The following is a 57671-nucleotide window of genomic DNA, read 5'->3' on the forward strand; positions in this document are numbered from 1 at the left end:
CCACCAGGGCCACGGACTTGCCCGCCTCCACCTTGAAGCTGATGTTGTGCAGCGCCGGGGTCTCCTTGGTCGGGTAGGTGAAGGTGACGTTGCGAAACTCGATCTCCCCACGGGCCCGCTCCAGGGTGCGAGTGCCGGTGTCCTGCTCCGGGGTGGAGTCCAGCAGACCGAACAGGCTCTGGCAGGCGGTGATGCCGCGCTGGAACTGGTTGTTCACATCGGTCAGGCTTTTCAGCGGCTTGAGCAGCATCATCATGGAGGTGACCATGACGGTGAAGGTGCCCGCGGTCAGGGTCGCCTTGACCGAGTCTATGGTCGCCACATAGAGGAAGACAGCCAGGGCGACCGAGGCCACCATCTGGACTATGGGGCTGCCGATGGCATCGGCAGCCACCATCTTCATGGTCTGCTGACGCATCCGGTTGCTGACCTGATAGAAGCGCTTGTCCTCCACCTGCTGGCCGCCGAACATCAGCACCTCTTTATGGCCCTTGAGCATCTGCTCGGTGGAGGTGGTGATGTCACCCACCGCCTGCTGGATGTGGCGGCTGATCTTGCGGAAACGACGGCTGATGAGGCCGATCAGTATGCCCACCACGGGGCCGACCACCAGGAAGATCACCGACAGCTGCCAGGAGTGCCAGAACATCAGGCCGAGCAGGCCGATGACGGTGGCCCCTTCCCGCACCAGGGAGACCAGGGTGGAGCTCGCGGCGGACGACACCTGACCGGCGTCATAAGTCACCTTGGAGAGCAGGTTGCCGGTGTTCTGGCGGTCGAAGAAGCTCATGGGCATGGCCATCAGGTGGCTGAACACCTGCTGCTGCAGCCGCATCACCACATGGTTGCCGACCCAAGCCATGCAGTAGTTGGAGAGGAAGGCGGCGCAACCGCGCAGGGCGACAATGCCGAGCACGAAGAAGGGCATCCACTTGAGCACGCTGCTGTCGTTGCCGTTGAGGCCCTGATCGATGAGCGGCTTGATGGAGTAGACGAAGGTGGTATCCACGGCCGCATAACCCAGCATGCCGATGATGCCGCCCACCAGCCCCAGTTTGCGATCCCGGACATAACCGAGCAGGCGCTTGAAGACGGGCCAGCTCTCTTGTGAGGTTTCTTGTTGCATGAATAGCCGTTAATAAGGGAAATGACGGGGTATTCTAGCCAAAGCGCAGGATTACACCAAGCGTTGCCATAGCACCGGCCCCACCCCAAAGAGAAATAACGGCCGAGGGAGAGTCCTAGTGCCATAGCCTGGGCCGCCACCAGTGGCCATTGCGCCTGTACCAGGGGCCCTGCTCGCGCTCGGCCCGGATCTCGAGCCCGGTCTCCCCCGCCTCGATCAGGATGGCGCCATCCTGCCCCGTCACCCATTGGCGAGCCCCCTCGTATCTCGCCACCACCTCGGGGCGGGGAAACTGCCACTGGTTCCTGTCGCCGGCGCTGTGGATGACGACATCCGGGTTCACCGCTGCCACGAAGCCCGGGGTCGAGGAGGTGCGGCTGCCATGGTGAGGGCTCACCAGCACGGCGCTGGAGAGGGTGCTGAAGCGAGCGCCGGAAAAGGTGCTGGCGAGTTCTTCGCCTTCTCCTTTCGCTTCCAGCGCCAGCAGGCGGCGCTCCGCCCCCTGCTCTATGTCGCCGCTGAGCAGGATGCGATGCCGGCCGTCGCTTATCTGCACCACGCAACTGTCGTTGTTGCGCCCCGCCCCCGGCCGCTCGGGCCAGAGCACCCGTACCTCCAGCCCCTGCCAGTGCCAGCGCTGACCGCGGCGGCACAGGGCCGTGCTGGGTGCGAAGCCGAACGAGGAGAGCTCGCGGCGCACCGGCATCGCCTGCAGCATGGCGCGTCGATTGCCCGCATGATCCCTGTCCTTGTGGCTGATGATCAGGGCATCGAGCACCCGCACATCGAGCCGGCTCAGCACGGGCAATATGGCGGCCTCCGCCATGTTGTAACCGCCGGGGTAGCTATCCCCGGTGTCGTAGAGGATACCACGATCGCCGCGGGTGACGAGCACCGACAAGCCCTGCCCCACATCCAGCACCCGCACCTGCCAGGGCGTGGGGGCAGGCCAGGCTCCCAGCAGCAGGGCGGCCACTACCGGGAGCAGCAAGCCGCGCCCTCCCGGCAACTGCCAGGCCCCCCACAGCAGCACCAGCAGGGCGCTGACGGGCATCAGCCAGCCGGGAGCCGGCCACCAGAGCTGCAGGTGGTCCGCCAGCAGGCCGAGTCCCCACAACACCCACGTCAGCCCCAGATCGGACAGCCAGAACAGTCCATGAGCCAGGGCGGTGGAGAGCGGCGCCAGCAACACGCCGACGAGCGCCAGTGGAATGATGCCGAGGCAGAACAGCGGCAACGCCAGCAGATTGAGCAAGAGCGCCAGCGGGGCCATGCCCTCGAACAGCAGCAGTTGCAGGGGCAGCAACCCGAGCAGCAGCAGGCACTGCAGGCGCACCAGTCCGGGGCGCGCGTGCAGCAGGCTCGCCAGCAGCAGCAGGGCCACCGCCAGGAAGGAGAGCCAGAAGCCGGCCGAGTAGAGGGCGAAGGGATCCCAGAGCACGAGCACCACGAAGGCCCACAGCCAGATGCGGTGGCTGGGCCAGTCCCGCCTCAGCCAGCGCAGCAGGCTCCACACCAACACCATGATGAGGGCCCGCTCGGTCGCCACCGCAAATCCCGCCAGCCAGCTGTAGACGGCGGCAAACAAGAGGGAGATCAGAATGGCCCCCCGCAATCCCAGCAGCCGCCCCAGCCACCAGCCGAGCACCGCCACCAGAGCGATATGCTGGCCGGAGATGGCGATGATGTGGGTCAGGCCGCTGCCGCGAAACAGATCCCACTGGGCATCCGTGATACCCCCCTGCTCCCCGAAGCTGAGGGCCGCCAGCAAGGGGGCCTGCTCCAGCCCCTGCCAGGCGGTGCTGGCGGCGGCCAGCCAGCGCTCCCGCATCCCGGGGGCCGTCCCCTGGACCTCGATGAGACGGCGCAGGTTGCCGGTCGCCGTGATCCCCTTGCCAAGCAGCAGGCGCCGCCCATCCATGCCCGCCTCGTTGGCCAGCCCGTGGGCGGGCTTGAGGGAACTCACCAGGGTGATGCGGCTGCCGGCGGGCAAGTGCGGCACTGCCTGGTAGGCATTGATCCTGACGAGGGGGGCTACCCCGAGGGGCTGATCGTCCAGCGTCTCGACCCGCAGCAGCAGGCGGGCAAATTTATCTCGTGGTTTATCACCGGAGGACTCCGTACTTTGCACCCGTGCGGTTATGATGTGGCTGGTCTGTGTCTCCAGCTTCTCCAGCCAGGCCAGCCGATACTGCAAGTTCAGCTGCATCCAGAGCACCCCGAGCACCAGAAACAAGAGCCGCCAGTGGCGGCCATGGGCGAGCAGGATCGCCAGGGCCAGCAGCGCGCCGCCCCATGCAGTAGAGGGTAACCAGGGCCAGAGCAGTGAGGAGCTTGCCCCCAGGGCAAACGACAACAGACGCAGATCCATGGAGCAAGTATTTAGCAAGGTTTCAAACATGCCCAAACGACTCATAAAACGCTGGCTGCCCGATCAGGACAAGCTCAAGGAACACAAGCACTTGCGGCTGTTCGGCAAGCTGCTGCTCGATGCCAACCTCTGGCACCTCAACCGCCGCTCCGCCGCCGGCGCCTTCGCGGTCGGCCTCTTCATGGCCTGGATCCCCCTCCCCTGCCAGATGCTGCTGGCGGCCGGTGGCGCCATCCTCTTTCGGGTCAATCTGCCCCTCTCGGTCGCCCTGGTCTGGCTCTCCAACCCCTTCACCATGCCGCCGCTGTTCTATGGCGCCTACCTGGTGGGCTGCCAGCTGCTGGGGCACCCCGCCCAGCACATCGAGATCCAGTTCACCTGGGCATGGCTGGTCTCGGTATTTGAGACCCTGGCCCCGCCGCTGCTGCTGGGCTCCCTGGTGCTCGCGCTCTTGAGTTCACTGATGGGTTACACCTTCATCCGCACCTTCTGGCGCATCAACACGGTGCGCCAGTGGCAGAAGCGCAAGGAGGCGCGGGCATGCTGAGCCGCTGGCTGGCCCGTTTCAAGATAGACCCGGACACCCTGCGCCAGCAGAAGTGGTTCGCCCTCTTTGGTGAGCGCCTGCTGACCCCCGCCCTCTGGCAGGGCGGCACCCGGGCGCTCAGCGGCGCCGTGGCGGCCGGCCTCTTCGCCAGCTGGATCCCCATCCCCATGCACTCCCTCGTCGCCGTCGCGCTGGCGCTGGCATTCAGCCTCAACCTGCCGCTCGCCCTGCTGGCGGTCTGGTTCAACAACCCGCTGACGCTGCCCTTCATGTACCTCTATGCCTACCGCACCGGCTGCCTGGTGCTGCACCAGACGCCGGAGCCCTTCCACCTCACCTGGTCATTGCACTGGCTGGAGCACGAGGCGGCCACCCTGGTGCCCCCCTTCCTGCTCGGCAGCCTGTTGCTGGCACTGCTGACCGCCGCCACCGGGGCCCTGCTCACCCTCATGCTGCTGCAGCTGGGCAGGCTGACTCGCTCCCGCTGAGCCCCCTCCTCGACCTTCGGCTTCGCCACAGGGCGCAATTCGCGCCGCCTTGCCATCGTTTGGCTCTGCCACCACACTCCTTGTAGCCCTCAGCTTGCCGCTACCTGCAAAGACAAGGAGTTCACCATGGCCCAACCCCTGACGCTGGCCTATGCCAATGGCCAACCCATCTCCCTGCTGCCCGCCATGGCCAACCGCCACGGCCTCATCACAGGTGCCACCGGGACCGGCAAGACAGTCACCCTGCAGGTGCTGGCAGAGGGGTTCTCCCACCTCGGGGTGCCGGTCTTTCTGGCGGATGTGAAGGGGGATCTCAGCGGCCTTGGCGCCGCCGGCACCCCGTCGACCAAGCTGGATGCCCGGCTGGCCCAGCTCGGTATCCCGGCCCCCGCCTTCGCCCCCAGCCCGACCCTGTTCTGGGACCTGTTTGTGGAGCAGGGGCACCCGGTGCGGGCCACCGTCTCCGACATGGGGCCCCTGCTACTGGCCCGTCTGCTCGGCCTCAACGACACCCAGAGCGGGGTGCTGGAGCTGGTGTTCAAGGTGGCGGACGACGAGGGGCTGTTGCTGCTCGATCTGAAAGACTTGCGCGCCATGGTGCAGTTTGCCGGAGACAACGCCAAGACCCTCACCACCCGCTATGGCAATGTGTCCACCGCCTCCATCGGCGCCATACTGCGCAACCTGCTCACCCTGGAGAGCGCGGGAGGGGACCACTTCTTCGGCGAGCCCATGCTGGACATTCAGGATCTGCTGCAGACCGACGGGGCCGGCCACGGCCACATCAATGTGCTGGCGGCCGGCAAGCTCACCCAATCCAGCCGCCTCTATGCCTGCTTCCTGCTCTGGCTGCTCTCCGAGCTGTTCGAGCAGTTGCCGGAGGTGGGGGATCCCGATAAACCCGTGCTGGTCTTCTTCTTCGACGAGGCACATCTCTTGTTCAACGACGCCCCCAAGGCGCTGCTGGAGAAGATAGAGCTGGTGGTGCGCCTCATCCGCTCCAAGGGGGTCGGCGTCTACTTCGTGACCCAGAGCCCGGCCGACATTCCCGACAGCGTGCTGGGGCAGCTCGGCAACCGGGTGCAGCACGCCCTGCGCGCCTTTACCCCGAGCGATCAGAAGGCGGTGCGCATCGCCGCCAACACCCTGAGAGCCAACCCGGCCTTCGACGCGGCCGGCGTCATCACCGAGCTCGGGGTGGGCGAGGCCCTGGTCTCCCTGCTCGATGAGAAGGGGCGCCCCTGCGTGGTGGAGCGCGCCTTCATCGCCCCGCCCGCCAGTCGCATAGGTCCCCTGAACGACGCCGAGCGGCAGGCCCTGATGCAGGGGTCTGTGCTTCACGGCAGATACGAGACCCGCGAGGATCGCGAATCCGCCTTCGAACGGCTCAATGGCGGGGCACCGGCCGCCTCAGATGATGCCCCCCCATCCCCGTCGGAGCAGGGTGGCGGATTGCTCGACGCCCTCAACGGCATCCTATTCGGGCGCACAGGCCCGCGCGGTGGCCAGCATGACGGCGTGGTGCAGACCGCCGCCAAGAGCGTGGCCCGCACCCTGGGCAACGAGGTGGGTCGTCAGCTGGTACGGGGGGTGCTCGGCTCTCTGCTAGGGGGCAGCAAACGGCGCCGCTGATACCGGAAAACTGGCATGAAAAAGCCCGACAGGGAACACCTGGCGGGCTTTTTACTGAGCGGATGCCGATGGTTGTGCTTACAGCACCTTGGTGATGGCATCGCACAGGGGATCTATATTGACGCGGATGATTCCCGCATAGAACCTCTTCGCCTCAGTTACAGCACCTTGGCGATGGCGTCGCACAGGGGATCTATGTTGGCTCGGGTGATCCCGGCCACGCTGATCCGGCCGGAGCCGACGATGTAGATGGCAAACTCGCTCTTGAGGCGCTCCACCTGATCCTTGGAGAGACCGGAGAAGGAGAACATGCCGTTCTGCTCGCGGATGAAGCTGAAGTCCTGACTCACGCCGAGGGCGCCGAGTTTCTCCACCAGCAGCTCGCGCATCTCGCGAATGCGCACCCGCATGGCAGCCACCTCTTCCACCCACTCTGCATAGAGGGCCGGATCGCTGACGATGGTGGTCACCACGGCGGCGCCGTGTGACGGCGGGTTGGAGTAGTTGGCACGGATGACGGTCTTGACCTGGGTGAAGGCCACGTCGGCAATCCCCTTGGTCGCACTGACCAGGGTGAAGGCGCCGACCCGCTCGTTGTAGAGGCCGAAGTTCTTGGAGAAGGAGCTCGCCACCAGCAGCTCGTCGTGGCACTCGGCGAAGATGCGCAGACCCTCGGCATCCTCTTCGATACCACGGGCAAAACCCTGATAGGCGAAGTCAAACAGCGGCAGCCAGCCGGCGGCGGCGCTCTGTTTGGCCAGGGCACGCCACTGATCCGCGGTGGGGTCAATGCCGGTCGGGTTGTGGCAGCAGCCGTGCAGCAGCACCAGATCGCCGGCCTGGGCTTCGCAGAGCGAGGCCTGCATGGCGGCAAAGTCGAGACCCTTGGTCGCCGCATCGTAGTACTTGTACCACTTGACGGTGAGGCCGGCGGCCTGGAACACGCTGACGTGGTTGGCCCAGGTGGGATCGGAGATCCAGATGGTCTTGGCCAGCCCGTTGCGCACCACGAACTCGGCGGCGATGCGCAGAGCCCCTGTACCACCCGGCGCCTGGGCTGTCTTGGCGCGGCCGCTGGCGACCAGGGCGGAGTCCTGCCCGAACAGCAGTTGCTGCACTATGCGGCCATATTCGATATTGCCTTCAATACCGAGGTAGTTCTTGGTCTTCTCGTCGGTGAGCAGCTTCTGCTCGGCTTTCTTGACGCAATGAAGGATAGGAGTGGCACCGGTCTCATCCTTGTAGATCCCGACCCCCAGATTGATCTTGTGGCTGCGAGAGTCGGCACGGAAGGCTTCGGTCAGGCCCAGGATCGGATCCGCTGGGGCGGCAACAACCTTTTCAAACATGGTATTCCCTGTATTCCGTTGAGTTCGTTGGCTGGCAAAGTAGGTTGGCAAACAAAAGCGCCCCTTTGGCGAGCGCTCCGTCAACTCTTTATACCACTGCCTTCCATAGGGGAAAACCGCTTTCTCAAGGGGGATGACGGCCTCGTCAGCCGATGGCATGCCAGCCCGATGCCAGGGCACATACTTCGGCCGACAGGCCACGGTTGGACTCCACCAGATCGCTGCACAAGGCCCGCAATGGACGGGGGATCCGGCTCGGCTCCCAGGGGCGAGCGTCCTGCAGAGGGGCGGCATAGGCCTCCTTGATGGGGGCTAGCTCCCGGGGCAGCCACCAGCTGGCCGGACGCCCCAGCCGCTGGGCCAATACCAAGACCCTGTCGACACCGGCCGGGTCCAGTGCTGTGAGGTGGCTCCAGAGGGTCTGGGGAGGCAAGGCGGCAATCAGGGGTTGCAGGGCACCGGGATCCTGGGCGGGCAGCCAGACCAGCAAGGCATCATCCGGGAGACTCAGCTCGGCGAAGACGCCAACGGAATCTGTGCTGATCACCCGCTGGATCTCCCCCTCCCCCCACAGGATCTTGCCAAGACCCGCCAGGGTGCGGGCGGGTAGTGCCACCTCTCCCAGGGTGCGCAACCAGGGGGCCGCATCGAGCAGGGTGCCACCGCTGAAGAACAGGCTGAACGGGCGAGCGGCCCGCAGCCGCAACGGCAGATCGCTGCACAGCCGTATCCCCTTGTCTTCGAAGTTGATCTGCTCAACCGGACTGAAGCTCGCCTCCCCCTTGCGATAGAGCGCCGCCAGCACCCGCTCGTTGACCCGCTCCCCCAGTTGCCAACCCTGGGCATGGAGCCACTCCTCGGGCTCGGGGGGGGCACAGGCCAGTTCGGCCAGCATCAGCTCACGGGTGAGATAGCGCCGTCCGGCCGGGGTCAGCTCATAGCGGTGATTGCCAAGGGGGAGCAGCAACTGATTGTCCCTGAGCATGCCGATGAGGGGCTGCCATTGGCGACTGCGGATAACCTGGGGCGCCTCGTCCAGCAACTGCTGAGCCAGCGCTCGCCACTCGGGGTGACTGAAATCGATCACACGCATCCTTCCCTGTCGGCAGACCATCTTTCAACGAATTGAATAATCTAGCGATTTACGACCAAGGAGCCAAGGGCGGAAAAGAGACAACGTGACCTGGCGCAGGGCCAAACGGCGGGGAACTGAAAGAGGCGAAAGACAGATAAAACAAAACGGCCAAGCAAGCTTGGCCGTTTATCAACTAAATCCGTACTAAGACTGGATTAGAAGTTGTATTGCAGGGCAACAGTGAACTCGTCGTCCATGTCATCGATACCCTGGATCTTGTACTCGGTGTACGCCTTCAGCTTGGAAGTGAAGTTGTACTGTACGCCCAGCAGGGTTTCGTCAACCATGTCTTCGTAGGAAGAACCGGCAGAGTTGTCCTTGCCTTCCTTGAAGTTGTAGCCAGCCAGGAAGGTCCAGGCATCAACGTTGTAGGAAGCAGCCAGCTCGTAGCCACGACCTTCACCCTTGTAGCCGGTGGTGTCGTTCTTCAGGTCGCCTTCGGTGTAGACACCGGCGAAGTAGAAGCCGTTGATGGCGTAGTGTGCGCCCAGGGCCCACTCGGACTTGTCACCAGTGTTGGTGCTGGTGGTGCTTTCCAGGTCGGAGTAAGCATAACCGCCGTTCAGGCCCAGACCGAAGTCGAAGTCATAACCGATGGCAGCTGCGTAGCCGTAGTTACGCTTCAGGTCCGGGAATACGGTAGTGACGGTTTGGCCACCCATGTCAGAAACCTTGACGGCTTCGTCGTCGTTGGTCTGGTAGGACACTTTGCCCTTGAAACCACCGTAGGTGTTGGAGTAGATGATCTGGCCTTCTTGACGACCGTCGTAGAAGTTACCGTAATCACCCCACTCGTTGAAGATATCGGTCGGCTCCAGCACGTCGTAGAACGCGGTGTCGGTCTGGCCGAAGATGATCTTGCCGTACTGGGTACCGTCGAAGCCAACCCAGATGTGACGGGAGTTGAACTTGTTGTCAGAGTTTTCGGCGGAAACCTGCCACTCGGTCTTGGCAATACCGGACCAGGTGTTGTTCAGCGCAACTTTACCGGACCAGCCCAGACGGGAGGAACCGATCAGCTCGGCATCACCAGCGTTGCTGGCAGTGATGGGGCTGGCGTCTTGGCTGTCAGCGTAGTAGTTAGCCTGAACACGGCCGTAGATATCAAAAGAGGTACCGTCTTTGTCATAAACGACTGCGGCGTTAGCGGCAGATGCGAACAGAGCCGGGATAGCAATAGCCAGAATTGTCTTTTTCATAGTTGTTTCCAATGCCTACTGTAATTAAACACTAAGTCCTTGTTATTCCCTGTGTTAGCGATGTTCTTTGCATCACTATGCCGCCGAGACTATCACCGGGTTTTACGATCCGCAACGAAAAAACTTGGAACTTTTTGAGAAAACCATAGTCATAGGGAAAAAATTGTGAGCTGAATCCCATATTGTTTGCCCTCTCAGGGAAAACGTTTACAGCGATACTTGCTGCCTGAACAGCCCTTTTTTGGTGGTTTATTGCACGCAAAATCCGCCCCATGACATAAGTGCGGATCCCGGCCCGCAACCCCTGCCTCGCCTTGCCTCGACCCCGGCCGCCTGTTGCGGGTATCCTGTGGCCATTCATCCCAGACACGGTCACGCCCCATTCATGCTATCGACTCGCCTCAAAGCCACCATTCGCAATACCTATCGACAGATTGCCGATGGTTTACCCGGTTTTGTGCCGCGCAAGGAGCAGAATTTTCTGGTGGCCGAAATCGCCAAGACCCTCACCGGAGAGTATGAGAAGAGTCGCCGCATCCTGGTGGCCGAGGCGGGCACCGGCATCGGCAAGTCCCTCTCCTATGCCCAGGGCGCCATCCCGGTGGCGCGGCTCACCCAGAAGAAGCTGGTGATCTCCACCGCCACCGTCGCCCTGCAGGAGCAGCTGATCCACAAGGACCTGCCGTTCTACCATCGCCACAGCGAGCTGCCGTTTCGCTTCATGCTGGTCAAGGGGCGCCAGCGTTACTGCTGCGAGCATCTGCTTGAACAAGCGGCAAGCGGCGCCGACATGGCCAATTTCGAACTCGATTTCGGCAGCTTGAGCAAGCACAAGCCGTCAGATTCTGACAAGGAGCGCTATCAGGCGCTGTGGCAGGCCTACACCGAGGGGAAGTGGGACGGAGACAGGGACAACTGGCCCAAGCCCATCCCGGATCTGTGCTGGGATCGCATCGCCGCCGATCGCCACAGCTGCAACAAGGCGCTGAGCCACCATCAGCACTGTCCCTTCCACCGCGCCAGAAACGACATGGACGCCGCCGATGTGCTGGTGGTCAACCATGCCCTGCTGCTCTCCGACCTCACCATGGGCGGCGGCATCATACTGCCGCCACCGGACGAGTGTATCTATGTGCTGGATGAGGCTCACCACCTGCCGACCATAGCCCGGGATCACGGCGCCGCCTCTGCCAGCATCAAGGGGTCCCGCCGCTGGCTGGAAAAGCTGGTGCAGAGCGCCGGCAAGCTGGCCAGGGCGCTGAACAAGGAGAGCTTGCTCGACCCCCAGCTCAAGCTGCAGGATGCCCTGGCCTCCCTGCAGCCGGATCTCAAGGCGCTGGAGCAGTGGCTCGCCAGCAACGATCACCTGTTTGGCTCCGAGCAGCACCACAGATTTGCCGAAGGGGTCCTGCCCGATCCCCTGCCCATGCTGGCGGAGAACCTGAAGGAGGCGAGCAAGAAGGCGCTGCGGGCGCTGGACAGGATGCAGGGCGCCATCGGCGAGGCACTCAAGGACGGCGAAATCCGTCGCAAGGAGGCCGACCCCCTGCTGGCGGAGAGCGGTTTTCACCTGCAGCGGCTGGAGAGTTTCTGCGCCCTGTGGGAGATGCTGAGCCGTCATGTGCCCACTGGCAAGACACCGCTGGCCCGCTGGATGGCCAGGAGCGAGGACGGGGACATCTGGCTGCACGCCTCTCCCATAGAGGTGGGTTATCTGCTGGAAGAGTGGCTCTGGTCCCGCTGTCTGGGCGCCGTGCTGGTCTCGGCCACCCTCACCGCCCTCTCCTCCTTCAGCTATTTCCGCCACCAGGTGGGGCTCAAGGAGCACGACGGCACCCGCTACCTGCGCCTGCGATCTCCTTTCGAATACCACAAGGCCGAGCTCTATCTGCCCAAGATGGCCCATGAACCGAGCGCACCCGGCTTTACCCAGGAGCTGGTCGATACTCTGCCCCGTCTGCTGGCGGGCAAGGAGGCGAGCCTGGTGCTCTTCTCCTCCTACCGCCAGATGAACGAGGTGGCGGTGGGCCTGCGGGCCAAGGGGCTCTCCCTGCTGGTACAGGGGGAAGCGTCCCGCAACGCCCTGCTGACCTTGCACAAACAGAAGTGCGACGGCGGCCAGGCCAGCATCCTGTTCGGTACCGGCAGCTTTTCGGAAGGGCTGGATCTCCCCGGTCACTACCTCACCAACCTGGTGATCACCAAGCTCCCCTTCGCGGTGCCGAACTCCCCGGTGGAGGAGGCGACCGCCGAGTGGGTCGAAAAACGCGGCGGCAACCCCTTCCTGCAACTGACGGTGCCGGAGGCGTCCCGCAAACTCATCCAGGCCTGTGGTCGCCTGATCCGCAAGGAGGCCGATCGGGGCCGGGTAACCATTCTCGATCGACGCCTTCTTACCAAGCGCTACGGCAAGGGGTTGCTCGACGCCCTCCCCCCCTTCACCCGGCGTATCGAGTGAGGCATGCCGGGTTTATTTGACAGATGAGTCAGCAAGCTTCCCGCCGGGTGGCGCCATAAACGGCTATTGCTGCTGTGGGGCAAACCTGTAAAAATGAGCCCCTATTTTTCAGTGGGCAATCGCCTGACTGTTCAAGGAGATGAAATGAAACTGACTGTTCTGGTGCCGGCTCTGGCTGGTCTGTTGTGGGCAGGTAGCGCCCTGGCTGATAGCCAACTGGAAATACACAATCCCTACGTGGTGCAGCTGATCGATGGCGAGTCCATCAATCCCAAACTGCTGGAAAAGACCAGCAGCTTCCCCATCAGTGCCGGCAAGCACCAGCTAGTGGTGGCCTTCGAAGGCAACTACTCTAACCGCAACGAGATCAAGCTGGTGACCGCCGAGCCCCTGGTGATCAACTTCACCGCCGGTGACAACCAGACCCTGATGCTGGATTTCAAGAAGCCCCGTAACGAAGACGAAGCCAAGGCGTTCGTGAAAGAGCAGAAAGTCGTGCTCAAGGACAAGGTCAGCGGTCAGGCCCTGGCCAGCGAGCAGTTCGTCATGCCGAAAGTGGGTGGCTTCCAGCTGACCCGCGACTACCAGCAGGAGCTGCTCAAGATGGGCAAGGCCTTCAACCAGCCAGCGACCGTTGCCGTCTCCACCGCTGCCGTGATGGCCGCCGCCAGCGCACCGGTGGAAGTGGCGCCGAGCAAGGCCCAGAGCAATCCGGAAGCCCTGACCCAGCTGCAAAACTGGTACAACAAGGCCGATGCGGAAACCCGCAAAGCCTTCCAGATCTGGGTGATCCAGCAGCAATAAGGGCGCAGCGCGTCGCTTTATGCATAGAGGGGAGCCTGGCTCCCCTTTTTCATATCAGTTCGGGCCTATTGCCATGTCCCTGCGCATCTTCTACCACCCCTATTACTCCTCCCTGACACTGCCCGAGCGGCACCGCTTTCCCCTGGCCAAGTACCAGGCGCTCTACCAGCACCTGGCAGCACTGGGCTATCCGCTGGCAGAGGCCGCGCCCGCCACGCCTGAGCAGATCAAAAGAGTGCACGACGCCGGCTATGTGGAAGCGGCCCTTGCCGGCACCCTGGATGACGGCGCCATCCGCCGGCTCGGCTTTCCCTGGTCACCCATGCTGATGGAGCGCACCCTGCGCTCGGTCGGGGCCACCCTGGCCGCCAGCCGCCACGCCCTCGAGCAGGGTTGCGGCCTGCAGATCTCCGGCGGCTATCATCACGCCCACAGGGACTTTGGCAGCGGCTTCTGCCTGTTCAACGATCTGGTGATCGCAGCCCGGGCCTGCCTCGACGAGGAGCGCTGCGAGCAGGTGCTCATCGTGGATCTCGATGTCCACCAAGGGGATGGCAGCGCCGCCCTGTGCACGGGGAGCCGGGAGATCATCACCCTCTCCCTGCATGGGGAGCACAACTTCCCCCACCACAAGCCCGCCTCCCATCTGGACTTTGCCCTGCCAAGCGGCATGAAGGACGACGCCTACCTCGAGACCCTGAGCCAGGCGCTCTCTCTGGCACTGCGCCTCTACCGTCCCGATCTCATCCTCTATCAGGCCGGGGTCGACGTGCACCAGGCCGACGAGCTCGGCTACCTCTCCCTGAGCGACGCCGGGGTGCGTCAGCGGGACGCCATGGTGTTTGACTGTGCACTAAGTCACGGCCTGCCCATCGCCGCCGTACCGGGAGGCGGTTACCGGCGCGACTGGCGGCAGCTGATCCCGCTGCACCTCTCCCTGTTTGAAGAGGCGAAAAAACGCCATGGCTAGCGCCCCTTTCTCCCTCCCCAGCCCCTGATAACAACAAGGCGGCCCCGGGGCCGCCTCTTCTTGTATCGGGCACAGCTGCCTTTTGCTGCCCCTGTCACCAGAGACAGCACAGGGCATCATGCCTGGCTCGCGGCGCCTCTTTCCATCAGACACTCGCCATCAGGCATGGGCCACCGGCGTCGGATGCTCACCCATGGGGCGCAGCAGCATCAGAAGATAGATGAAGGAGACGCTGGCGATCATGATAAACAGCAGCTTATCCGAGTAGTGCTGCATCAAGAGCGCGGTATAGGCCGGGCCGAGCAGGCTGCCTATGGTGTAGCTCAGCAGCAGCGCCTGATTCATCGCCACCAGCTGATGCTGCTCGACCCTCTCGCAGGCCCAGGCCATGGCCACCGGATAGAGGGTAAAACCGGCGGCGCCCAGGATGAAGAGCGCCGGCCCCATCGCCAGGTTGCCGAGCATCGCCAAGGCGCCCAGGATGACCACCAGCACCTGCAGCCGCAGTACCGGCAAGCGACCGAACCTGTCTGCCAGACGGCCGGCAGGCCACTGCCCCAGGATGCCGGCGCTCACCATCACCGCCATCCAGTAACCGATACCGGCATCACTCACCCCCTGATGGTTCAGGTAGAGCGGCATCAGGCCATAGAGCGACCCCAACACGATGCCGGAGATGATGCAGCCATTGACCCCGAGGCGCGCCTGACACAGGCGCAGCATGGGCCACACCCGGGTTGCCCCCTGCGGCTCCCCCTGCTCGCTGACAATGCGGGTAAACAGCAGCGGCAGGATAGCGGCCAGTACCAGGCCAGTCACCCAGGGCAGCACGTCCATCAGCGCGGTCGGCAGCGTGCTGACCAGCAGTTGCCCGAGCACAGTCCCCAGGTAATAGACCATCATGTAGGCGGCGAGCAGGCGCCCCCGGTTGCGTGCGTTGCCGCTGCACATCAGCGCACTCTCCACCACCACCCAGATCATGGCGCAGCCGATGCCGGCGATGAAGCGCCAGGTGAGCCAGCTCCAGAACCCCAGGGTGACTCCTAAGCCCACACAGGCGGCGGCAAAGATCAGGGATGCCAGGTAGTAGCTGCGGTTGAACCCGGCGCGTTTGATCAGCGCCCCCGCCAGCAGGGTCCCCAACAGGTTGCCGCAAAAATAGGCGGAGCCGACCATGCCCACCTGCCAGGTCGGCAGCTGGTCATGGGCGAGCCAGAGCGGCACCAGGGTATTCAACACTGCGATGGCCAAGGTCAACAGCAGCAGTCCACAGAGCAATAACAGCACTGGCCGGGAGTATGTGGTCATGGATAAAACCGTGGGGAGAGTCAAAATGCGAGCGCATCATGCCACCGCCAAAGCCATTGTCAATCGGCGCTGAACGCACCGCAGCCAGGTTTGCTTCGCACAGGCCTTGTGCCCTGGTGCTGCCCCCTGCAACCCCTGCCCGGCAGCAGGATGAATCCACTGACCAAACGGGCCTTGGACTGCAAGGGATAGGGCCGGATGGGGATCTTCATCCCTCTGCTAGCGGCGGCATCAAGGCGAAGCGGGGCTGCTCCCTTGCGCTATGGGCGCGCATCGTTTCGGCTACTTTTTCCTTGCCTCGTCCCTGACCATAAAGGCCATAACAGAAGAGGCGACCCCGGGGTCGCCTCTTCATTATTCCTGCCACAATAGCGGTTATTTCTGACGCTTTCTGGCGTACTTGCGACGGGCCCGCGCCTGGCGCTCCTCTTCCCGCTCCGCCTTCTCCTTGGCCTTCTGCTCCGCCTCCTCGGCCGCCAGCACGATCTCGGCGCTCACCATCTCCGGGGTCTCCAGGGAGATGCGCCCCAGCATGCCTGAGCGGAACTCGTTGACCAGGATCTCGGAGGCCTTGTGCAGATCCGCCAGGCCGCCCTTGCGCATGAAGGCGCGCTGGCGGGCGATGAGCTCCAGCAGCTCGATCTCGGTCTCGGGCAGATCGCTAATCTGGTAGCGCGCCTTGATCCGCTCCGGGTAGGCCTTGATGAAGTAATCGGCGGCGAACATGGCGATGTCGGCGTAGTCGAAGACGGTGTCCTTGATGGCCGCTGTGATGGCCAGCCGGTAGCCGCAGGAGGGCGGGTTGAGCTTGGGCCAGAGGAACCCCGGGGTATCGGTCAGGATGACGTTGTTGTCCAGCTTGATCCGCTGCTGGGACTTGGTCACCCCCGCCTCGTTGCCGGTCCGGGCTATGATGCGCCCCGCCAGGGTGTTGATCAGGGTGGACTTGCCCACGTTGGGGATGCCCATGATCATGGCCCGCACCCCGCGCAGGTCGAAGTTGCGCTCCGGCAGCATCTCGTGGCACAGGGTCAGCAGCGCCTTGATCTTCTCCGGCTCCTGCTGGGTCAGGGGCAACGCCTTGATCCCCTTCTCTTGTTCCATGTGCGCCACCCATAGCTCGGTGATCGCCGGATCGGCGAGATCCGCCTTGTTCAGCACCTTGATGACGGGAGTATCCCCACGCAGCTCGGGCACCAGGGGGTTCTCGCTGGAGAAGGGGATGCGGGCATCGAGCATCTCGATGATGACATCGACCTGGGGCATGACCTCGGCAATTTCTTTGCGGGCCTTGTGCATGTGGCCGGGGAACCAGTTGATGGACATATCCGTTACTCTCTCATTGGGGATGCGGGCTCCCGCCGGGGGCTGCGGGCGCCTGGTGATGCGCCAGACCGCTGGCACTCATCGCAAGGGGGCGCATTTTACCTGCTGCGGCCCCGATTTGACAGGCCATTATGGCAACGGGCGTACGCGGCAGCGGCGCCGGTGCCACCACGACCGCCTGGGGCCAAAGGCCAGACAGTAATCAATAACTCATTGATACAACATAACATTCATCTGGCACCTTCACCGTATTGTCATCCAGACTCACTAAAAGTGTCATCTGCCCCCTCTAGGCTGCGCTCAGGTTTTACAAGGAGCGAACCCCAATGAGAAACATGGCAGGACTTGCAGTGATGATAGGCGCCACCCTGGTCGCCGGCTGCAACTCCAACAACGACAGCAGCACCCCGGAGCCCAGCGCCAAAAACGTCATCTTCTTCCTCGGCGACGGCATGGGTCTCAACACCCTGACCGCCGCCCGCATCTACGGCGTGGGGGAAGAGGGCAGCCTCACCATAGACAGCCTGCCGGAAACGGCCTTCATCAAGACCTTCTCCCACGACGCCCAGGTCACCGACTCGGCCCCCTCCATGGCGGCCTACATGACGGGGGTCAAGAGCAACAACGGCGTCATCAGCATGGACAGCGACGCCACCTATGAGAGCGACTGCAGCAAGAGCGCCGGCAAGCCGGTCACCACCCTGCTGGAGCTGGCCAAGGCCGACGGCCGCGGCACCGGCGTGGTCACCAGCACCCGGGTGACCCACGCCACCCCGGCTGCCACCTATGCCCACATCTGCAACCGGGATCTGGAGGCGGACATCGCCGCCCAGCTGGTACCGGGCGGCGCTGGCTACAACACGGCCCTGAAAGAGGGGCTGGACGTGGTGCTCGGTGGCGGCAGCAGCTTCTTCCTGCCAAAAGCCGACAAGGGCAAGCGGGAGGATGGCCGCAACCTCATCGACGAGATGCAGGCCAAGGGCTACCAGTTTGCCAGCACCCTGGACGAGCTGAACCAGGCCGAGGCGGGCAAGCCGCTGCTGGGGCTGTTTGGCTCAAGCCACATGAAATATGACCTCGACAGGCCCGCCAGCGAGCCGTCGCTGGCCCAGATGACCCTGGCCGCCATCAAGCAGCTCAAGGACAAGGAGAAGGGCTACTTCCTGATGGTGGAGGGGGGCCGCATCGATCACGCCCTGCACGACACCAACGCCAAGCGCGCCCTGCAGGACACCCTGGCCTTCGACGACGCCATCAAGGCCACCCTGGAGGAGGTGAAGAAAACCGACCCCGAGCTGAAAAACACCCTGATCGTGGTCACCGCCGACCATGACCACACCCTGGTGCTGAACGGCTACGCCAAGCGCACCGGCAAGACCACGGCTGGCAACCCCGGGGTGCTCGGGTTGGTGAAGAACTACGAGACCGGCGAGCCGAGCAAGGACAGCGATGGCATGCCCTACACCATCATCGGCTTTGGCAACGGCTACAACCGGGTGGATGGCCCGCGCAGCAGCGTGGCGCCGCTCGACGATGCCACCGTCTCCGCCGACGACTATCACCAGGAGGTGGTGGTCAAGGTGGGCGAGATAGGCAACGAGACCCACGGCGGCACCGACGTCTTCCTCGGTGCCATAGGCCAGGGAGCTGACAGCTTCCACGGCTCACTCGATAACACCGCCGTGTTCGGCAAGGTCAAGGCTGCGGCCAAGCTGTGAGGATCATTCCCGTGAGAAAAACCATGAACAAGACCCTGGTCTGCACCGCCCTGTTCGCCGCCCTCGGCGGCCTCTCCCAGGCGCACGCCGCCGACGCCAAGAACGTCATCCTCTTTATCGGCGACGGCATGGGCCCCACAGTGCTCACCGCCACCCGCCTCTTCAAGGTGGGGGAAGAGGGAGATCTCGAGATGATGAAGCTGCCCCGCAGCGCCCGCATCAAGACCTTCTCCCACGACGCCCAGACCACGGACTCGGCCCCCTCCATGGCGGCTTACACCACCGGGGTCAAGATGAACAACGAGGTGATCGCCATGAGCAGCGACACCAGGGCCGTGGCGCCGTCCAAGGATGCCAACGGCAACAAGGGCATCAACAACTGCACCGGCGACAACGGCACCCCGGTGCCGACCATACTCGAGCTGGCCAAGGCGGCGGGCAAGTCGGTGGGGGCCGTCACCACCACCGAGCTGACCCATGCCACCCCGGCGGCCACCTACTCCCACATCTGCCACCGGGATGCGGCCTACGCCATCGCCGAGCAGGCGGTACCGGGCGGCGCCGGCTTCAACGCCGCGCTCGGGGACGGAGTGGACGTGCTGATGGGGGGCGGTGCCAATCACTGGACCCCCTACAGCGCCAGCAACAAGGGGGGCCGGGCCGATGGCCGGGATCTCACCGCCGAGCTCGGTGCCCAGGGCTATCAGTACGTCACCACCCAGAGCGATCTCGCCAGGATAGAGAGCGGCAAGGTGCTGGGTCTGTTCAGTGCCAAGTCCCACCTCGACTACGAGCTGGACCGCGTCGCCAAGGGAGCGGCCAACACCCAGCCGTCCCTCTCCGAGATGACCGCCAAGGCGATCGATCTCTTGAGCCAGAACAGCCAGGGTTACTTCCTGATGGTGGAAGGGGGTCGCATCGACCACGCCCTGCACGCCACCAATGCCAAACGGTCGCTGACCGATGCGGTGGCGCTGGACGAGGCGGTCAAGACGGCGCTGGGCAAGGTGGACTTGACCGACACCCTGATCGTGGTCACCGCCGATCACGACCACACCATGACCATCAACGGCTACTCCGCCAAGGGCAACCCTGTGCTGGATCTGGTGAAAAATGGCGACGGCTCGACCCAGAACGACGTGGATGGCAAGCCCTTCACTACCCTGGTGTTCGGCAACGGTCCGAACCGCGCGGACCAGCGCCCCACCCTCACCAGCAACGAGGTGATGGGGGACGACTACCTGCAGGAGACCGGGGTCAAGCTGGGTTCGGAGACCCACGGCGGCGGTGATGTGATGCTGTTCGCGGGCGGCGCCGGCAGCGGCCGCTTCAAGGGCACGCTGGACAACACCCTGGTGTTTGGCAAGCTCAGGGAGGCGCTCGGCCTGTAAGAAAGCGGGCCCGGTGTCACGCCGGGCCCCTTCTTTCGAGCGATCACCCATGATGCGACTGTTACTTCCGTTATGGCTTCTGGGTAGCAGCCTCTGCTTCCCCCTGCTGGCCGACGAGGCGCCCGATCTGGCCGCCCGCATCCGCTATCAGGACAGGATCACCAGCAGCGACGGCATAGCCCGGGAGAACCACTGGCAGGAGAAATGGATCCGGGTCGGTAACCAGGTGTGGAGCCAGCGGCTCATCCCCCTGCCGCTCGCCCGCGCCTACCACGCCAGCCACGATGCCACCCCGGGCCACAAGCACTTCACCCACCAGATGGCGGCCCGCTGGGTCAGCCGCAGTGATGAGGGGGAGCTGCAACTGCGCTACGCCGACGCCTGGCACAACCAGCTGGTGGAGGTGCCGCCGGAGGAGTATGGCCAGGTGGCCTTCACCCCCCACTGGGACAAGCTTCGCCACCTGGTGGATCCGGCCTTGCTGCAGGGCATGACCCCCCTCGACGACGCGGCCCCCGAGCAGGCCCGCTGGTACGAAAAACGCGAGGGCAGGCAGCGCACCCGCATCCTCTGGTCGAGCCAATGGCAGTTGCCCCTGGTGGTGGAGTCCGCGAGCCTGGACGGCTATCGCAGCTACCGGATGGAGGTGACCCTCAAACCCCTGCCAAGGCAGTTGCCCTGGCAGCAGCTGGGCGGCTACCAGACCCTGGATCTACGGGACTTCTTCGACTGACGGCCCGCTCCCCCCGATGGGTTGGCTGACTTGGGGTAACGGGATGTTACACTCTGTGTACTCATCCCTGACCCGGTCTCCTATGCGCCTTCCCCTACTGCTTCTATTCTGCTGCGCCCTCCTCTTCCCGGGCCCCGGCGCCCACGCCGTGGTGGTCCTGGCCGCAGACGTTCCCCCCTATGTCATTCGCTCCCAGCAGGGGGCCCCGAGCGGCATGGCCATCGAGGTGCTGGAGGAGGCGGCCCGCCGCCTCGGGGAGCCCCTGGAGATAGAGCTGATGCCGCTGGCCCGCGCCCTCAGCCAGACCCGCCACCGGGCGGACGTCCTGCTGCTGCCACCGGCCCGAAATCCCCAGCGCGAACCCCTGTTCCTCTGGATTGCCCCCCTGCTGGAGGAGGCCTTCGTGCTGGTCAGCCACCGTCAGCACCACCCGGCCCCCCTCTCGGCCAAGGCACTGACCGGCCTGACCCTGGGGGCGATGCGTGGCTCTCATGGTCAGAGCCTGATCCAGCCCCTGAAGGGAGTAACCCGGGAGCTGGTCACCGAAGAGGTCAACAATGCCAGCAAGCTGGCGCTGGGCCGCATCCAGGGCTGGGCCGTGGCCTGGAACACGGCCCGCTACAACCAGCAGCGGGCCGGCTTGCCCCTGGAGGATCTGGTGCGCGGCGACACCCTGCAAGAGAGCGCCCTCTATCTGGCCGCCAGCCCGCGGTTTCCTGCGGCCGAGGCGCTGCGCTGGCGCAAGGCGATCGAGGGGATGCGCGAGGATGGCAGCCTGGCGCACATCCTCAAGCAGTACGATTATCAGGCGCCCTGACCCCCGGCCGGGCATTTGCCAAAGCCATTCAGAATGGTTATGGTATCCCCATGAAAGCGCTCATGATTTTTTCCAGTCTGCTCACACCCCGTTGAGCCCCCGCCCTCGCCCCTGACAGCGAGTCGCTCGGGGGCATCGCGCTTGCGATCTATTCTCACAATCCGAACCCTTTTTCGACCAGCTTGTCCGTCATCCTGGTCCTTTCAGCCATTGATAAGGAATACCCAATGCAACAGCCTCATCTCGTCATCTCCAACCTGGATCTGGATCGCATCGAGCAACTGCTCGGCAACCACCCGCAACACCTGGCCCTGCAGGAGGAGCTGAACCGCGCCGAGATCCGCGACCCCGCCGACATGCCGCCGGACGTGGTCACCATGAACAGCACGGTGCGCTTCAAGATGCAGAACAGCGGCAACGACTTCTGCCTGACCCTGGTCTACCCGAAGGACGTGCAGGGGGACGAGTCGAAGATCTCCGTGCTGGCACCGGTCGGCAGCGCCCTGCTTGGATTGAAGGTGGGTGACAGCATCGCCTGGCCGGGCCCGGCCGGGCGCACCATACAGGTGGAGATCCTGGAGGTGGTCTATCAGCCGGAGCGCGCGGGCGAGCTGCACCGCTGACATTGCCGGGCACGCTCTGCCGCCCCGGCGAGCAGGGCGTGCCTCTCCTTAATAATGCAGCCCTGAATCCCGCACTCGGGTGAAGCACCCATCACCGCGTCTCCAGCCCCGGGGCTCTCCTCCCCCTTGAGCCTCCCCTTGAGCAAGAAGGCGAGCGGGAGTATCTTGTTGGCCGCGCCAGCGCCCTGGCCGCAGATTTCAGGCTGACATCATGATAAAAATTGCCCTCATCGACGATCACCAGATAGTCCGCTCCGGCTTTGCCCAGTTGCTCAATCTCGAACCCGATCTGCGGGTCGTCGCCGAATTTGGCAGCGCCGCCGACGCCCTCGCCGGCTTGCCGGGCAGTGGCGTCCAGCTGTGCGTGTGCGACATATCCATGCCGGATCAATCCGGGCTGGACCTGCTCAGGCAACTGCCCGCCGGCCTCGCCGTGGTGATGCTGTCGGTACACGACAGCCCTGCCCTCATCGAGCAGGCCCTGCAGGCTGGCGCCAAGGGGTTTCTCTCCAAGCGCTGCAGCCCGGAGGAGCTGATCGCCGCGGTGCGCACCGCCGCCCAGGGAGGCTGTTACCTCACCCCTGACATAGCCCACAAGCTCGCCAGCAGCCACAGGGATCCCCTCACCAACCGGGAGCGGGAGGTAGCCCAGCTGCTGGCCGGCGGCATGGAGGTGAAGGCCATCGCCGAGCGCCTCGGCCTCTCCCCCAAGACGGTGCACGTGCACCGCGCCAACCTGATGGACAAGCTCAACGTCAACAACAACGTGGAGCTGGCCCACCGCATGCTGGACAGCTGGTGATCCCCCGCCTTGCCAGCTATGTCGCCATCGCCCTGGCGGCCAGCTTCATCTTCGCCGCCGGCTGGTTCTGCCTCTGGAGCATAGGGCTGCACCTGGTGGAGAGCCCGGTGCTGGCGGTGCTGCTGTTCCCCTTCGGATTGCGTCTGGGCCTGCTGCTGCAGAGCCCCCTCTCCTACTGGCCGCCCCTGCTGCTGTGCGAGGCCCTGCTGCTGCACTGGCTCGATGGGGAGGTGGGCATGCCCCTGTGGCCCCTCATCCTGGCCGGCAGCCTGCTCACCCTGCTGCCGCTGCTCATCGCCCGCCGCCAGCGCATTCGTGACGACTGGCAGCAACTGCTGGTGCTGCTCGCCACCGTCACCGTGGCGGCGGCCCTGCAATCCCTGCTCTGGCATCTGGCGGGGGAAGATGGCCTCACCGCCCTGCTGCTCACCCTGACCGGCGGCCTCACCCTCACCTCCACCTGCATGTTGATCTGGCACTATCTGACCCGCGCCACCTGGGTGCCGCTCGGTCCTGCCCTCATCGATCAGCCGGTGGACTGGCGCTTTCGCCACCTCATCTGGTACCTGCTGCTGTTCGTGCTGAGCCTGGGGCTGCAGCTCGGCCTGCCGGACTCCCTGGTGCGTTTCACCCCCTTCTGCCTCGCCATTCCCATCATGGCCATGGCCTGGCGCTACGGCTGGCAGGGGGCCCTGCTCGCCACCCTGATGAATACGGTGGCCCTGATGGCGGGCCAGGCCTGGCACGAACATCCCCTGGATCTGCTGCTCTCCCTGCTGGCCCAGAGCCTGACCGGCCTGCTGCTGGGGGCCGGCATCCAGCGCCAGCGCGAGCTCAATCAGGCGCTGACCCGCCAGCTCGCCCACAACCGCCAGCTCACCGAGCGGCTGCTGGAGACCGAGGAGAGCATCCGCAAGGAGGTGGCCAGGGAGCTGCACGACGACATAGGCCAGACCATCACCGCCATCCGCACCCAGGCGGGCATAGTGCGCCGCCTCGCGCCGGACAACACCCATGTCGGCCAGAGCAGCGCCCTCATTGAGACCCTGTCGCTCGGGATCTACGATGCGGTGCGCGGCCTGCTCGGTCGCCTGCGCCCGCGCCAGCTCGACGACATGAGCCTGGAGCAGGCGGTGCGCGGCCTGCTGCGGGAGCTGGAGCTGGAGCGGCGCGGCATCGTCACCCGGCTGGAGTGGGGGCTCGCGGATGAGGCGCTCTCGGATGCCCAGCGAGTCACCCTGTTTAGGGTCTGTCAGGAGGGGCTCAACAACGTGGTCAAACACGCCAATGCCAGCGCTGTCACCATACTGGCCCGCCAGCAGGCCGATCGGGTGCTGCTGCAACTGGACGACGACGGCTGCGGCCTGCCCGAGCAGACGCCCCAGGGCTATGGCCTGCTCGGCATTCGCGAGCGGGTGCAGGCGCTGGGGGGCACACTGCGCCTCTCCTGCGCCCAGGGGACCCAGCTGACTGTCAACCTCCCCAGCCGCAAACGGGAGGAGTCCCATGACTGATCCAGGATCCAGAAGGCAGGACACCCCATGCTGAGCTTTATGAAGAGCCGCCCGGCGGCCCCTCTGGTGCGGGATCAGGCCGAGATCGATGCCAGCTATCGCCATTGGCGCCTCCACATACTGCTGACCATGTACCTGGGCTATGCGGTCTTCTACTTCACCCGCAAGAGCTTCAACTTCGCCATGCCGGACATGCTGGCGAGCGGCATCCTGGACAAGGCCGACATCGGCATGATGTGGACCCTGTTCTACCTCACCTATGGCTGCTCCAAGTTCGTCTCCGGCATCATCAGCGATAGAGCCAACCCCCGTTACTTCATGGGGCTGGGGCTGATGGCGACCGGGGTCATCAACATACTGTTCGGCCTCTCGTCGGCCCTCTGGATGTTCGTGGCACTCTGGATTGCCAACGCCTTCTTCCAGGGCTGGGGCTGGCCCCCCTGCTCCAAGCTGCTCACCAGCTGGTATTCCCGCACCGAGCGCGGCTTCTGGTGGTCGGCCTGGAACACGGCACACAACGTGGGCGGGGCCCTGATCCCCCTCATCGTCAGCACCATAGCCCTGCAGCACGGCTGGCGCTACGGCATGATAGTGCCCGGCCTCATCGCCATACTGGCCGGGCTGCTGCTGTGCTGGCGACTGCGGGACACCCCGAGCACCCTGGGGCTGCCCACGGTCGGGCAGTGGCGCCAGGACGCCCTGGAGATGGCCCAGCAGACCCAGGATGTCGGCCTGGATCCGCGCCAGATCCTGCGCAAATACGTGCTCGGCAACCCCTACATCTGGCTGCTGGCCTGCTGCTACGTGCTGGTCTACGTGGTGCGCACCGCCATCAACGACTGGGGCAACCTCTACATGACGGAGCAGCGCGGCTTCAACCTGATGAGCGCCAACTCGGCCATCTCCATGTTCGAGGTGGGGGGCTTTATCGGCGCCCTGGTGGCGGGCTGGGGCTCGGACAAGCTGTTCAACGGCAACCGGGGGCCCATGAACCTCATCTTCGCCATGGGAATACTGCTCTCGGTAGGGTCACTCTGGCTGATGCCCTTCTTCAGCTACGTGATGCAGGCAGCCTGCTTCTTCACCATCGGCTTCTTCGTGTTCGGTCCCCAGATGCTGATCGGCATGGCGGCCGCCGAGTGCTCCCACAAGGATTGCGCCGGGGCCGCCACCGGCTTCGTCGGGCTCTTTGCCTACATGGGGGCGGCGCTGTCGGGGTATCCGCTGGCCAAGGTGATGGAGATCTGGCACTGGAACGGCTTCTTCGTGGTCATCTCGGTGGCGGCAGGGGTCTCGGCCCTGTTGCTGCTCCCCTTCCTGAAAGCCCAGGCGCCGCGGACCCTCGCAGCCGAACCGGGCTGACCATCACGGCTCAGGCTGGCAGGCAGACCCGGTTCTTGCCGCTGCGCTTGGCCTGATAGAGGGCACGATCCGCCTGCCCGAACAGGGTATCGAGATGCCAGCCCCTGGCGTAAGGCACCAGCCCCAGACTGGCGGTGACCTGGATGCCGTCCAGGGGCAGCGTCGCTATGCCCTGACGGATCTGATCGCAACGGGCCTGCTGAGCCAGAGCATCCCCCTCGGGCAGCAGCAGCACGAACTCCTCGCCGCCGAAGCGGCTGGCCACCAGATCCCCCTGGCCGGCCAGATAGGCGCCCACCGCCGCCAGCACCCTGTCCCCCGCCTCGTGGCCGTGGCGATCGTTGATCTGCTTGAAGTCATCGAGATCCAGCACCACCAGCGCTCCCTCCTTCGGCGCCTGCGTGCAGCGCTCCATAAAGCCACGTCGGTTGAGCAGCCCCGTCAGGGGATCCTGACTCGCCTGCCGGCGCAAAGCCAGGGCCCGGTACTGGGTACAGAGCAGCAGCACCCCGAAGGTGGAGAGGTAGTTGCCCATCAACATGGAGAGGAAGGGCAGCACATTGACCACGTGCTGATCCATCAGCACCCGCACTTCGCCGCTGAGCAGGGCCCCCATGCGCACCAGGTTGAAACCATAGAGCAGGATATTGACCACGGTAAACACCAGCACGGCCGGCAGGTAGGCCGGATAGCCATGACGCCAGATGAGCAGCACCACCACTGCCCCCAACACCATGTAGCTCAGGCAGGCCAGCAGCACCCGGGGCGCCATCTCGTCGTTGAACAGCACGCTCCAGCAGAGGATCAGCAGGTAGACCAGCATGAAGAGCGAGAAGGCCCGCCAGTTCGGCGGCTCGCCGAAGAAGCGTTGCAGGGCCAGCGGCATCAGCGCTATGCAGAGGGTGATGAGCAGATTGGCCAGCCAGATCCCCGCAATGTGGGGGGCGAACGCCTGCATAAAGAACAGCGACTGGGCCGCCAGGGCACAGAGGCTGGACCACCACCAGAGCCCGAGCCCGGGGATCTCCCTGTGGGTCGACCAGATGATGGAGAGGGTGATGAATCCCAGGCTGTAACCCCCGAGGGCCATGAGCATCAGCGTGAAAACATCCAGATTGAGCAGAATTGAGGTGTCCATTCCCGAGCCTTCCAATGGGGATGGCTGAGTATATGGGAAGCCCATGACAAGACACAGAGGGAGCCTTCTGGCGCAATGAAATATTTTCAGGACACCCGCCTAGCCCCCTGGCACCCAGCCAGCTGGCCCGATGTCTGGCGCTCAAGGTTCGTTCGGCCCCAGATCCCCCACCGACCACACAGCAAAATGCCTGCCAACTATTTTTGCACTTGAACCCGCGCCCTTAGATAGATATGTTGTTTTCATGTGGTTTTATGAGCCGTGCCGCGAGGAAAAAACGCCACTAACCTATTGAGTCGTCTGACACAATCGGATTTTGGTACATTTTTCACTCACCGGATGGAGAATAGAATCTCATATGGGGCTTTTGCCTCAATCAAGACAATAATCCTGTCTTGCCTGCTGCCGGATGCAGCAGTCTCTTGTGCCACGGAGTCGCACGGAGCAGGTTCAAGGCCGAACACACTTACGACAGAGACGTCACTTATGATCAAAAAACTCATTCTCTCTACCCTGCTGCTGTGCGGGCTCGCCAATGCTGCCACCAGCGCAGCCCCCAGCTCCACCCTGGACGCCGTGCTGGAGCGCGGTGTGCTGCGGGTCGGCTTCGACGCCGGCTATCAACCCTTCGAGATGACCAACAAGCAGGGCCAGTACATCGGCTTCGACGTGGATCTGGCCAAGATGGTCGCCAAGGAGATGGGCGTGAAGGTGGAGTTCGTCAACACCGCCTGGGACGGCATCATCCCGGCCCTGCTGACCGACAAGTTCGACGTCATCATGGGCGGCATGACGGTCACCCCCCAGCGCAACCTGCGCGTCAACTTTGCCGATCCCTACATAGTCGTGGGCCAGACCATAGTCCTTCGCAAGGACAAGGCGGGGGAGATCAAGTCCTTCCAGGACCTCAACGATCCCAAGTACAAGATCGCGGTCAAGCTCGGCACCACGGGCGAGCAGGCGGTCAAGCGCATGATCCCCAAGGCTACCCTGCTGCAGTTTGAAACCCAGGACGACGCCAAGCTGGAAGTGATCAACGGCAAGGTGGATGCCTTCGTCTACGACCTGCCCTACAACGCCATCTTCGCCTCCCAGAACACCGGCGCCGTGGTGCACCTGGACAAGCCCTTCACCTTCGAGCCGCTGGCCTGGGCCATCCGCAAGGGGGATCAGGACACCCTCAACTGGTTCAACAACTACCTGCGCCAGATCAAGGGCGACGGCAGCTACGACCGTCTCTACAAGAAGTGGTTTGAATCCAACGCCTGGCTCAACCAGCTCAAATAACCTCTCAAGGGGCGGCTCGCCGCCCCTTCACGCAGACCCCACACAATAACGACAAGAGAGGTTGTGACAGTGATCAACCCCAAAATCACAAGACAGATGGAAAAACAGCCCAACCTGCTGCTCTGGCACGGCGTCTTCCTGCTGATGGTGCTGGCCGCCATCTTTGGCATCTACAAGGCCGTGCAGGCGGTGGATTACACCTGGCGCTGGGAACGCATTCCCCAGTACATCGCCTATCAGGCCGAACAAAAACAGTACGCAGAATTTGACGGCACAGTGGTGACCGGCACCACAGCCGCAGAGAAGGGGCAGCTCTTCCTGCAAGACGATCTCGACCCCAACCGTCGCCAGGCCATCGCCAGCACAGGCGCCCAGGTTGCCGCAGGGGATACCGTCTTCCTCGGTGACACCCTGGATGTGCAACTGAGCTGGACCGCCGGCCCCATCGCCTGGGGCGTCTGGGTCACGGTCAAGCTCTCCCTGGTGGCTGGCGTCTTCGCCATCCTGCTGGGCACCCTGGCCGGCCTCGCCCGCCTCTCACCCAATCCCGCCCTGCGCAACCTGGCGGTCACCTATGTGGAGCTCATTCGCGGCACCCCGCTGCTGGTGCAGATCTTTATCGTCTATTTCTTCATCGGCACAGTGCTCAACCTCGACAGATTCACCGCCGGGGTGGCGGCGCTGGCCGTCTTCACCGGCGCCTATGTGGCCGAAATCGTGCGCGCCGGCATCAGCTCCATCCACAAGGGGCAGATGGAGGCGGGCCGCAGCCTGGGCCTCACCTCGGCCCAGACCATGCGCTACGTGATCCTGCCCCAGGCGTTCAAGCGGGTCTTGCCGCCGCTGGCGGGCCAGTTCATCAACCTCATCAAGGACTCCTCCTTGGTGTCGGTCATCTCCATCACGGATCTCACCAAGGCGGGACGGGAGGTGGTCAGCTCCACCTTCAGCCCGTTCGAGGTGTGGTTCACCGTGGCCCTGCTCTATCTGGTGCTGACTGGTACTCTCTCCTTCCTGGTACGCCGTCTGGAGGTGAAATATGCGAAAAGCAACTGATCCCATTATCAAAGCTCGCGGTGTAGAGAAGTTCTACGGTACCGAGGTGCACGCCCTCAAGAACGTCAGCACCCAGGTGGCCGAAGGGGAAGTGGTGGTGATAGTGGGCCCGAGCGGCTCTGGCAAATCCACCTTCCTGCGCACCCTCAACCAGCTCGAGACCATCAACGACGGCCATATCGAGGTCGATGGCATCAGCCTGACCGAGCCGGGCGACGTCAACAAGCTGCGGGAAGAGGTGGGCATGGTGTTCCAGTCCTTCAACCTCTTCCCCCACTTGAACGTGCTGGACAACATCAGCCTCGCCCCCCAGAAGGTGCGGGGGTTGTCCCGCCAGGACGCCGAGGAGCGGGCCAAGGCCCTGCTGCTGAAAGTGGGGCTGTCGAACAAGGCCCAGAGCTACCCGTCCCAGCTCTCCGGCGGCCAGCAGCAGCGGGTGGCCATCGCCCGGGCGCTCGCCATGCAGCCGCGCATCATGCTGTTTGACGAGCCCACCAGCGCCCTGGACCCCGAGATGGTGGGGGAGGTGCTGGACGTCATGAAGGGCCTGGCCAAAGAGGGCATGACCATGGTGGTGGTGACCCACGAGATGGGCTTTGCCCGGGAAGTGGCGGACAGGGTGCTCTTCATGGAGAGCGGCGAGCTGCTGGTGGATGAAAAGCCCAGCGACTTCTTCGACAATCCCCCCTCCCCGCGTCTGCGCCAGTTCCTGAGTCAGGTGCTGTAAACAGGAGCAGAAGAGGGAGCCCTGGGCTCCCTCTTCACTATTCTCACCCTCGCCACCTCCCCCTGCTCCTTCACTGAGCAGCAAGCCGTCATCTGGCTGCCCGTCGCGCGGACTTTGACAGGATGTTAATGAAATTTTAAATCCATTCGGTATGCTGGAACCCAACTGGTCCAACCGGATGGCTCACATGGATGTGCAACTGCTGCTGCTCTATCTCTCCCCTCTCTTTCTGGCCTTCGTCGGCTGGGAGATGCTCTATCTGCGCAAACACGGGGCGGCCTTTCCCACCGCCACCTACCAGTGGCGGGACCTGTTCGCCAATGCCGCCCTGGCCCTGATGCACCAGGGGGGCGATGCCCTGGCGGCCATCGCCATCGCCTACCTCTATGAGGGTCTGTGGGGCTGGCGACTGCTGGACATAGAGCTGAACCTCTGGAGCCTCTTGCTGCTGTTCCTGCTGCAGGATCTCTGCTACTGGCTGTTCCACTTCGCGAGCCACCACGTGCGCTGGCTCTGGGCCTCCCACGTGGTGCACCACAGCTCGGAGCGGCTCAACCTCTCCACCGCCTTTCGCCAGAGCCTGATGTATCCGGTCTCCGGCATGTGGCTGTTCTGGATCCCCATGATCCTCATCGGCTTCCCCCCCGAGGCGGTAGTCGCCACCGTGCTGCTCAGCCTGGGTTTTCAGTTCTTCGTCCACACCCAGGTGGTGGGCAAGCTCGGCTGGCTGGAGGCCATCTTCAACACCCCCTCCCACCACAGGGTGCACCACGCCAGCAACCCCAGATATATCGACCGCAACTTCGCCGGGGTGCTGATCATCTGGGACAGGCTGTTTGGCACCTTCGTGGAGGAAGACCCCGCCGAGCCCTGCCGCTTCGGCATCACCAAGCCCATCCACAGCTTCAACCCCCTCACCCTCACGTTCCACGAGTGGCGCGACATGGTGCAGGAGGCCCGAGGCCTGCCCTGGTCAGAGAAGCTAAAGGTGCTGTTTGGCAAACCGACCGGCCCCGCCAGCCACTAGGCACCGTGCCGCAGACAAAAAGAGAGCGCCCCTGGGCGCTCTCTTGCATTTGATCATCAGCTTGCTCAGACGTGGGCAAAGGACCAGATGGCGGGCACCAGGCTCACCAGGGTTATCCCGGCCAGCAGCCGCTCGCGCCCGCTGAGCCGCTGAGCCGCCCCGAGCTGGCGGCGGCTGTAGAGAAACAGCAGCAGACCCGGCCCGTAGAGCAGCAGGGAGAGCAGCAGGTACTCCACCCCGGCGGCGTAGAGCAGCCAGAGGCCGTAACCGCTCGACACCAGGGCCACCGCCCGCACCAAGCCATTGCCCTCTCCACTCAAGGAGAGCTTGAGCAGGAACAAGCCGATCAGCAGGTAGGGCACCAGTATCATGGAGGTGGAGATGAGCAGCAGGTTGGTGTACCCCTTGCCGAGCAGCCACACCAGCAGCAGACAGCCCTGCACCGTCAGGCTGGTGAGCCACAACGACGCTATGGGGGTGCCGTTGCGGTTCTGACGCCGGAAGATAGCCGGGAAGGCGCCGTGACGCGCAGCGCTGAACGGCACCTCGGCCGAGAACAGGGTCCAGCTCACATAGGAGGCGAGCACCGAGACGATGAGACCGGCGCTGATGAGCACCTTGCCCCAGGAGCCCGTCATCTGGGCCATCAGTCCCGCCATGGAGGGGTTGGGCAGGGCCGCGAGCTCGGGGCGACTCAATATCCCCAGCGCCAGCACAGAGATGAGCACATAGAGCAGCAGCGCCAGCACCACGCCGAGCACTGTGGCCGTGCCCACGTCCCGCTTGTTTCTGGCCCGGGCCGAGAGCACCGCCGCCCCCTCGATGCCGGTGAAGACCCAGAGGGTGATGAGCATGGTGTTGCGCACCTGCTCGGAGACCGGCACCGCCAGGGTGCTGCCCTGCTGATCCGCCGCGAAGGTGACAGGATCGAACCAGTAGCAGGCGAACAGGATGAACAGCAGCAGCGGCAGGCTCTTGGCCAGGGTCGCCACCAGGTTGAACAGGGCCGCCTGCTGCACGCCGCGGGCCACCAGCAGGTGCACAGCCCAGAGGATGCAGGACTCGCCGATGAAGGCCGCCAGGGTGTTGCCGTCACCAAACCAGATCTGTTCCGGGGTATCGACGAAGCTGCCCAGCGCCGCGAAGGCGATGACCAGATAGACCACCACACCGATGGTGGCGCAGAGCCAATAGCCCCAGGCGGAGAAGAAGCCCACCAGATCGCCAAAGCCGGCGCGGGCATAGCTGTAGATGCCGCCGTCGAGATCGGGTCTCAGCCGCGACAGATAGAGGAAGCTCGCGGCGAGCGCCAGAATGCCCACCCCGGTCACCCCCCAGCCGATCAGCACGGCGCGGGCCCCGGCCACCTCGGCCATGTTCTGGGGCAGGCTGAAGATCCCCGCCCCCACCATGGAGCTGAACACCAGGGCGGTGAGGGACCAGAGCCCTATCTTGCTCTCTTTCATGGGCTCTCCTTAGCGCAGCCGGTTGGCCAGCGCCTCAATGTGTTCCGGGCCTATGCCGCAGCAGCCGCCGATGAGATTCGCCCCGGCACCGCGCCAGCGCTCGGCCCAGCCGAGGTAATCCAGCGGCCCCAGATCGGCACGGATCTCGTCCAGGCCGTCGTTGGCGGTGGCCTCCTTGGGCTGGGGCGGGAAGGCGTTGGCGTAGGCGCCGAGGCGAATGTCGCTGCGACCCAGAGTCTGCAAGCCGGCACTAGCCACCTTGAGCGCCCCCTCAATCACCTCGGGCTGGCAGCAGTTGAACAGGATGGCGTCCACCCCGGCCGACGCCAACGCGGTCACGGCATCGGCCACCCGCTCGCCGGAGCGCAGTCTGGGTTCGCTGCCCGGCGCCTCGTCCTCCAGGGTGAAGGAGACCCAGAACGGCTTACCATCGTCTGGCAGCAGGGCCTTGAGGGCCAGCGGCTCGGCAATGAGGCTCATGGTCTCCGCCAGCCAGAGATCCACCTGGGGGGAGAGCGCCCGAACAAGCGGGGTCGCCAGCTCGCTCACCCTGCCCGCGTCGAACAGGTCGGCGCGGTAGGAGCCAAAGAGCGGTGGCAGGGAACCGGCCACCAGCACGTCGCCCCCCTGGTCGTCGGCCACCTCGCGAGCCAGTTGCCCGGCCAGGGCCGCAAGCCGCTCGCCATCTGCGGCGAAGCGCTCGTCACCGATATGAAACGGCACCAGGGCATAGCTGTTGGTGGTGATGACCTGGGCCCCGCTCGCCACATAGGCCTGATGCACTTCGCGCACCGTCTCTGGCGCCTCCATCAGGGCCAGGGCCGACCACTCCGGCTGGCGAAACGGTGCGCCCCGCCGTGCCAGCTCGCGCCCCATGCCGCCATCCAGTACCCACAAGTCCTTTGTATCCATCTCTGTCTCTCTGCGTGTCCCCGTCATGACGGGTGTTTATTGTGTGGAACAACATTAAGCCATCAAAACATCTAGACGGCTATATGTCCTGTGCATCATGGCGCAAAGCAGAGAGAGAGGCAATCGGGAACGAGGAACAAATCCGGGCAAGCTCAGGATGATAGCGGCAAAGGAAGGCCCTCCGTCCTCGCCACCCTGGGGCCGGATCCATTGCCCTGAACGACAAGAGGCCACCCCGGGGGTGGCCTCTTGTGAAGCATGGATGGCTGGCGACTCAGCGCCCTGCCAGTACCCGCTTGGTCTGCTTGACCCAGTCGGAGACACGCCCCTGCTGGGGGAAGCCTTGCCAGATCTGCTCCCACTGAGCCGGACTCAGGGGGCGGCCCAACCTGCGCTGGACCCCGGCATAGAGGTAGTCGTGGGCCGTGGTACGGGCCTGGGCCGAGGTGAGGAACTTGGCCACAGGGTCGGTCAGGCGCACGTCCCGCATGCCGAGCAAGGGGTAATCGCTGTGCACCGCCGCCAGCATGGTTTCACGCATGGCAGATTCTATGTAGCCACGGGCGAACAGGGCGGTCACCGACTCCAGCGACCCCTGATCCGGACCATGGTACTCCTCATCGAACACCGGGCTCGGCTCTGCCACTGCACTCTGCACCACGGCATCGGGGTCCGGCTGCGGCGCTACCACGGCGGCCTTGGGGGCCACGGGCTTGGGAGCGGCGGCGGGTTTGCGGGGCGCACTCTGGCTGCAGGCCCCCAGCGCCAGGGCGAGAGCCACACAGCTCAACGCACGGGAATAAGACGGCATCTTCATGACTCCTTGGTAACTCCTTTCACGATTCCAGAGCGGGTTTGTCGATCACATTGGGTTCAATGCGGGTGACCAGCAGCTGATCGATCTTGTAGCTGTCGATGTCGACCACTTCGAACTTGTAGCCCGCGTATTTCACCGACACCAGGCGCGCTTGGGGAGCCTGGTATCCGATCACACAGCTGCGTCCGCAGGTTTGTCGGTCACCATGGGCTCGACCCGGGTGACCAGCAGCTGGTCGATCTTGTAGCTGTCGATGTCCACCACCTCGAACTTGTAGCCCGCGTATTTCACCGAGTCGGTACGCTTGGGGATCTTGCGCAGCATGAACATGATGAAACCGGCGATGGTCTCGTAGTTCTGCGCGTCCGGGAACTCCTCGATGTCGAAGGCCCGCATGACGTCGGAGATGGGGGTGACCCCGTCCACCAGCCAGGAGTTCTCGTCCCGCTGGACTATCTGCTCTTCCACCACGTGGGTGGCCCACTCCCCCATGACGGTGCTCATCAGGTCGTTCATGGTGACTATGCCCACCACCAGGGCGTACTCGTTCATCACCACGGCGAAGTCGCCCCTGTGGTTCTTGAAGTACTCCATCGCCTCGTAGAGGTTCAGGGTGTCGGGAATGATGATGACGCTCTGCACCAGGGAGCCGCTGTTGAGATCGATGCTCTGGCCGCTGATGACGCGGATCAGAAGCTCCTTGGCATCCACGAACCCCTTGATGCTGTCGAGGTTGTGGTCACAGACCAGAAACTTGTTGTGGGGGTGCTCGGCTATCTTGGCCTTGATGTTCTCCTCCCCCTCTTGCAGGGTGAAGTAGATGAGGCTTTCGCGGGCCGTCATGGCGGAGGTGACGCCGAGGGACTGCAGCTCGAACACGTTCTCGATGAGCTGGTGCTCTTCGCGCTGGATGACGCCGGCCTCGGCCCCCGCATCCATCACCGCGTAGATGTCGTCCGAGGTGATCTCGTCGTTGCGCACCATGGAGACCCGCAGCAGGCGGAACAGGGCGTTGGCCATGCCGTTGAAGAACCATACCAGCGGCATCAGCAGGGTCACGCACAGCAGCATGGGACGCACCACCACCACCGCAACCCGTTCCGGCATCGTCATGGCGAGGCGCTTGGGCATCAAGTCCGCTATCAGGATGAACATGCCGGTGACGAACACGAAGGAGGCGATCGAGCTTATCTGGGAGAGCCAGGGGCCCTGATAGAAGCCAGAGATAAGCTCCTTGATGGCGGGGTTCAGGGCGGATTCGCCCAGGATGCCGCCCAGGATGGCGACGGTGTTGAGGCCTATCTGCACCACGGTAAAGAAGTTACCCGGCTGGGCCTGCAGCGCCAGCACTTTTTCGGCATGGCGATTGCCCTCGTCGGCCATCACCTGCAACTTGATCTTGCGGGAGGCGGCGAGAGAGATCTCGGAGAGCGAGAAGAACACGCTGCCGGCGACCAGCAGCATTAAAAAGAACAAACTATCGGCAAAACTCATGATTAACCTATTGCGACAGCCGCCTTAGCACAAGACGGCAAACTGGGCCCGGGAAACCGGACCGTGACTCCATCCGGGACTCACACAGGGGCCATATTCTAGCAGAAAAGCGCCCCGTGGGGCGCGTTATCTTAAGCCGTCCCCCAATGCAATAAAAAAGGCGCTCAACGCGCCTTTTTATTCATCCTGGATTCAATGCTTGCCGAGCAGGTCGCTCAGTTCATCCGCCTTGGTGTGGCGCACGTCCTTGCCCTTGACGTAGTAGACGATGTATTCGCAGATGTGCTGGCAGCGATCGCCGACCCGCTCGATGGCCCGGGCCGCCCACAGCACGTTCAGTACCTGGGGTATGGTGCGGGGATCTTCCATCATGTAGGTCATCAGCTCGCGGATGATGGACTCGTACTCCCGGTCCACCTTGTCATCTTCCTTGTAGACGGCGATGGCCGCCTCCAGATCCATACGGGCGAAGGCGTCGAGCACGTCGTGCAGCATCTTGATGGTGCGACGGCCCATGTTCTCGAGGGACACCAACGGCGGCTGCGGCTTGTTGGCGTTGTCGGTCAGCATGCGGGCTATCTTGTCCGCCACGTCGCCGATGCGCTCCAGATCCGTGATGGTCTTGATGATGGCCATCACCAGGCGCAGGTCGGACGCGGTGGGCTGACGCTTGGCGATGATGCGGGTGCACTCCTCGTCGATGGCCACTTCCATGGCGTTGACCTTGTGGTCGTTGGCCACTATCTTGCGCGCCGCATCCAGATCCTGGATGTGGATGGCGGAGATGGCGTCGGTCAGCTGCTGCTCCACCAGACCGCCCATCACCAGCACCTGGTTGCGCACGTTCTCGAGCTCGGCATTGAACTGACCGGAGATGTGTTTATTGAGGTTCATATTGTCCATACGATTAATCCTTGTTGCTCCGAGTATGCCTTAGCCGTTGAACCGACCGGTAATCTGTTTATTGATGCTCATCTTGTTCATACCAATAACCCTTGTTGCACCAACCATGCCTTAGCCGTTGAACCGACCGGTAATCTGTTTATTGATGCTCATCTTGTTCATCTCAATAACCCCTGTTGCACCAACATGCCTTAGCCGTAACGACCGGTGATATAGTCCTCGGTCTTCTTCTTGGCCGGGGTGGTGAAGATGGTGTTGGTGTTCGAGTACTCGATAAGCTCGCCCATGTACATGAAGGCGGTCTGATCCGACACCCGCGCCGCCTGCTGCATGTTGTGGGTCACGATCACCACGGTGAACTGGCTCTTGAGCTCGTTGATCAGCTCCTCGATGGTGAGGGTGGAGATGGGGTCGAGCGCCGAGGTCGGTTCATCGAGCAGCAGCACTTCCGGCTCGATGGCGATGGCCCGGGCGATCACCAGACGCTGCTGCTGACCACCTGAGAGGCCGAAGGCGTTGTCGTGCAGGCGATCCTTCACCTCTTCCCACAGGGCAGCGCCGCGCAGTGAACGCTCGGCGGCCTCGTCCAGGGTGCGTCTGTCGTTGATGCCCTGCAGGCGCAGGCCATAGACCACGTTCTCGTAGATGGACTTGGGGAAGGGGTTGGGGCGCTGGAACACCATGCCCACCTGACGGCGCAGGGCGGAGACATCCACGCTCTTGTCGTAGATGTTGTGACCGTGCAGCTGGATCTCCCCCTCGATGCGGCAGATCTCCACCAGATCGTTCATCCGGTTGATGCAGCGCAGCAGGGTCGACTTGCCACAGCCGGACGGGCCGATGAAGGCCGTCACCTGCCCTTTCGGGATCTTCATGTTGACGTTGAACAGCGCCTGCTTGTTGCCGTAGTACAGGTTGAGATCCTTGACCTCAAGGGCGGTCTGCTCCGGGCTCAGGTTGAGCAGGTCCAGGGCGGTATGCTGGGTCGAAGTCGGTGTTACGTTGATCATCTGTTACCTCAAATTCTCTTTGTGGCGGCGGGCACTCTCGTTGCCCGCGGCCTGAACGCTTGGCTGGCAGGGAACCCTGTTCCCGGCCCGTCTCTGTGGTGGCTGGTCTATCAATGTTCCAGCGACCGGAATTTCTCGCGCGAGTGATTACGAATGCCTGTGATGTCGGTCAGGTTCATGCTGTTCATCCTTTGCCTCGACATCAGCCTGGGCAGCCGGATTAATGTTCCAAAGACCGGAATTTCTCGCGCAGGTGGTTACGAATGCCGATGGCCGTCAGGTTGAGGCCCACGATCACCGTCACCAGCAGGAAGGAGGTGGCGTAGACCAGGGGGCGCGCCGCCTCGACGTTCGGGCTCTGGAAGCCGACGTCATAGATGTGGAAGCCCAGGTGCATGAACTTGCGCTCCACGTGCAGGTACGGGAAGTTGCCATCCATCGGCAACGTGGGAGCAAGCTTCACCACCCCCACCAGCATCAGCGGTGCCACTTCACCGGCGGCCCGGGCGATCGCCAGGATGAGGCCGGTCATGATGGCCGGGCTCGCCATGGGCAGCACGATGCGCCACAGGGTCTCGGCCTGGGTGGCACCCAGTGCCAGGGAACCCTGGCGTATGGTGCTCGGGATCCGCGCCAGCCCCTCTTCGGTGGAGACGATCACCACCGGCAGGGTCAGGATGGCCAGGGTCAGCGCCGACCAGATGACGCCGGGTGAGCCAAAGGTCGGGCTCGGCAGCGCTTCCGGGTAGAACAGCTGGTCCAGGGAGCCACCGAGGGTGTAGACGAAGAAGCCCAGACCGAACACGCCGTAGACGATGGAGGGCACACCCGCCAGGTTGATCACCGCGATGCGGATGATCTTGGTCAGGCTGTTCTTGCCCGCGTACTCGTGCAGGTAGACGGCAGCCACCACCCCAAGGGGCGTCACTATGATGGCCATCAGCAACACCATGAAGACGGTGCCGAAGATGGCCGGGAAGACGCCGCCCTCGGTGTTGGCCTCACGGGGATCGTCGGAGACGAACTTGCCAATCTGGTGGAACCAGTGACCGACCTTGGCGGGCAGGCTCATGTCGTTGGGCCAGACCACGTCCAGCACCTTGGACATGGGCATGGTCACCTGCTCGCCACGCATGTCCTTGACCGTGATGGCGTCTCTGTCCGCCTGGGCACGCAGGGAGAAGAGCTCCTTCTCCAGCACCAGATAGCGATCGTTCAGGGCCTGGCGCTGCGCGGCGAGGTCCGCCTTGAGCGCGTCGGTCAGCTCCCCTTCCAGCTCCGCCTTGCGCTCTTTCAGGCGCAGTCGCTCCAGCTGGTAGTTGATGCCGCCGATGTCTCCCTTTTGCAGATCGTTGGCCTGCTCCGACAGGGCGTTGGCACGGGCCAGTACCCGTTGTAGGGCGGGATGCAGATCCGTGGTCAGCTCGCGGCCATCCTCCTTCACCGAGGTGATATAACCGTAGAAGTTGCCGTTGGTGGCACGCTCCACCATGGCGAGCTCGGCGGGCTGGGTGCGGGACTTGATGTCGGTCTCCAGCACCCAGCGGAAGTCGAGGTCGACGAACTCGCGGTTGCCGGTCTTGACCAGATAACGGGTCAGCAGCTCGCGCTCCTCCCCCTCCAGCGCCTGACCCGCGGCGCGCAGCCGCTCCACAGGTACCAGCTCGCGGTCGTTGATCTCGCCGATCAGCACGCTCTTGTTGCCCTGGGCGTCTTCAAGCTGCCACTCATAGATGGGGTGCGGCCAGAAGTAGACCAGACCACGCCAGCCGATCAGCAACAGCAGACCCAGTACGGCCACCAGACTCAGGCTGACGGCGCCCCCCGTCATCCAGATCCAGGGGGCCCCCGATTTAAACCACTTACCCATTATCGATTCCTTGTTCATATGCAGAACGCCGCTTTTGATGGAACGGCTCATTACAGAGAGCTGTACTTTTCACGCAACCGCTGACGGATGAACTCGGCCAGGGTGTTGAACATAAAGGTGAATACGAAGAGGACGAAGGCCGCGAGGAAGAGCACACGGTAGTGGGAGCTGCCCACTTCCGACTCCGGCATCTCCACCGCTATGTTCGCCGCCAGGGTACGCAGTCCCTGGAACATGGAGAAGTCCATGATGGGGGTGTTGCCGGTGGCCATCAGCACTATCATGGTCTCGCCCACGGCGCGGCCCAGGCCCATCATCACAGCCGAGAAGATCCCCGGACTCGCGGTCAGGATCACCACCCGGCTCAGGGTCTGCCAGGGGGTGGCGCCGAGCGCCAGGGAGCCCTGGGTCAGGTGCTTGGGCACCGAGAAGACCGCATCTTCGGCGATGGAGAAGATGGTGGGTATGACGGCGAAGCCCATGGCGATGCCGACCACCAGGGAGTTGCGCTGGTCAAACTTGATGCCCATCTCGTGGGTCAGCCAGATGCGCGAATCCCCGTGCATGAAGGCATTCTCGATGAGCGGGCTCAAGGCGAAGGCGCCCCAGCCAATCAGCAGCAGCACAGGAATGAGCAGGATGGCGTGCCAGCCCTCCGGCAGCCAGGAGCGGCCGCGCTCCGGCAGGTAGTTCCACACCAGGGCGGTGAGCAACATGCCCATCGGCAGCAACAGCAGCAGCAGGATCACCCCTGGCAGCGCCCCCTCGATGATGGGGGCCAGCCACAGACCCGCCAGGAAGCCGAGGATGACGGTCGGCAGCGCCGCCATGATCTCCACCGTCGGCTTGACATATTTGCGCAGACCCGCCGACATGAAGTAGGCGGTGTAGATGGCACCGGCCACACCGAGCGGCACCGCAAACAGCATGGCATAGAAGGAGGCCTTGAGGGTCCCGAACACCAGGGGCACCAGGCTCAGCTTGGCTTCGAAGTCGTTGCTGGCAGAGGTGGACTGCCACACATACTGGGGCTCCGGATACCCTTCGTACCACACCTCCTGCCACAGGGCGGACCAGGTCACCTCGGGGTGATCGTTCTCCACCTCGAATACCTTGAAGTCATTCCCCTGCTGGGTCAGCAACAGGTTGTGACGGGGAGAGATGGCCAGGGCCGCCAGGGCGCCCCCTTCTATGGTCTCGCCAAGCAGCTTGGCCTCGCCGGTGGCGTGGAAGAAGTTGATGGTCCCGTCGTTGGTGGCGCTGATGAAGCCCTTGCGGAAATGCTCCGGGGTCAGCAGCGCGACCGGGCCGTCGCCCTTGAAGTCACGGATCTGGGTGAACTGGCGCTTGCCATCCTTCGCCACCTCGAACCACTGGGAGATGACGCCATTGTCATTGCCCACCATCAGGGAGGAGGCGCCGGAGAGCAGGGCAACCTGGGTCACGTCGGCGTTGGGGGCATTGATCTCCATGACGTCGCGCAGGGAGATGTCGCTCAGGTTGTGAATGTCATAGACAGACAGGCGATTGCCTTCACGCACGAACAGGATGCGCAGATTGGGGGTCAGCAGCATCTGATCCACGTGACGAGGCAGGGAAGGAATGGCGTAGTTCTGGCGGCTCCACTCGATCTCGCCGGAGAGGAAGTTCTCCTCACCGCTCATCACCGTCATCACGCCACGGCCATCCTCGGTCACGGCGGCGGTGGCCATCTTGTCCTTGGTCGCCTCGAACACCATGCGGGTCAGCGCCTTGCCCTGGGGATCTATCACCACAGGCTCTTCGCCGAAGGGATATTGCAGGCTGGGCTCGATGACGCGCACGTCATTCGGGTAGGAGACCTTGAACGAGGGCTGCACCACCATGGCCTTGCCATCGGCAAAGCCATAGGCGATGAGCTTCTGGCCAGGCGCGGGAGGGGCGACGGCGGTGACGTCACCGGCCACACTGGCCTGACCCAGCACCTGACCCACCTTGACGCCGCCATCCGCCTTGACGGCGAAGAAGCTGACCTGACCCTGGTCGTTGAAGCGATACCCTATCTCGTTCTGCTCCTCGACGCCGAGCCAGGCCGTCTTGCCCTGCGTCGGCAGGGTAAAGGAGGAGGTCGCCTCCACGCTGGCGCCATTGAAGATGGGTTTCACCACATAGAGCAGGTAGAAGAAGATAAGCAGCAGGGCCACCAGTACCAGGGCTCCCCCTGTGGTGACGCCGTATTTGGCCAATTTATCCTTGATCCGGCGTTTTCTACTGCCCGCCATGACCAGGTTTAACGATTCCGATGACATGCAAGACCTCAATGTGAGCTAGGCTTGGCGGCATTATATGGCGGTTGCATGACAGTTTTGTTACATCGAGAACCTCTGTGAAGAGGTTATTTCAGGAGGGATACAGACCGGAGATCGAGGGCAAGCCGAAGTGCCAACCCTCTGTTTTATATGTGGATATGTGAATAAAATCCGGGACGGGCAAGACGATGCCCCGCCCGCCTCAGAGGGCCGGGCCACCACTTTGTTTCAGCGCCTCTCTGGCCGCCTTCTTCTCGGCGCGGCGCCGCTTGAAGAAGTCCGACAGCTGGGCCGAGCAGGCCTCTGCCAGCACGCCTCCCGTCAGCGCCACCCTGTGGTTGTGGCGCGGGTCCTGCAAAATGTCGAACACTGAGCCCGCCGCCCCCGTCTTGAGATCGCGGGCCCCGTAGACCACCCGCTTCACCCGGCTGTGGATCAGGGCACCGGCACACATGCAGCAGGGCTCCAGCGTCACATAGAGGGTGGTGTCGAGCAGCCGGTAGTTCTCCAGCGTGATGCCGGCGGCACGGATCGCCATGATCTCCGCATGGGCGCAGGCGTCATGGGCGCTGATGGAGCGGTTCCACCCCTCGCCGACCACCTCGTCCCCCAGCACCAGCACGGCACCGACCGGGATCTCCCCTATCCCTTCCGCCCTGGCCGCCAGAGCCATGGCATGACGCATCCAGCGCTCGTCCCGCCGTGCCTGATCGAAGACATCATTGTTTTCTGATGGCGTCACGCCCTTACCTCTCTGTCGCTATGCAGCCTGCGCACCTCGGACAACAGCACAGTGCCGACCAGGATCTCACCCGTTTCCCCTTCCGCCCTGGTCGCCAGGGCCATGGCATGACGCATCCAGCGCTCGTCCTGGGTGATCTGCATCTCGGCTGCATTCTTCTGTACTGGCTCCACGGCCGATCCTCTCATTTATCTGTATTCATCATCAAAGACGGCCCTGTCCGCTCGGCCCGGATCCAGGGCCACCTGCACCGGGCGAGGTGGGCGGCGATTATGCCAAAACTCCTGCCAAGGCCCAAGTTGCATCTTGGTTGAGCAATAAAGAAGCAATCGGCATCTCCCTGATAAAAAAGGAGTTGCACCCTAGAGTTCATCCTATTAGACTCCCTTCCCGTCAGCCGAGCTGACTCCGTCGGTGTGTAGCGCAGCCAGGTAGCGCATCTGCATGGGGTGTAGAGGGTCGGAGGTTCGAATCCTCTCACACCGACCATTTTCCCCGAAAATAGCCCAGTCAAACGACTGGGCTATTTTTTTGCCTTCTTTCTACCCGTCCCCTGCACGTCCTCTTCTTGTCTCACCCCGGTGGCTTGCACAGAGGCGGTGATGGCATGAATTTTATACAGAACCACTTGAAGCTTTCATAAAGTCCCGCTAGGATACGCAACTTTTCCGCCGGCCATCAGACAGGGAGGTGGCATCAGGGTGAGGGAATCACCAACCGGCTTGCAATCCATTGAGGCAAGCACCCATGAACCAAGCAGTCGACACTCAGCCCGATCAGCCCCTTCTCTCCTCACCCCATTCCGATCTCGAATCCACCGACACCGGCCCCGGCGGCACAGTGCATCTCGATGTGATCGATCTCGCCGCGCCGGATGATGACTACTGAGGCGATTCTGGCCGAGCCCCTCTCCAAACCCTGCGGATGAAAGGCCGGTTTTGTTGTCCGGCACCCCGTCCCGACCCGGCTAAAAAGCCGCCAACGAAAATAACCATAAAATGCTGATAAACATCCAGGGATTGGTGTTATTCACTACTCCGTTCCCCGTCATCTCCCTCCCCCCTGCCCCCGCCCCTTGATACAAACCTACGTTATTGCTCGTCATTTCTACCACTCGCCCCCCTATGCCCCCACTTCGCAAGATTTGACCATTTCGTTTTAAACATCAGTTCACCTGTCAATGACGTCACATACCAGATGCAGACTGTGTTGGTAGCAGGCATTTCATACAGCTGTTTTCGCAAAGCCTGGAGTAAGGTCGGGATTTGTTTTTGCATTGGTAATTTTATTACGTAATTAATTACATTTTTGATGTGCCACACCCGGCGCTTTCATCCCCCCTGACAGCCTTGTCAGCCGAGAGCATAACCATCTGCGTAGAGCTTTTATGCTAATCACATAACCACTTTAAAAACATCAACTTAAATACCAACCAAAAACACCTGTTTTAAAAATCAAGTTGACGAACCAAGCATTATTTTGCACCTTATGAGTCGTGTTACCCCGCTGTTACGGGGAGTTTAAGAGAAACAGATATAGACGTTAGTCGTAGTTAGTAAGTTCAAAATGTAACTTTTAAAGGAGTGAAACCTATGTCGGCACCGGCCCAGACCATCAGCAGCACCCGTCTGCGCATCCAAGGCGAGATGCTTCCCGATTACGCGCAGATCCTGACGCCGGATGCGGTGGCCCTGGTATCCGAACTGGTGGAACGCTTCGCTCCTCAGCGCAATGAGCTGCTGAAACAACGGGTGGCTCGCCAGGCTCGCATCGATGGCGGCGAGTTGCCGGACTTCCTGCCCGAAACCGCCCACATCCGCGAAGGCAGCTGGACAGTGCGCGGCATTCCCGCCGATCTGCAGGACCGCCGTGTGGAGATCACAGGGCCGGTCGAGCGCAAGATGGTGATCAACGCCCTCAACGCCAACGTCAAGGTGTTCATGGCGGACTTCGAGGATTCACTGGCGCCCGCCTGGAACAAGGTGATCGAGGGTCAGATCAACCTGCGCGATGCGGTCAATGGCACCGTCTCCTACACCAGTCCGGAAGGCAAGGCTTACACCCTCAATCCCGATCCCGCCGTGCTTATCTGCCGGGTCCGTGGCCTGCATCTGCCGGAAAAACACGTCACCTTCGATGGCGAGGCCATCCCCGGCGGCCTGTTCGACTTCGCCCTCTACTTCCTGCACAACCACAAGGCGCTGCTGGCCAAGGGCTCGGGCCCCTACTTCTATGTGCCCAAGCTGCAGAGCCACCTGGAAGGTCGCTGGTGGAGCGAGGTGTTCGCCTGGACCGAGGACAAGTTCGGTCTGCCCCGCGGCACCATCAAGGCCACCGTCCTCATCGAGACCCTGCCTGCGGTGTTCGAGATGGATGAGCTGCTCTATCAGATGAAGGATCACATAGTGGCGCTGAACTGCGGCCGCTGGGACTACATCTTCAGCTACATCAAGACCTTGAAGAATCACCCTGACCGTGTCCTGCCGGACCGCCAGGTGGTGACCATGGACAAGCCGTTCCTCTCCGCCTACTCGCGCCTGCTGATCAAGACCTGTCACAAGCGCGGCGCGCTGGCCATGGGTGGCATGGCGGCCTTTATCCCGGCGAAAGATCCTGCGGTGAATGAACAGGTATTTGCCAAGGTGAAGGCGGATAAAGAGCGTGAAGCCAACAACGGCCACGACGGCACCTGGGTGGCCCACCCCGGCCTCGCCGATACCGCCATGGCGGTGTTCAACGCCGCCATCCCGGCTGGCGCCAAGAACCAGATCGATGTGCTGCGCGAGCAGGATGCTCCCATCACCGCCGCCGATCTGCTGGCCCCCTGCGAGGGGGAGCGCACCGAGACGGGCATGCGCACCAACATCCGGGTCGCCCTGCAATACCTGGAGGCCTGGATCAACGGCAACGGCTGCGTGCCCATCTACGGCCTGATGGAAGACGCCGCCACCGCCGAGATCTCCCGCACCTCCATCTGGCAGTGGATCCGCCACGGCAAGAGCCTCACCAATGGCAAGGTGGTGACCAAGGCGCTGTTCCGCCAGATGCTGGCCGAGGAGCAGGAGGTGGTCAAACGCGAACTGGGCGAGGCCCGCTGGCAGGCAGGTCGTTTCGCCGAGGCGAGCGAGCTGATGGAGCAGATCACCTGCGCCGACACCCTGATCGATTTTCTGACGCTGCCCGGTTACGAGCGGCTCTGAATCCGGGCCCCGGGAGGGGCTCGTCCATAACAAATCAATGGAAACGTGAAATCAATGAAAGAGGGAACTGATATGGCACTGACCCGTGAGCAACAGATCCAGGCTATCGAGAAAGACTGGGCAGAAAACCCCCGCTGGAAAGGGATCAAACGCGGCTACAGCGCCGAAGACGTGGTAAACCTGCGCGGCAGCCTGCAGCCGGCACACACCCTGGCCCAGCGCGGCGCCGACAAGCTGTGGGAGCTGATCCACGGCGGCGCCAAGAAGGGCTACGTCAACTGCCTCGGTGCCCTGACCGGCGGCCAGGCGGTGCAGCAGGCCAAGGCGGGCATAGAGGCCATCTACCTCTCCGGCTGGCAGGTGGCGGCGGACAACAACCTCTCTTCCACCATGTATCCGGATCAGTCCCTCTACCCGGCCAACTCTGTCCCGTCCGTGGTGGAGCGCATCAACAACTCGTTTGCCCGTGCCGACCAGATCCAGTGGGCCAACAAGGTGGGTCCGCAGGATGCCGGCTTCATCGACTACTTCCTGCCGATCGTCGCGGATGCGGAAGCCGGTTTCGGCGGCGTGCTGAACGCCTTCGAGCTGATGAAGGGCATGATTGAAGCGGGCGCCGCCGGCGTGCACTTCGAAGATCAGCTCGCATCCGTGAAGAAGTGCGGTCACATGGGGGGCAAGGTGCTGGTGCCGAGTCAGGAAGCGGTGCAAAAACTGATCGCCGCCCGTCTGGCCGCGGATGTCTGCGGCACCACCACGCTAGTGATCGCCCGTACCGACGCCAACGCCGCCGACCTGCTGACCACGGATGCCGATCCCTACGATGCCGGCTTCCTGACCGGTGAGCGTACCGCCGAGGGCTTCTACAAGGTGCAGGCCGGTATCGAGCAGGCCATCTCTCGCGGCCTGGCCTATGCCCCTTACGCCGACATGGTGTGGTGCGAGACCGCCAAGCCGGATCTGGACGAGGCTCGCCAGTTTGCCGAGGCCATCAAGGCCCAGTACCCGGACAAGATCCTGGCCTACAACTGCTCCCCGAGCTTCAACTGGAAGAAGAACCTGGACGATGCCACCATCGCCCGCTTCCAGCAGGAGCTCTCCGACATGGGCTACAAGTACCAGTTCATCACCCTCGCGGGCATCCACAACATGTGGTTCCACATGTACGAGCTGGCCTACCAGTACGCCCGCGGCGAAGGGATGAAGCACTACGTCGAGATGGTGCAGCAGCCCGAGTTTGCGGCCGCCGAGCGGGGCTACACCTTCGTGGCCCACCAGCAGGAAGTGGGTACCGGTTACTTCGACAAGGTGACCACCGTCATCCAGGGTGGCCAGTCCTCAGTGACAGCGCTGACAGGTTCCACCGAAGAAGATCAGTTCCACTGATAGACATTGAGATAGCAAAACCCCGGCCTGGTGCCGGGGTTTCTTTTTGCTCGCCACTCAAGGATGTGGCGCAGACAGGCAATCACCGTTGGCTCAGAGTTCGAGGATCTCTTTGACAAAGGGGATGGTGAGCTTGCGCTTGGCGCGAAAGGAGGCGTTGTCGAGCTGATTGAGGGTGGTGAGCAGGGTGCGCATGTCGCGGGACAAGCGGTTGAGCAGGAAGCGGCCCACGTCGATGGGCAGTTTGAAGCCCCGCAGCTCGGCACGCAGCTGCAGGGCACTGAGCTTGCCTTCGTCATCGAGCTCGTCGAGATGGAAACTCACTCCCCAATCGAGGCGGGAGGCGAGATCCGGCAGTTGCAGCCCCAGCTTGCGCGGGGCGCTGCAGCCGGTGACCACCAGGGTACCCTCGCCTTTCTCTTTCCAGCGATTGTAAAAATCGAACAGGGCCCGCTCCCACAGGGCGTTGCCGGCGATGGCTTCCAGGCTGTCGAGACAGACCAGGGGCAGGCTTTCGAGGGCGTCGAGCATGCTGGGATCCAGCTGTTCGAACTGGTCGAGGGAGAGATAGGCGGCGGCGGCGTCGCGTGCGTTGACCTCGGCGCAGGTGGCGTGCAGCAGGTGGGAGCGTCCGGAGCCCTTGGCTCCCCAGAAATAGAGGAAAGGAGCGCCCTGACCGATGGCCGCATTCTTGAGGGCGGTGATCAGATGGGCGTTGTTGCCGGGATAGAAACTGACGAAGGTTTCATCATCCGGTAATTGTACGGCTAAAGACAGTTGGGCCGGTTGCTTCACTCGTTGGGCTTTGACTGTGATATTTGCGCCCAAGTGTATCATTGCAGCGGCAGATAGAGAACCGCCCGGGTCATGCCGGGCGGTTGGGATCAGCAGAAAGCGTCAGGGCTGCGACCATTGATAACGCAGACCGCTCTCGCTGTCTTCGATCTGGTGCAGGCGGCTCTCCAGTTGCAGGCCCCTTACCAGCTCGGCCTTGTCCCCCTGAAGCGACAGGTTGAAGGTGACCTTGTCCCCCTCCAGCTTGCCGATCGCCACCTTGGTGACGCTGGCCATGCCCTGCAGCATCTTCTGTATCTGGATCATGCCGTCGATGCCGGACAACCCCTCTACCACCAGGGTCTGGCTGGAGACGACCCCGGACAGGCGAGTGCCGTACTGTTGCACCAGCCAGCCCGCCAAGGCATCGGCCATGCCCTGCGCCACCTCGGCCTGGGTACCCGAGCCGGCCCCCTTGGTCAGCTCGGTCAGCTCTGCGCCGCCCTGAGCTCCCGGCTTGGCGCCATAGAGCCCCCAGTCAATACTCCACTTCTCCCCTTCCGGCGTCAACTTGCCCAGCACCACCATTTCGGCGCCATAGCGCTCGCTCGCCTTGAGGATGGGGTCAGCGAAGCGGCCCCAGACATCGGTGGCGCTGACCGCCATGTTGTCGTCCAGATCCATCAGCGGGATGCTGACCGGCAATCCCATGGCCTGGGCCTGGCCGCGCAGGGCGGCGGACCAGCCGTCGCTGGACTGATCCGGCAGTATGCGGCGCTCCCCTTCATCTATTACCAGCCAGAGTGCAATTTGCGGGCGGACGGGCCCGAGCAGGGGGAACTTGCTCTGGCCTACCAGGGCATTGACCTTGGCCACGTTGAAATCGGCCTTGAGAAACTTGACCGGTCCCACATCCTGATAGCCGTAGTGCTGCACATAGTCACCGGGGGCCGCCAGCGCCTTGGCCACCTCGGGTTGGGTGAGGATGTCGCGCCTGCCGGTCACCTTGACGAGTACCTCCCCCAGTGCCTGGGACTGGGCGGCCGTCATATCGCCGCTGGTCGGCGCCTTGCCCTGATAGAGGTCGGTCACCTGGGCAGCCGACACCATGAGTGGCAGACAGCAGAGGAGAGTCGCTAAGCGTTTCAGCATAAAGAAGATTCTCGAAATGGGGGATGCTGCTTATGGTAGCGGCAAGGCGCGCATGGCAGCAAGCCGGAGGGCGGGATAAACGACGGAGCCGGCAAGGTGCCGGCTCCGTTTGCGCGCAGAGAGAGCGGCTATGGCGTCAGGGGTTACTTGGTGCCGAAGATCTTGTCGCCGGCATCCCCCAGACCCGGGACTATGTAGCCCTTCTCGTTCAGCCCCTGATCGATGGAGGCACAGAACAGCTCCACGTCGGGGTGAGCGGCTTCCAGCGCCTTGATCCCTTCCGGGGCGGCAACCAGCACCAGCACCTTGATGGACTGGCAGCCTTTCTTCTTCAGCAGATCTATGGTGGCAATCATGGAGCCGCCGGTGGCCAGCATGGGGTCGATGACCAGGGCCAGACGCTCTTCGATGTTGCTGACGATCTTCTCGAAATAGGGAACCGGCTGCAGGGTCTCTTCATCACGGTAGATGCCGACCACGCTGACACGGGCACTCGGCATGTGCTCGAGCACACCATCCATCATGCCAAGACCGGCGCGCAGGATAGGCACGACGGTGACCTTCTTGCCCTTGATCTGGTCAACTTCCACTGGCCCGTTCCAGCCATCGATGGTAACTTTCTCGGTTTCGAAGTCAGAGGTCGCTTCGTAGGTCAACAGACTGCCCACTTCCTTGGCCAGTTCACGGAAACGCTTGGTGCTGATGTCGCCTTCGCGCATCAGGCCGATCTTGTGCTTGACCAGGGGGTGTTTTACTTCAACGACTTTCATTATTATCTCCTCGAACCGGCGCCAAAAAATCGCGGAATCATACAACAAAAGCCGCGGCTTGTAGAGCTTTTCCACGCAAAAACGCGCAAACGATTTTCTTTCTGCTTTTACCCGCCCACTGGTAGAATACGCCCCGAATTTTACCCTCCACTTCTCTATATGACGGGGAATACGCGTGACTGACAAAACCTCACTGAGCTACAAGGATGCTGGCGTGGATATCGATGCCGGCAATGCACTGGTTGAACGTATCAAGGGCGTGTCAAAGCGCACTCGTCGTCCTGAAGTCCTTGGTGGTCTTGGCGGCTTTGGGGCCCTGTGTCAAATCCCTGCTGGCTACAAGGAGCCGGTACTGGTATCCGGTACCGACGGTGTGGGCACCAAGCTGCGTCTGGCCATCGATCTGAAGAAGCACGATACCGTGGGCATCGATCTGGTGGCCATGTGCGTCAATGACCTCATCGTGCAAGGCGCCGAGCCCCTGTTCTTCCTCGACTACTATGCCACCGGCAAGCTGGATGTGGACACCGCCGCCGCCGTGGTCACCGGCATAGGTGCAGGCTGCGAGCAGTCCGGCTGCGCCCTGGTGGGCGGCGAGACCGCCGAAATGCCTGGCATGTATGAAGGGGAAGACTACGACATCGCCGGTTTCTGCGTCGGTGTGGTGGAGAAAAGCGAGATCATCGACGGTAGCAAGGTCGGCGAAGGGGATGCCCTGATCGCCCTGGCCGCGAGCGGCCCCCACTCCAACGGCTTCTCCCTGGTGCGCAAGATCCTGGAAGTCTCCCAGGCCGACGTGCATCAGCCGCTGGGTGACACCACCCTGGCCAACGCCCTGCTGGAGCCGACCCGCATCTATGTGAAGCCGGTGCTCAAGCTCATCAAGGAGTGCGAGATCCACGCCCTGTCCCACATCACAGGTGGCGGCTTCTGGGAGAACATCCCCCGCGTGCTGCCCGTCAATACCCAGGCGGTGATCGACGAACAGAGCTGGCAGTGGCCGGCGGTGTTCAGCTGGCTGCAGCAGGCTGGCAACGTCACCCGTCACGAGATGTACCGCACCTTCAACTGCGGTGTCGGCATGATCATCGCCCTGCCGGCGGATCAGCTGGACAAGGCGCTGGCCCTGCTCAAGGCCGAAGGCGAGAACGCCTGGCACATAGGCCACATCGCCAAGGCGGCCGATGGCGAAGAGCAAGTCATCATAAAATGACCTCCCCCATGAAACGGATCCTGGTGCTGATCTCCGGCAACGGCAGCAACCTGCAGACCATTCTCGACCACTGCGCCAGCGGCAAGGTTGCCGGTGAGGTGGTCGGCGTCATCAGCAACAGGGCCGATGCCTACGGCCTGGTTCGCGCCAAAGAAGCCGGGGTGGCCACCGCCATCCTGGCCCAGCAGCAGTTTGCCAGCCGGGAGGAGTATGACGTCGCCCTGCTCGCCCTGATGGCGGACTATCAGCCGGATCTGGTGGTGCTGGCCGGCTTTATGCGGATCCTGAGCGCCGATCTGGTGCGTCACTTCGCCGGGCGGATGATCAACATCCACCCCTCGTTGCTGCCGAAATACCAGGGGCTGCACACCCACCAGCGCGCCATCGACGATGGGGAGCGCGAGCACGGCGCCAGCGTCCACTTCGTCACCGAGGAGCTGGACGGCGGCCCTGTGATCCTGCAGGCTCGCGTCCCCATCTTCGAAGGGGACAGTGCCGACGAGGTGGCTGCCCGGGTGCAGGTCCAGGAGCACAGCATCTACCCCCTGGTGGTGCAGTGGTTCTGCGAGGGACGGCTCAAGATGCGGGAGGGTGCCGCCCTCTTGGATGGTGCCGAACTCGGCCCGGCGGGTCACGCCAGCGAGTAACCGCTCCTCGCTGCATGCAAAATGTAACAAGGGAGGCTTTGGCCTCCCTTGTCATTTCTGCATATCGACGTCATGACATGCAGTCATGTCCGATGACGCCGCCATGCGGCTAATCGACCCTATACCGGATTGTCGATATCGATAAAGGTCACCTCCAGCCCGTGCACTGTGGCGAGCCACTCCCCCAGCGCCTTGACGCCGTAACGTTCGGTGGCGTGGTGACCTGCTGCGTAGAAGTGCATCCCCATCTCGCGGGCGGTGTGGATGGTCTGCTCTGAAGCCTCACCCGAAATGAAGGCATCGATCCCCTGCTCCGCCGCCTGGTTGATATAGCTCTGGCCGCCGCCGGTGCACCAGGCCACTGAGCTGATGAGCTCGGGGCCGCTGTCGCCGCAATGGAGCGGCTCACGGCCGAGCCGCTCGGCAATCAGTTTGGCAAAGTCGGCTCCGCTCATGGGGGTTTCCAGCTTGCCCACCATGGCCACGCTCTTGCTGTTCCAGGGTTCGAGACCACGGCGCACCTTGATGCCGAGCAGCCTGGCGAGCTGGGCGTTGTTACCCACCTCGGGGTGCACGTCCAGCGGCAGGTGGTAGGCAAACAGGTTGATGTCGTGGGTCAGCAGGGTCTTGAGGCGGCGCTGCTTCATGCCGGTGATCTGGGGTGGTTCCCCGCTCCAGAAGTAGCCGTGATGGACCAGGATGGCATCGGCATCCTGGGCCACAGCCGCATCGATCAGGGCCTGGCTGGCGGTGACGCCGGTGACCACCCGGCGAATGCGCTCGCGCCCCTCCACCTGCAGCCCGTTGGGACAGTAGTCCTTGATGGCGTGAGGCTCGAGCAGGTGGTTGAGCACGGTTTCCAGTTTGCGATGAGAGATCATAGGAGTCCCTTGTAAAGGCGCTGCTCCCCCTTGACTGCGATCAGGCTCTTGTCTGCAGTCACAACGGGGCCCAGGCTCATGATGCCGAGGGTCCCATGATAATCGAGCCGGGCCGGCAAGGCCATGACACCGGCAACAGGTGCTAGGCGGGCAGCTCTATGCCGGCGTCACGCATCTGGGCCAGCTTGTAGCGCAGGGTGCGCGGGCTGATGCCGAGCTTGTCGGCCACCTCCTTGCGGCTGCCGTTGCACTCCTGCAGGGTGTCCAGGATGATCTGGTGCTCCTGCTGCTTGAGCTCGCCGCCGAGCCCCTCCCCCGACAGACGCTCGAGGGGGCGCACCAGCTCCTCGTCCGTCTCCTCCAGGATCAGATGCTCGCAGCCGATGAGCCCCTCGGGGCAGAGGATCAGGGCCCGCTGCACCACGTTGTCCAGCTCGCGCACGTTGCCGGGCCAGGGGTGGGCCAGCAGGCGCTCGCGCGCCGCATCGGCCAGCTGCGGTGTCGGCAGCCCCTGCTGACTGGCATGGAGCGCCAGCAGGTGCTCCGCCAGGGGCAGTATGTCGCCGGGCCGCTCCCAGAGGGAGGTCCAGCGCAGGGGGAAGACATTGAGACGGTAGTAGAGATCCTCGCGAAACAGGCCGTCCTGCACCGCTTTTTTCAGATCCCGGTTGCTGGTGGCGATGACCCGCACGTCCAGCGGGATCATCTTGCGGCTGCCGAGCCGCTCCACCTCTTTCTCCTGCAGCACCCGCAGCAGCTTGGCCTGCAGGCCGAGATCCATCTCGGTGATCTCGTCGAGCAGCAGGGTGCCGCCCTGGGCCTGCTCGAACTTGCCCGGGCACCCCTGCACGGCGCCGGTGAAGGCCCCCTTCTCGTAGCCGAACAGGGTCGCCTCCAGCATGTTCTCCGGGATGGCGGCGCAGTTGATGGCGACGAAGGCCTGCTCGGCGCGGCTGGAGTTGTCGTGGATGTAGCGGGCCAGCACCTCTTTGCCCGTCCCGCTCGGGCCTGTCACCATGACGGTGGCTTCGCTTCTGGCGACCCGGGTCGCCAGCTGGAACAGCTCGGCGGTCCTGGGATCGCCATAGACCACGGCGCGCTTCTCCACCTTCTGGGCCGGCACGTAACGGCTGACCTGGTTGAGCAGCACCTCGGGGGAAAACGGCTTGGCCAGATAGTCGATGGCCCCCTCCCGCATGGCGCGCACGGCACCGTCGATGTTGGCGTAGGCGGTCATCAGGAGCACAGGCACCTGGGGATATTGCTGGCGGATGTTGGCCAGCAGGGTGAGGCCGTCCATGCCCCCCATCTGGATGTCCGAGATCACCATGTCGAAGCGCTGGCGAGAGAGTGCCAGCAGGGCCCGCTCGCCGCTGTCCACCTCGCGGCACTCGTAACCGCCGAGCAGCAGGGTATCCACCAGCGCCTCGCGCAGGCCGTTGTCGTCTTCCACCACCAGAATACGGGCCTGGGTCATGCCACACCTCCAACCACGGGCCCGCAGGCCTTGCACCACAGGGACAAGATGGGATTCATGCTACACCTCCAAGCTGCACCGCTTGCTGATGCAGGGGGAACGACAGGGTAAAACAGGTCCCTTCTCCGGGCACCGAGGCCACGCTGACCTCCCCCTGATGGGCACGCACCACGGATTGCACCACGGCAAGCCCGAGGCCTGTGCCCTGGGAGCGGGTGGTGAAGAAGGGTTCGAAGATCTGGCTGAGCAGCTGGGCAGGCATCCCCTTGCCATTGTCGAGGACGCGCATCTCCACCCGGTTGCCGCTGCGCACCGCGCTCACCAGGAGCGAATCGGCCCCGGCCTGTCTGGCGTTGGCGATCAGGTTGTTGATGGCCCCCGCCAGGGCACTGCTGTTGGCGAGCAGGCAGAGATCCGGTTCGGGCGCCTCCATGTGCAGCGCGCAGCCCTGCTGCTGGCAGAAGGCCTCGGCACCGGCCTGCACCTCCGCCAGCAGCCCCTGTACCGAGACAGGGGCCACCACCTGGCTGTCGCCGTTGCGGGCAAACAGCAGTATGTCGTTTATCTGCTTCTCGAGATCCTGCAGCCGGGCCATCAACTTTTGCTGGAACTGGGTGCGGGATTCCGGTTTCAGGGTACGGTTCGCGAGGTTGGCCGCATAGAGCATGGCGGCGGAGAGGGGGGTGCGGATCTGGTGTGCGAGGGAGGCCGCCATGTTGCCCAGGGCCGACAACCGTTTCATGTGGTTGACCCTGTCCTGCAACTGGCGCGTCTCGGTGAGATCCGTGATGAACACCAGCTGGCCGGGCTGATCCGGCAGCGGCTGGGTGGAGAGTTGCACCCGGCGACCGTCCCGCAGGGAGATCTCGTGACCATCGTCTTCCCTGGGCTGGAAACAGCGGGCGATGATCTGGCGCCAGGCCTGCCCCTCCAGCGGCACCCCCAGCAGGGTCAGGGCGGCCGGGTTGGCGCGGGTGATCCTCCCCTCCCCATCGAGCAGCAGCACGCCGGTCGGCAGTGCCGTGAAGATGGCATAAAGCTGACTCACTTCGTGTGACTGGAGCGGATTGTCCTGCTGCGAGATTGTCATAAAGCTGACCTCAAACTGGCGATTGGGTCAGCTTATTCAATTTCCATGCCAGTTAATTACTTGTTATATATCAATGCCTTGACTGTGGCCGTCAAAGCATTGACCTCAGTTGTCCTTGCTCATGCCGTATTTTTTCATCTTCTCCACCAGGGTGGTGCGGCGCATGCTCAGCAGGTCGGCGGCGCGGGCCACCACCCCGTCCTGGGACTCCAGCGCCTGACGGATCAGCTCCACCTCGAGATCCGCCAGCATCTCCTTGAGATTGAGCCCCTCCTGGGGCAGCTGCATGGGCAGCGGCGCGGCAAGGCCCGGCTCCAGCGCAGGAGGCGTCTGGAACACGGCGGCCAGGGCATCCCGCTCGTCCATCTCGGTGAGCCGCTCGTCCCTCGGCTCGCTTGGCAGCAGACGGTAGCGACCGGGCAAGTCCGCCACGTCGATGATCTGGTTCGGGTAGAGGATCAGCAGCCGCTCGATGAGGTTCGATAACTCCCGCACGTTGCCAGGCCAGGGGTACTGCATCAGGGACTCCATGGCCCGCTGGGTCAGGCGGATGATCCCCCTGTGCTGCTCCCCGTGGCGGTTGAGCAGCTCCTGCAGCAGCAAAGGGATGTCGTCGCAGCGCTCGCGCAGGGGCGGCGTCTCTATGGGGAAGACGTTGAGGCGATAGTAGAGATCCTCGCGAAAACCCTGGGTGCGGATCATCGCCTCCAGATCCCTGTGGGTCGCCGCTATGATGCGTACATCGGCCTGGATGGGCTTGCCGCCCCCGACCCTGTCGAACAGTCGCTCCTGCAGCACCCGCAGCAGCTTGACCTGCATCGGCAGCGGCATGTCACCGATCTCGTCGAGGAACAGGGTGCCCCCCTGGGCCAGCTCGAAGCGGCCGCGACGGGCGGCGATGGCGCCGGTGAAGGCCCCCTTCTCGTGGCCGAACAACTCGCTCTCCAGGAGCTCAGCCGGAATGGCGCCGCAGTTGATGGGCACGAAGGGGCCCGAGCTTCGGGCAGAGAGCTCGTGGATGGCGCGGGCCACCACCTCCTTGCCGGTCCCGGACTCCCCCAGGATCAGCACGTTGGCGTCTGTTTGTGCCACCTGGCCTATGAGGCGGCGCACCTCCTGGATCCCCCGCCCCTTGCCCACCAGCAGCCGCAACAGGGTCTGGCCCTTGTCATGCACCTGCTGGCGGGGATGGAGGGAGATGAAGGCCTGACAGAAGTGCAGGTGGCGCGTCAGAGACTCATAGGTATAGGGCTCGTCGCTGCCACCGATGAAGTTGCTGTTGGGATGATCGGCCTGCATCAGGGAGAGGAAGGGGATGCGGGGGAAGGCGGCCAGCAGCTCGCCGAGGGAGCGCTCCAGCAGCTTGCCCGTCAGTATCCCTTGCAGCGGGCCGGAAGATTCAATGGCCACGTCCAGATCGGCTTCCACCACCTCCTGCCAGGGGATCCCCATGAAGGAGAGCACTGTCCCCAGTTGCTGACGCCGCTGTTCATCGGCATCAACGATCAACACCCCCATAGCCATCATATTTATCTTCCTTACACACCTGACGCCAAGTTATTGTTTTTTAAGTGCTTATGATAATGAGCCATGCACTGTGTTATAGGGTGCACAAAGTGCCAAAATTCTGGCGGTTTGTCAAAACTTGTCGCGCTCGGCGCGGCCCGGGCGGGATGGGGATCACACTCGGACAGCCGCTGTCGGCCAGGCGCCCGGGGTGGAACGCGGTGCAGGAGAGGCAAGGCGCCGACCGCAGCCGGCGCCAGAGCGGGGATCAGTGCCTGGCCTGCTCCTGGGGGGCGGCGTAACGGCACTCGGGGAAACGGCTGCAGGCCAGGAACAGACGGCCAGCATGGGGACCCTTCTTCGCTTCCCGGGCCACCAGGGGCGCCGCGCAGCGGGGGCAATGGGGCACAGAGGCGGACGCTTCCTCCTCCTCTTCGTCCGGGCCGATGAAGGGGTTGTCCATCAGCACCGGCCCCTGCTCGTCAGGCTGAGGCGGCTCGGCCTGTGGCGCCCTGGGCATGCGCCCCCCGTGGTGGGATGCACTCAAGTCCACACCGTCGAGCAGCAAGGGGTTGAAGGTCGGCTCGCGGCGCTCCCCCGGCAACAGATCCTCCACCGGGAGGCTCGTCTTGACCAGCAGGGGCAGCAACAGCTCGCGCAGCTCGTCGACCTGGTAATGGCTGCTGGCCGGGATCTGCAGCAGCGGCAGGCCGGCGCTGTCACAGGCAGATTTCAGGAAGAGATCCCGCACCTTGCGCTTCTGGTGGCGATGGGCGCTGTCATCGAGCTCGACGGCGCACAGGAAGGAGAGATCCGTCGGGTGGCAGAGCAGGTAGTCGAAGCGCTTGGCGCTGATCATGTCGAACGCCTGCTGCCACTTGCCCTTGCCCAGGCGCGCCTGCGGGGTCAGCACATCCGCCACCCTGACCTTGGCAAAGACCCGGGCCTGGTCGCCCACCGCCAAGTCCAGCACCCCGAGGAAGGCGCGCTCGGCGGGGCTGAACAGGGTCTCCTGCAGCTCATAGGGCTCGGCCTTGCCCCTCTTGCTCCTGCGCCAGAGGATCACCAGCAGGAGCAGCACCAACAACACGGATCCCGACACGACAAGGCTATTCATAAACACATACCCCGTTCACAAGACATATCCAGTTCATCAAACACGAAG

General features: G+C 63.3%; 50 protein-coding genes and 1 tRNA gene (1 of these 51 cut by a window edge). 24 read left to right on the forward strand and 27 right to left on the reverse strand.

From position 1 onward, the window contains the following. Positions 1 to 1126, reverse strand: partial view of a lipid A ABC transporter ATP-binding protein/permease MsbA gene (msbA, locus tag AC3WR3_RS03545; RefSeq protein WP_492291187.1) — the 5' portion only. Its footprint begins 641 nt before the window's first position; the window shows 1126 of its 1767 coding nt (coding positions 1-1126); it begins with the start codon at positions 1124 to 1126; the stop codon falls past the left edge of the window. Positions 1127 to 1241: 115 nt separating this feature from the next. Continuing rightward, positions 1242 to 3497: a DNA internalization-related competence protein ComEC/Rec2 gene (locus AC3WR3_RS03550; RefSeq protein ID WP_492291361.1), complete on the reverse strand. Its 2256-nt coding sequence runs from the start codon at positions 3495 to 3497 to the stop codon at positions 1242 to 1244. A 28-nt stretch (positions 3498 to 3525) separates the two neighbouring features. Here AC3WR3_RS03550 and AC3WR3_RS03555 point away from each other — a divergent pair, with 28 nt between their 5' ends. The 3 genes from AC3WR3_RS03555 to AC3WR3_RS03565 all read left to right on the forward strand — a co-directional run bounded on the left by AC3WR3_RS03555 (position 3526) and on the right by AC3WR3_RS03565 (position 6164). Beyond that, positions 3526 to 4044 carry a DUF2062 domain-containing protein gene (locus tag AC3WR3_RS03555; RefSeq protein WP_139436941.1) on the forward strand — a complete coding sequence of 173 codons (519 nt, stop codon included), beginning with the start codon at positions 3526 to 3528 and terminating at the stop codon, positions 4042 to 4044. After that, a complete protein-coding gene (locus tag AC3WR3_RS03560) occupies positions 4038 to 4532 on the forward strand; it encodes a DUF2062 domain-containing protein (protein WP_319914207.1) in 495 nt (164 codons plus the stop codon). The genes AC3WR3_RS03555 and AC3WR3_RS03560 overlap by 7 nt, the downstream gene beginning before the upstream one ends. A 126-nt stretch (positions 4533 to 4658) precedes the next feature. Continuing rightward, positions 4659 to 6164: a helicase HerA-like domain-containing protein gene (locus AC3WR3_RS03565; RefSeq protein WP_492291188.1), complete on the forward strand. Its 1506-nt coding sequence runs from the start codon at positions 4659 to 4661 to the stop codon at positions 6162 to 6164. A 158-nt stretch (positions 6165 to 6322) separates the two neighbouring features. Here the strand turns inward: AC3WR3_RS03565 and AC3WR3_RS03570 are convergent, their stop codons facing one another. From AC3WR3_RS03570 to AC3WR3_RS03580, 3 genes are all read right to left on the reverse strand, one after another. Continuing rightward, the gene (locus AC3WR3_RS03570) at positions 6323 to 7513 is read right to left on the reverse strand and encodes an amino acid aminotransferase (RefSeq protein ID WP_492291189.1); all 1191 of its coding nucleotides are present in this window, start codon (positions 7511 to 7513) and stop codon (positions 6323 to 6325) included. Positions 7514 to 7658: 145 nt separating this feature from the next. Beyond that, the gene (locus AC3WR3_RS03575; RefSeq protein WP_492291190.1) at positions 7659 to 8600 is read right to left on the reverse strand and encodes a hypothetical protein; all 942 of its coding nucleotides are present in this window, start codon (positions 8598 to 8600) and stop codon (positions 7659 to 7661) included. Between the two features lie 203 nt (positions 8601 to 8803). Continuing rightward, positions 8804 to 9847, reverse strand: a complete 1044-nt coding sequence (locus AC3WR3_RS03580; protein ID WP_202046094.1) for a porin — start codon at positions 9845 to 9847, stop codon at positions 8804 to 8806. 385 nt (positions 9848 to 10232) lie between these two features. Between AC3WR3_RS03580 and dinG the strand changes: the two genes are divergently transcribed. The 3 genes from dinG (at position 10233) to AC3WR3_RS03595 (ending at position 14079) form a co-directional block, all read left to right on the forward strand. After that, positions 10233 to 12305 (forward strand): ATP-dependent DNA helicase DinG, encoded by a 2073-nt coding sequence (gene dinG / locus AC3WR3_RS03585; protein WP_492291191.1) that lies wholly within the window; start codon positions 10233 to 10235, stop codon positions 12303 to 12305. A gap of 144 nt (positions 12306 to 12449) precedes the next feature. After that, positions 12450 to 13109, forward strand: coding sequence for a YccT family protein (locus AC3WR3_RS03590; RefSeq protein WP_492291192.1), 660 nt, complete (start codon positions 12450 to 12452; stop codon positions 13107 to 13109). Between the two features lie 73 nt (positions 13110 to 13182). Then, positions 13183 to 14079 carry a histone deacetylase family protein gene (locus AC3WR3_RS03595; RefSeq protein ID WP_492291193.1) on the forward strand — a complete coding sequence of 299 codons (897 nt, stop codon included), beginning with the start codon at positions 13183 to 13185 and terminating at the stop codon, positions 14077 to 14079. Between the two features lie 159 nt (positions 14080 to 14238). Here the strand turns inward: AC3WR3_RS03595 and AC3WR3_RS03600 are convergent, their stop codons facing one another. Further along, positions 14239 to 15387 (reverse strand): MFS transporter, encoded by a 1149-nt coding sequence (locus AC3WR3_RS03600; RefSeq protein WP_492291194.1) that lies wholly within the window; start codon positions 15385 to 15387, stop codon positions 14239 to 14241. A 375-nt stretch (positions 15388 to 15762) separates the two neighbouring features. Next, the gene (ylqF, locus tag AC3WR3_RS03605; RefSeq protein WP_139437034.1) at positions 15763 to 16713 is read right to left on the reverse strand and encodes a ribosome biogenesis GTPase YlqF; all 951 of its coding nucleotides are present in this window, start codon (positions 16711 to 16713) and stop codon (positions 15763 to 15765) included. A 326-nt stretch (positions 16714 to 17039) separates the two neighbouring features. On the opposite strand from ylqF, the gene AC3WR3_RS03610 reads away from it, so the two are divergent. The 8 genes from AC3WR3_RS03610 to AC3WR3_RS03645 all read left to right on the forward strand — a co-directional run bounded on the left by AC3WR3_RS03610 (position 17040) and on the right by AC3WR3_RS03645 (position 25673). Next, complete coding sequence (locus AC3WR3_RS03610) at positions 17040 to 18431, forward strand: alkaline phosphatase (RefSeq protein WP_492291195.1); 1392 nt, start codon at positions 17040 to 17042, stop codon at positions 18429 to 18431. Positions 18432 to 18454: 23 nt separating this feature from the next. Continuing rightward, positions 18455 to 19822, forward strand: coding sequence for an alkaline phosphatase (locus AC3WR3_RS03615; RefSeq protein WP_454009953.1), 1368 nt, complete (start codon positions 18455 to 18457; stop codon positions 19820 to 19822). A gap of 49 nt (positions 19823 to 19871) precedes the next feature. Next, positions 19872 to 20555 (forward strand): hypothetical protein, encoded by a 684-nt coding sequence (locus AC3WR3_RS03620; protein WP_492291196.1) that lies wholly within the window; start codon positions 19872 to 19874, stop codon positions 20553 to 20555. Positions 20556 to 20637: 82 nt separating this feature from the next. Further along, positions 20638 to 21372 (forward strand): substrate-binding periplasmic protein, encoded by a 735-nt coding sequence (locus AC3WR3_RS03625; protein WP_492291197.1) that lies wholly within the window; start codon positions 20638 to 20640, stop codon positions 21370 to 21372. 227 nt (positions 21373 to 21599) lie between these two features. Further along, entirely contained in the window at positions 21600 to 21995 is a 396-nt protein-coding gene (rnk, locus tag AC3WR3_RS03630; protein WP_025327497.1) for a nucleoside diphosphate kinase regulator, read from the forward strand. Positions 21996 to 22206: 211 nt separating this feature from the next. Further along, on the forward strand, positions 22207 to 22797 hold the full coding sequence (gene uhpA / locus AC3WR3_RS03635) for a response regulator transcription factor UhpA (RefSeq protein ID WP_139437025.1): 591 nt from the start codon (positions 22207 to 22209) through the stop codon (positions 22795 to 22797). Then, a complete protein-coding gene (uhpB, locus tag AC3WR3_RS03640; protein ID WP_492291198.1) occupies positions 22794 to 24311 on the forward strand; it encodes a signal transduction histidine-protein kinase/phosphatase UhpB in 1518 nt (505 codons plus the stop codon). Before uhpA ends, uhpB begins: the two co-directional genes overlap by 4 nt. A 27-nt stretch (positions 24312 to 24338) precedes the next feature. Continuing rightward, the gene (locus tag AC3WR3_RS03645; protein WP_492291199.1) at positions 24339 to 25673 is read left to right on the forward strand and encodes an MFS transporter; all 1335 of its coding nucleotides are present in this window, start codon (positions 24339 to 24341) and stop codon (positions 25671 to 25673) included. Positions 25674 to 25683: 10 nt separating this feature from the next. Here AC3WR3_RS03645 and AC3WR3_RS03650 read toward each other — a convergent pair whose 3' ends face one another. Further along, entirely contained in the window at positions 25684 to 26811 is a 1128-nt protein-coding gene (locus AC3WR3_RS03650; protein ID WP_492291200.1) for a GGDEF domain-containing protein, read from the reverse strand. A 486-nt stretch (positions 26812 to 27297) separates the two neighbouring features. Between AC3WR3_RS03650 and AC3WR3_RS03655 the strand changes: the two genes are divergently transcribed. The 4 genes from AC3WR3_RS03655 (at position 27298) to AC3WR3_RS03670 (ending at position 30908) form a co-directional block, all read left to right on the forward strand. Beyond that, positions 27298 to 28098 carry a transporter substrate-binding domain-containing protein gene (locus AC3WR3_RS03655; RefSeq protein WP_162519227.1) on the forward strand — a complete coding sequence of 267 codons (801 nt, stop codon included), beginning with the start codon at positions 27298 to 27300 and terminating at the stop codon, positions 28096 to 28098. 96 nt (positions 28099 to 28194) lie between these two features. Continuing rightward, entirely contained in the window at positions 28195 to 29154 is a 960-nt protein-coding gene (locus AC3WR3_RS03660) for an amino acid ABC transporter permease (protein WP_492291201.1), read from the forward strand. Further along, positions 29138 to 29881: an amino acid ABC transporter ATP-binding protein gene (locus AC3WR3_RS03665; RefSeq protein WP_139437013.1), complete on the forward strand. Its 744-nt coding sequence runs from the start codon at positions 29138 to 29140 to the stop codon at positions 29879 to 29881. The genes AC3WR3_RS03660 and AC3WR3_RS03665 overlap by 17 nt, the downstream gene beginning before the upstream one ends. A gap of 187 nt (positions 29882 to 30068) precedes the next feature. Beyond that, complete coding sequence (locus AC3WR3_RS03670; RefSeq protein WP_492291202.1) at positions 30069 to 30908, forward strand: sterol desaturase family protein; 840 nt, start codon at positions 30069 to 30071, stop codon at positions 30906 to 30908. 65 nt (positions 30909 to 30973) lie between these two features. Here the strand turns inward: AC3WR3_RS03670 and AC3WR3_RS03675 are convergent, their stop codons facing one another. The 11 genes from AC3WR3_RS03675 to AC3WR3_RS03725 form a co-directional block, all read right to left on the reverse strand. Next, the gene (locus AC3WR3_RS03675) at positions 30974 to 32374 is read right to left on the reverse strand and encodes a basic amino acid/polyamine antiporter (RefSeq protein ID WP_492291203.1); all 1401 of its coding nucleotides are present in this window, start codon (positions 32372 to 32374) and stop codon (positions 30974 to 30976) included. 9 nt (positions 32375 to 32383) lie between these two features. Continuing rightward, complete coding sequence (locus tag AC3WR3_RS03680) at positions 32384 to 33286, reverse strand: homocysteine S-methyltransferase family protein (RefSeq protein WP_492291204.1); 903 nt, start codon at positions 33284 to 33286, stop codon at positions 32384 to 32386. A 274-nt stretch (positions 33287 to 33560) separates the two neighbouring features. Continuing rightward, positions 33561 to 34103: a hypothetical protein gene (locus AC3WR3_RS03685; protein ID WP_162627170.1), complete on the reverse strand. Its 543-nt coding sequence runs from the start codon at positions 34101 to 34103 to the stop codon at positions 33561 to 33563. Positions 34104 to 34122: 19 nt separating this feature from the next. Further along, positions 34123 to 34278 carry a hypothetical protein gene (locus tag AC3WR3_RS03690; protein ID WP_202046222.1) on the reverse strand — a complete coding sequence of 52 codons (156 nt, stop codon included), beginning with the start codon at positions 34276 to 34278 and terminating at the stop codon, positions 34123 to 34125. Beyond that, positions 34275 to 35597 (reverse strand): polyamine export protein PaeA, encoded by a 1323-nt coding sequence (gene paeA, locus AC3WR3_RS03695; RefSeq protein ID WP_492291205.1) that lies wholly within the window; start codon positions 35595 to 35597, stop codon positions 34275 to 34277. Before paeA ends, AC3WR3_RS03690 begins: the two co-directional genes overlap by 4 nt. A 192-nt stretch (positions 35598 to 35789) precedes the next feature. Next, positions 35790 to 36500, reverse strand: coding sequence for a phosphate signaling complex protein PhoU (gene phoU, locus AC3WR3_RS03700; RefSeq protein ID WP_025327511.1), 711 nt, complete (start codon positions 36498 to 36500; stop codon positions 35790 to 35792). Between the two features lie 191 nt (positions 36501 to 36691). Then, positions 36692 to 37510, reverse strand: coding sequence for a phosphate ABC transporter ATP-binding protein PstB (gene pstB, locus AC3WR3_RS03705; RefSeq protein ID WP_005328825.1), 819 nt, complete (start codon positions 37508 to 37510; stop codon positions 36692 to 36694). A gap of 220 nt (positions 37511 to 37730) precedes the next feature. Continuing rightward, positions 37731 to 39380, reverse strand: a complete 1650-nt coding sequence (gene pstA, locus AC3WR3_RS03710) for a phosphate ABC transporter permease PstA (RefSeq protein ID WP_265436889.1) — start codon at positions 39378 to 39380, stop codon at positions 37731 to 37733. A gap of 50 nt (positions 39381 to 39430) precedes the next feature. After that, positions 39431 to 41668 carry a phosphate ABC transporter permease gene (locus AC3WR3_RS03715; protein ID WP_342059835.1) on the reverse strand — a complete coding sequence of 746 codons (2238 nt, stop codon included), beginning with the start codon at positions 41666 to 41668 and terminating at the stop codon, positions 39431 to 39433. Positions 41669 to 41870: 202 nt separating this feature from the next. Beyond that, the gene (tadA, locus tag AC3WR3_RS03720) at positions 41871 to 42410 is read right to left on the reverse strand and encodes a tRNA adenosine(34) deaminase TadA (RefSeq protein ID WP_492291206.1); all 540 of its coding nucleotides are present in this window, start codon (positions 42408 to 42410) and stop codon (positions 41871 to 41873) included. Further along, positions 42407 to 42583 (reverse strand): hypothetical protein, encoded by a 177-nt coding sequence (locus AC3WR3_RS03725; RefSeq protein WP_492291207.1) that lies wholly within the window; start codon positions 42581 to 42583, stop codon positions 42407 to 42409. The genes tadA and AC3WR3_RS03725 overlap by 4 nt, the downstream gene beginning before the upstream one ends. A 239-nt stretch (positions 42584 to 42822) precedes the next feature. Between AC3WR3_RS03725 and AC3WR3_RS03730 the strand changes: the two genes are divergently transcribed. The 4 genes from AC3WR3_RS03730 to aceA all read left to right on the forward strand — a co-directional run bounded on the left by AC3WR3_RS03730 (position 42823) and on the right by aceA (position 46996). Continuing rightward, positions 42823 to 42899 (forward strand) — tRNA-Pro (locus AC3WR3_RS03730). 258 nt (positions 42900 to 43157) lie between these two features. Further along, the gene (locus AC3WR3_RS03735; protein ID WP_162852249.1) at positions 43158 to 43298 is read left to right on the forward strand and encodes a hypothetical protein; all 141 of its coding nucleotides are present in this window, start codon (positions 43158 to 43160) and stop codon (positions 43296 to 43298) included. Between the two features lie 704 nt (positions 43299 to 44002). Then, positions 44003 to 45610, forward strand: coding sequence for a malate synthase A (gene aceB, locus AC3WR3_RS03740; protein ID WP_492291208.1), 1608 nt, complete (start codon positions 44003 to 44005; stop codon positions 45608 to 45610). Between the two features lie 72 nt (positions 45611 to 45682). Beyond that, positions 45683 to 46996 (forward strand): isocitrate lyase, encoded by a 1314-nt coding sequence (gene aceA / locus AC3WR3_RS03745; RefSeq protein ID WP_111910109.1) that lies wholly within the window; start codon positions 45683 to 45685, stop codon positions 46994 to 46996. 93 nt (positions 46997 to 47089) lie between these two features. Here the strand turns inward: aceA and hda are convergent, their stop codons facing one another. The 3 genes from hda to upp all read right to left on the reverse strand — a co-directional run bounded on the left by hda (position 47090) and on the right by upp (position 49692). Continuing rightward, positions 47090 to 47791 (reverse strand): DnaA inactivator Hda, encoded by a 702-nt coding sequence (gene hda / locus AC3WR3_RS03750; protein WP_162519142.1) that lies wholly within the window; start codon positions 47789 to 47791, stop codon positions 47090 to 47092. 102 nt (positions 47792 to 47893) lie between these two features. Continuing rightward, complete coding sequence (locus AC3WR3_RS03755) at positions 47894 to 48922, reverse strand: DUF2066 domain-containing protein (RefSeq protein ID WP_492291209.1); 1029 nt, start codon at positions 48920 to 48922, stop codon at positions 47894 to 47896. 143 nt (positions 48923 to 49065) lie between these two features. Beyond that, positions 49066 to 49692 carry a uracil phosphoribosyltransferase gene (gene upp / locus AC3WR3_RS03760; protein WP_005302745.1) on the reverse strand — a complete coding sequence of 209 codons (627 nt, stop codon included), beginning with the start codon at positions 49690 to 49692 and terminating at the stop codon, positions 49066 to 49068. A gap of 175 nt (positions 49693 to 49867) precedes the next feature. On the opposite strand from upp, the gene purM reads away from it, so the two are divergent. Continuing rightward, complete coding sequence (purM, locus tag AC3WR3_RS03765) at positions 49868 to 50905, forward strand: phosphoribosylformylglycinamidine cyclo-ligase (RefSeq protein ID WP_492291210.1); 1038 nt, start codon at positions 49868 to 49870, stop codon at positions 50903 to 50905. A gap of 8 nt (positions 50906 to 50913) precedes the next feature. Further along, on the forward strand, positions 50914 to 51552 hold the full coding sequence (gene purN / locus AC3WR3_RS03770) for a phosphoribosylglycinamide formyltransferase (protein ID WP_492291211.1): 639 nt from the start codon (positions 50914 to 50916) through the stop codon (positions 51550 to 51552). Positions 51553 to 51671: 119 nt separating this feature from the next. On the opposite strand, the gene AC3WR3_RS03775 is transcribed toward purN, so the two are convergent. The 5 genes from AC3WR3_RS03775 to AC3WR3_RS03795 form a co-directional block, all read right to left on the reverse strand. After that, positions 51672 to 52433 carry a Nif3-like dinuclear metal center hexameric protein gene (locus AC3WR3_RS03775; protein ID WP_492291212.1) on the reverse strand — a complete coding sequence of 254 codons (762 nt, stop codon included), beginning with the start codon at positions 52431 to 52433 and terminating at the stop codon, positions 51672 to 51674. Between the two features lie 142 nt (positions 52434 to 52575). After that, positions 52576 to 53910, reverse strand: a complete 1335-nt coding sequence (locus tag AC3WR3_RS03780; protein WP_202046119.1) for a sigma-54-dependent transcriptional regulator — start codon at positions 53908 to 53910, stop codon at positions 52576 to 52578. 55 nt (positions 53911 to 53965) lie between these two features. Continuing rightward, positions 53966 to 55000 (reverse strand): sensor histidine kinase, encoded by a 1035-nt coding sequence (locus AC3WR3_RS03785; protein ID WP_492291213.1) that lies wholly within the window; start codon positions 54998 to 55000, stop codon positions 53966 to 53968. A gap of 105 nt (positions 55001 to 55105) precedes the next feature. Beyond that, the gene (locus tag AC3WR3_RS03790) at positions 55106 to 56527 is read right to left on the reverse strand and encodes a sigma-54 dependent transcriptional regulator (RefSeq protein WP_492291214.1); all 1422 of its coding nucleotides are present in this window, start codon (positions 56525 to 56527) and stop codon (positions 55106 to 55108) included. A gap of 247 nt (positions 56528 to 56774) precedes the next feature. Continuing rightward, positions 56775 to 57623, reverse strand: coding sequence for a DUF2726 domain-containing protein (locus AC3WR3_RS03795; protein WP_202046122.1), 849 nt, complete (start codon positions 57621 to 57623; stop codon positions 56775 to 56777). Positions 57624 to 57671: the final 48 nt, after the last annotated feature.

This window comes from Aeromonas sp. EU05-FHT14A05 (assembly GCF_058791175.1).

Coding starts and splice junctions, on each gene's coding strand:
- AC3WR3_RS03550 (WP_492291361.1), bottom strand. CDS start 3,497: ATGGATCTGCGTCTGTTGTCGTTTGCCCTGGGGGCAAGCTCCTCACTG.
- AC3WR3_RS03555 (WP_139436941.1), top strand. CDS start 3,526: ATGCCCAAACGACTCATAAAACGCTGGCTGCCCGATCAGGACAAGCTC.
- AC3WR3_RS03560 (WP_319914207.1), top strand. CDS start 4,038: ATGCTGAGCCGCTGGCTGGCCCGTTTCAAGATAGACCCGGACACCCTG.
- AC3WR3_RS03565 (WP_492291188.1), top strand. CDS start 4,659: ATGGCCCAACCCCTGACGCTGGCCTATGCCAATGGCCAACCCATCTCC.
- AC3WR3_RS03570 (WP_492291189.1), bottom strand. CDS start 7,513: ATGTTTGAAAAGGTTGTTGCCGCCCCAGCGGATCCGATCCTGGGCCTG.
- AC3WR3_RS03580 (WP_202046094.1), bottom strand. CDS start 9,847: ATGAAAAAGACAATTCTGGCTATTGCTATCCCGGCTCTGTTCGCATCT.
- dinG (WP_492291191.1), top strand. CDS start 10,233: ATGCTATCGACTCGCCTCAAAGCCACCATTCGCAATACCTATCGACAG.
- AC3WR3_RS03590 (WP_492291192.1), top strand. CDS start 12,450: ATGAAACTGACTGTTCTGGTGCCGGCTCTGGCTGGTCTGTTGTGGGCA.
- AC3WR3_RS03595 (WP_492291193.1), top strand. CDS start 13,183: ATGTCCCTGCGCATCTTCTACCACCCCTATTACTCCTCCCTGACACTG.
- AC3WR3_RS03600 (WP_492291194.1), bottom strand. CDS start 15,387: ATGACCACATACTCCCGGCCAGTGCTGTTATTGCTCTGTGGACTGCTG.
- ylqF (WP_139437034.1), bottom strand. CDS start 16,713: ATGTCCATCAACTGGTTCCCCGGCCACATGCACAAGGCCCGCAAAGAA.
- AC3WR3_RS03610 (WP_492291195.1), top strand. CDS start 17,040: ATGAGAAACATGGCAGGACTTGCAGTGATGATAGGCGCCACCCTGGTC.
- AC3WR3_RS03615 (WP_454009953.1), top strand. CDS start 18,455: ATGAACAAGACCCTGGTCTGCACCGCCCTGTTCGCCGCCCTCGGCGGC.
- AC3WR3_RS03620 (WP_492291196.1), top strand. CDS start 19,872: ATGATGCGACTGTTACTTCCGTTATGGCTTCTGGGTAGCAGCCTCTGC.
- AC3WR3_RS03625 (WP_492291197.1), top strand. CDS start 20,638: ATGCGCCTTCCCCTACTGCTTCTATTCTGCTGCGCCCTCCTCTTCCCG.
- rnk (WP_025327497.1), top strand. CDS start 21,600: ATGCAACAGCCTCATCTCGTCATCTCCAACCTGGATCTGGATCGCATC.
- uhpA (WP_139437025.1), top strand. CDS start 22,207: ATGATAAAAATTGCCCTCATCGACGATCACCAGATAGTCCGCTCCGGC.
- AC3WR3_RS03645 (WP_492291199.1), top strand. CDS start 24,339: ATGCTGAGCTTTATGAAGAGCCGCCCGGCGGCCCCTCTGGTGCGGGAT.
- AC3WR3_RS03650 (WP_492291200.1), bottom strand. CDS start 26,811: ATGGACACCTCAATTCTGCTCAATCTGGATGTTTTCACGCTGATGCTC.
- AC3WR3_RS03655 (WP_162519227.1), top strand. CDS start 27,298: ATGATCAAAAAACTCATTCTCTCTACCCTGCTGCTGTGCGGGCTCGCC.
- AC3WR3_RS03660 (WP_492291201.1), top strand. CDS start 28,195: ATGGAAAAACAGCCCAACCTGCTGCTCTGGCACGGCGTCTTCCTGCTG.
- AC3WR3_RS03665 (WP_139437013.1), top strand. CDS start 29,138: ATGCGAAAAGCAACTGATCCCATTATCAAAGCTCGCGGTGTAGAGAAG.
- AC3WR3_RS03670 (WP_492291202.1), top strand. CDS start 30,069: ATGGATGTGCAACTGCTGCTGCTCTATCTCTCCCCTCTCTTTCTGGCC.
- AC3WR3_RS03675 (WP_492291203.1), bottom strand. CDS start 32,374: ATGAAAGAGAGCAAGATAGGGCTCTGGTCCCTCACCGCCCTGGTGTTC.
- AC3WR3_RS03680 (WP_492291204.1), bottom strand. CDS start 33,286: ATGGATACAAAGGACTTGTGGGTACTGGATGGCGGCATGGGGCGCGAG.
- AC3WR3_RS03685 (WP_162627170.1), bottom strand. CDS start 34,103: ATGAAGATGCCGTCTTATTCCCGTGCGTTGAGCTGTGTGGCTCTCGCC.
- paeA (WP_492291205.1), bottom strand. CDS start 35,597: ATGAGTTTTGCCGATAGTTTGTTCTTTTTAATGCTGCTGGTCGCCGGC.
- phoU (WP_025327511.1), bottom strand. CDS start 36,500: ATGGACAATATGAACCTCAATAAACACATCTCCGGTCAGTTCAATGCC.
- pstB (WP_005328825.1), bottom strand. CDS start 37,510: ATGATCAACGTAACACCGACTTCGACCCAGCATACCGCCCTGGACCTG.
- pstA (WP_265436889.1), bottom strand. CDS start 39,380: ATGGGTAAGTGGTTTAAATCGGGGGCCCCCTGGATCTGGATGACGGGG.
- AC3WR3_RS03715 (WP_342059835.1), bottom strand. CDS start 41,668: ATGTCATCGGAATCGTTAAACCTGGTCATGGCGGGCAGTAGAAAACGC.
- AC3WR3_RS03735 (WP_162852249.1), top strand. CDS start 43,158: ATGAACCAAGCAGTCGACACTCAGCCCGATCAGCCCCTTCTCTCCTCA.
- aceB (WP_492291208.1), top strand. CDS start 44,003: ATGTCGGCACCGGCCCAGACCATCAGCAGCACCCGTCTGCGCATCCAA.
- aceA (WP_111910109.1), top strand. CDS start 45,683: ATGGCACTGACCCGTGAGCAACAGATCCAGGCTATCGAGAAAGACTGG.
- AC3WR3_RS03755 (WP_492291209.1), bottom strand. CDS start 48,922: ATGCTGAAACGCTTAGCGACTCTCCTCTGCTGTCTGCCACTCATGGTG.
- upp (WP_005302745.1), bottom strand. CDS start 49,692: ATGAAAGTCGTTGAAGTAAAACACCCCCTGGTCAAGCACAAGATCGGC.
- purN (WP_492291211.1), top strand. CDS start 50,914: ATGAAACGGATCCTGGTGCTGATCTCCGGCAACGGCAGCAACCTGCAG.
- AC3WR3_RS03775 (WP_492291212.1), bottom strand. CDS start 52,433: ATGATCTCTCATCGCAAACTGGAAACCGTGCTCAACCACCTGCTCGAG.
- AC3WR3_RS03780 (WP_202046119.1), bottom strand. CDS start 53,910: ATGACCCAGGCCCGTATTCTGGTGGTGGAAGACGACAACGGCCTGCGC.
- AC3WR3_RS03785 (WP_492291213.1), bottom strand. CDS start 55,000: ATGACAATCTCGCAGCAGGACAATCCGCTCCAGTCACACGAAGTGAGT.
- AC3WR3_RS03790 (WP_492291214.1), bottom strand. CDS start 56,527: ATGATGGCTATGGGGGTGTTGATCGTTGATGCCGATGAACAGCGGCGT.
- AC3WR3_RS03795 (WP_202046122.1), bottom strand. CDS start 57,623: ATGAATAGCCTTGTCGTGTCGGGATCCGTGTTGTTGGTGCTGCTCCTG.